The organism is Zhongshania aliphaticivorans, from assembly GCF_001586255.1.
Lineage (GTDB): Bacteria > Pseudomonadota > Gammaproteobacteria > Pseudomonadales > Spongiibacteraceae > Spongiibacter > Spongiibacter aliphaticivorans.
The window spans coordinates 3,704,502-3,761,006 of the sequence record NZ_CP014544.1 but is presented as its reverse complement, the minus strand read 5'-3'; the positions used below and the strand labels follow the sequence as shown (position 1 = coordinate 3,761,006).

Here is a 56,505-nt window from a genome sequence, read left to right as displayed (position 1 = left end):
GCGCGACCGGTTTTGCTCGTGGAGATACCCGTGGCGGTTAGTTTTATAGAATCCTCTAAGCTTCCCACCCCCTGGGGCGTGTTTGATATACATGGCTTTGAGGACACAGAAAACAGTAAGGAACATGTCGTGCTTACGCTTGGTGATGTAGGCGACGGTGAACCTGTGCTGGCGCGGGTGCACTCCGAGTGTTTAACAGGTGATGCCCTATTTAGTATGCGTTGTGACTGCGGCTCGCAGCTGCGTGCAGCGCTTGAGGCTATTGCCACTGAAGGGCGTGGCGCATTGTTTTATTTGCGCCAAGAAGGTCGCGGTATTGGTTTGGTGAATAAAATTCGCGCATACAAATTGCAAGATGCCGGTGCAGATACTGTTGAGGCGAACGAGCAGCTTGGTTTTGGTGCCGATATGCGCGATTACAGTTTATTGGCCGTTATGTGTGAACACCTGAAAATCACTAAAGTTCGCCTGATGACTAACAATCCGCGTAAGGTCAAAGCCCTTACCGATCAGGGTGTTGACGTGGTTGAGCGGCTTCCTCTGCAAACCGGCCAGAACCCCCATAATGCCAAATACCTCGCGACTAAGTCGGGTAAGCTGGGGCATTTGTTTTAAAATTTGCGCTAATGCTGGAAGCGGGTTCAGCGTAGCTGATACCTGTTTTAATACTCCACTCCGCGGGTATTGCTGCCGTCGTCGAGCATAAATCTGACTGGTGTATCTGGGTAGGGTAATGCGAAGACATGGCCTGCTCCGCTGTAAATACGTTTGCCCGCCAACTGCTGGCAGGCTTCGCCAAGTTTATTGCATTGCTTGCCATCAAATAGCATCACATTGCTGTTGCCGGGATTGTTCACGGTAAGTGATTTTTGATCCCGGTGAGCCAGCAGGCGGGCATCGGGTTTGGGGGGGCGTAAAATCAGCAAAAGCTCATAGGCAATAGCAATGCTGACGGCGGTGCCGGCTGGCTTGCTATTGCCGCTTGATTCACTTCTGGGTGTTACCCGCATTCGATAAATACCGTCTTTTACCGTCGCCGTTTTTAAAAAAGAAATTCTTACTTTTCGGCTTTGCCCTTGCGCTAAAGTGAATTGTCGTGGGGTGGCAAGCACGCCTAATTCACGGGGGTTTTCTGGACTGTGGCGCTGCTCGCTGTCTAGGCCGGGGTCAATGATGGCGAAAAGTGAAATATCAACGGTTTCAGTATTTTTCCCGGTATTGCTCACATTGATGTCGGCGCGGCGGGCACCAGCGCTTAGATCAATAATATTGCGGTCTACCGTAATTTGCGCTTGCCCAGAGTTTGCTAGGCCGATGAATAGAAAAATAAAAAGAATATGCTTCACGCCATGTCCTTATGTGAAGTGCCTCCGTCCATCCGCGAGGAGTAAATTGGACGATGCCTTTAATTTAAAATAATAAGTTAAATATCTTGAAGGCTAAAATTGCAAAGCTCAACAAATAATTACACACATGATTGACAATGCCCCCTAGTCAAATAATAATCGTCGCGCTTGTTTAGAAAAGGATTTCGACTTCTAAAGAAGAGGGGGCTGCGTCAGGGTAAAGCGTGGCCAATGAAGGAGGGCATTTACATTACTCAATCAGGTGACAGAGCGTGTGCTCTGGCACTGTACTCACTATGGGGATTGCGGAAATGGTAAATGTCTCAAGCTTGTCTAGTAAATTAGCATTTGTTTTCTTGTGTGGTATTTCTAGCGCTGCGTTCGCAGCGTCCGACGGTAGCAAAGGCGCAGATTCAACGGGTAGCGCTGAAGTCTCTACCAATGTTCCTGGTAAAATTCAGATTACTAATCTTTCCGATATTGACCTTGGTACTTGGAGCACAGGTAACCAGAGTGGTAGCGCAAGTGGTATCTGTGTGTGGTCTACACTGCGCCAATACAGCCTGACAGCAACCGGAAGCCTCGCGGGCAATGCCTTTGGCGTGAGCAATGGTGAGGCAACTGAGACGACAATTCCGTTCTCTGTGGAATGGACTAATGGCTCAGATGCGGCGATTCCTATTGTGGCGGGTCAAAAGGTGAGCAATCTGAGTGCGGTGTCAAAAAGCGCGAATTGTAATGGCGCCAACGACGAGACCTCGACGTTGGCGGTCAGTATTCTTGAGGCTGATTTAGAGGCGGCAATCGCCGATAACTACACCGGCACCGTTACTTTATTTGTGGTTGCGGAGTAAGCGCAAATCACAGGATTGGCGGCGCATGGCAAATTTGCCGCGCGCCGCTGACTTCTACGCAAACTCGGAATTTCTCGTCTAATATCTTGGTAAGAGTTTCGATGTGTGAGGTTGTTTGCGCACCATGCCGATATTTACTTGTAAGCGGTGTTTCGTTTTTTACCTGGCGCTCTATTGCGCGCTGGGCACCGCTGTGGCAGCGGAAAGCAGCGCCCAATCTACAGTAAGTATTGTGGTTCCGCAGTTAGTCCGTATTAGTCAAATGGATGATATGCCATTAGGTTATTGGTCTGGCAAGGATGATTTGGATGGTGAGCAAGACATTTGCGTGTGGTCCAGTAGTCGCGTTTATTCGTTAACGGCGCTATCTACCAATCCTGTGGCAGGCGATTTTACGCTGCTTGGCCCAAATGACGTGCATATTGTTTACTCTGTGCAATGGACTGACGCGGATTCGAATCAGCGTAGTCTGGTGCATGGGCAATTGGTGTCGGGTTTGGCGGCGGCAGCGGCATCATCCAGTTGCAGTGACGCCAATGCGCAAGCGCGCCCCACCAAGCTGGCGGTGCATGTCGACAGCAAGGCATTACAAAAAGGGGTGGTTGGCCGCTACGCAGACACCCTGGTGCTGGTGGTGGCTGCGGAGTAGGGGGTATTTAGTCGGTGTGGCAGGGGTTATGTTGCTAGCGACGCCGACTCTCGCTGCCCGTGAATTGAGTTATGTTGACGTCTATTTTGGGCAAACGCTGGTGGCGTCGTCCCTCGCCGAGTTTGACGAAGACAGTATTCTGTTTAGCTTTCCTGGAGAGTTTGTCCAGGGTTTGCCCTCTGTGTACCAGCCTGAATTGGTGTCTCGTTATTTTGCTGCTCCTATTGCGTATCAGGATGCAGAACACTGTTCGTCGTTGACGGTAAAAAGCTGTTTCAGTGACGATGAGGTGGTTAAATTACGTTTTGACCGCCTTAATTTTCGTGCACAAATCTATTTAAACCCCGCCGCGCTCGTTATTCAAAAAATCGCGACTGAGCCCTATTTACCGCCTGCGGATCACAGCCTGTCTTATCTTGCGGCGGTGGATTTGCTCTATAACCAAAGCCAATTACAGGCCGCTGATGCCCGAGAGAACTGGCATTTTAGTAGTGAGCAGGTGCTGAGTGCGGGCAATCGGCGGTTGCTCTGGAATGGTGGTTTGTTTTCGTCAGGTAGTGGTATCTATACCCGAGAATTAAATTTTATCAATGACTTAGGCGGGGAGCGTTTGCGCGCGGGGCGCTTTGATATTAGCGGCGATTTTCTTATGCAGGGGGCGCTTATCACCGGCTTGAGTGTAAACAGTACTAGCGACCTGCGGCTGGACCTCAAGCAGCTCGGCGGCTCCTCCCTTGAGGTGTATTTGCCCGCCGACTGTCGAGTTGATGTGTTGCGTAATGGCCGCCTACTTAGCTCCCAGCAATACGAAGCAGGCAGTCGCGAGCTTGATGTTGAGCGTTTGCCCGAGGGCGCTTATATGCTTCGGATTCGCGCCTATGCTCATGGAGAGGTGATTTTAGACGAGGAGCGATTCTTTGTTAAATCAAACCAATTACCGGCGCCGGGTGAAAGTTATTACGGTTTTGATTTTGGTGTTGCCTCGGCGCCAGAGGATTTTTCTTTGCGCGAAAACGGAGAGGTCATGCGCTTTAGTTTTGGCCACCGCTGGCGCGACGACCGGTATGTGGCGGTGCAGAGTTACGCTACCCTAAACTGGCAGGCCTTGCAGGGCAGTTATCAATGGTTCTCTGCGGTAGGCGACGGCGCACTGGCCGTGCACGCGGGTGACGACGGTTATGTTGCCTATGCCTTAACGTGGCAGTGGTCCTCGGTGCGCTTCGGAAATATTGGTGTGGAATGGTATCGCTCCCAAGCTGATCGAGAATACAGCGAAGAGTATTTTCGGCGAGATGCGAATTCGGGGCAGCACTTGAATTTACGTTATGGGTTTAGTGGCCAAAACTGGCATGGGCGTAGCCAGATCCTATATAGGGACTCGTCTGCGGGCCGAGGCCTGTCCTTGGGTGCGAGTGTGAGTGCCTATCCATTTCCGCGTTATCGAGATTTAGTCCTTGGTGTGGCGCTGGGGCATGATCGCGATCTCGGTTTTCGTGGTGAATTGTCACTCCGATATTATTTGCGTGGCGACAAACACAGTGCGTGGTTTGCTGCAGAACAAGACCTCGGGCGGGCAAGCGGCAGTAGTCAGCATATTGGTATTGTCGGTAGCCGAGTCGATCGGGATAACAGCCGTTTACGCTATGAGCTTGACGCTGAGCAGGGGCGGGGGCGGGAAAATGTGGGGGCGAGTTTGGATTACTACGGCAGCGTGGTGGATGGCGCAGTAGCGATCTCCCAAGAGCGCGGCGAGGTTAGCGCAAGTCAGGCGAATCTCGCTTTGCGGAGCAATATTTCACTTGGCGAGGGTGGTGCCCAAGTATTTGCTGGCGGCGGTCGCCGTGCCGGTATTGTGGTAGAGCTTAGTGGCCGAGGTGATTATCCCATTGAGGTCGCGATTAATGATCGCCGTATTATCGTGCCAATCGGGACTCGGTATTTTGTTCCCCTGCAGTATTACCGCCGCTACAACATACAGCTGCGCGTGCTGGGCGGCGCGCCGGTAGAATTTAGTGATCCGGCGCGCGAAATTGTTCTGTATCCCGGCAATGTCCCTATTTTGCGCTGGGAGGCTAAAGGGCTCTTGGCGGTGTTTGGCCGGGTAATGATCGCGGATGTACCCAACGGCGCTGAAATTGAGCTGCGCAGTAGTCGAGGGCGAGACCGCACGACTAATGGTGGCTATTTTACGCTTGATGCCAACGAGGGTGAGGAAATAAGCGTGTTGAACGGCAATATTAGCCTTTGCACCATCAGGCTCGGCACCATCATGGCAGAGGATGTGGTGGATTTGGGTGATGTCGATTGTGCGCTAGGGCAGTGACTTCAGTTGTGTTGGCTGGCCACCATAATAATTATTCCGCCGCGCCGCCGCTATTGCCCTGAAACATCGCTATTTGCGCTGTCCGCTGACGAATGCTGGCAAGTATTCCCGGGGTATCTAGGCCGATATCGCTGAGTAGTTGAGCGTGTTTGCCGTGATCGATAAACGCGTCGGGTAGGCCCAGTTGCATCACCGGCATCCAGCGATTTTGCTGATTTAGGTATTCGCTTACCGCGCTGCCGGCGCCACCGGCAATGACATTTTCCTCTAGGGTGACGAGAAGGTCGTGGTCGTCAGCTAAGGCGTCAATTAAGTCAGTGTCGAGGGGTTTTACAAAACGCATATCGGCAACGGTGGCATCGAGCTCATCTGCGGCGTTTAGCGCCGAAGCGAGTAGGGTGCCGAAGCTGAGAATGGCGATTTTTTGGCCTTGGCGCTGAATGCGACCTTTACCAATTTCCATCAGCTGCATGTCTTGTTCAATGCTTACGCCCGGCCCCGTGCCGCGTGGGTAGCGCACCGCTGCTGGTCCGGGGTAATGGTAGGCAGTGTGTAACATTTGCCGAGTTTCGTTTTCGTCGGCAGGTGCCATGACGATCATGTTTGGAATGCAGCGCAAAAAGCTGAGGTCGAAGGCGCCCGCATGAGTAGGGCCGTCTTCACCAACGAGTCCCGCGCGGTCAATGCCAAAGGTCACGTCGAGGTTTTGCAGGGCAATATCGTGAATTAGCTGGTCGTAGGCACGCTGCAAAAACGTGGAGTAAATCGCGACAACGGGCTTTAAGCCGTCACAGGCCATGCCTGCGGCCAAGGTTAGGGCGTGTTGCTCGGCAATGGCAACGTCGTAAAAGCGGTCGGCAAAGCGCTCTGAAAAATCGAGCATTCCTGAGCCTTCGCACATGGCCGGGGTTATGGCGACGAGCTCCGGGCTTTGTTCGGCTTGGTCGCAAAGCCAACGACCAAAAATATCCTGATATTTCGCTAGAGTGGGTTTCACAATCGGTGCTTGGCCGTTGCTGGGTTTTGGCTCGATTTTAGAGATGGCGTGAAAACCGACAGGATCTTCTTCGGCAGGGCCGAAGCCCTTGCCCTTTTGGGTGCGGATATGGAGCATTTGCGGGCCGGGTAGCTCGCGCAAATTGCGCAGAGTAGGCACCAATACATCGAGATCGTGACCATCAATAGGCCCGATATAGTTGAATCCCAGCTCTTCAAACAAGGTGGCTGGCGATACCATGCCCTTCATATATTCTTCGAGTCGGGCGGCGAGATCCGTTGCCGAGCGCGGGAACTTCTTTAGCACCGTTTTGCCGCCAGAGCGTATCTGGTTGTAGGTTTTAGAAGCCCACATTCTAGAAAAATAGGTGTTTAGCCCGCCGGTGCTTTTTGAGATCGACATTTGATTGTCGTTGAGTATCACCAGCATATTGGCGCCGGTGTGGGTGGCGTGAGTGATGGCTTCAAAGGCCATGCCGGCGGTCATCGCGCCGTCGCCAATGACTGCAACGGTGTGGCGGTCGATATTTTGTTGGCGGGCGGCAATGGCCATGCCCAGTGCGGCGCTAATACTGGTGCTGGAGTGGCCCACGCCAAAGGTGTCGTAGGGGCTTTCTTCGCGCTTTGGGAAACCTGCCAAGCCCTTGGCCTTGCGCATACCGTTCATTCGCTCACGGCGACCGGTGAGTATTTTGTGGGGGTAGCACTGGTGGCCAACATCCCAAACTAGGCGATCGTCCGGCGTGTTGTAAATATAGTGCAGGGCAACGGTCAGCTCGACCACTCCGAGTCCAGCGCCAAAATGGCCGCCGGTTTGCCCTACGGTGTAGAGCAGGAATTCCCGCAGCTGGAGGGCCAGTGTTGCTAGCTCAGCTTCGTCGAGACGGCGCAGGTCTGCCGGGCTGTCGATGCGATCGAGCAGTGGCGTGGCAGGTCTTGTAAGGGGAATTTCCTGAAACATTAAGCGCGGGGCCCTGAACCGATGAAAGGTCGAGATTGTAAACGAATTTGCGGCGATTTACCTATTTAAAGCGGCCTGCGTATCAGTGCTGGCGCGCAATGATGTAGTGGGAAAGATCCCGCAGTGGTGCGGCGCGCTCGTCGAATCCCGTCAAGGCTTGTAGCGCTTCGGCATGGAGGTCTTGCGCTAGCTGCTTAGCGCCGTCTATACCTAGCAAGGCTGGAAATGTAGGTTTGTTTAGCGCTTGGTCGGCGCCTTGCGTTTTACCTAAGGTCTCGGTATTACTCTCGATGTCGATAATGTCGTCTTGCACCTGAAAGGACAGGCCGATGGCTTTACCGTAGCGGTCTAGCGCAGTGAGTTGCTGCTGGTCAGCCTCGCACCAGGTGGCGCTCATCGCAATGGCGACGCGGATTAAGGCGCCGGTTTTTAATTGGTGCATGGTTTGTAGCGCGTCGAGATCCAGCTGCTGATTCACGGCAGCGAGGTCAATCGCTTGACCGCCAACCATGCCCCTGGGGCCCGCCGCGGCACTTAATTGCTGAATTAAGGCGAGCTTGGCCTCGGTATTTGTACCGGGCAGGGTGGCAATAACTTCAAAGGCGCGGGCTTGCAGTGCGTCGCCAACCAATATTGCGGTGGCTTCGTCATAGGCAATATGGCAAGTGGGTTTGCCTCGGCGTAAGTCGTCATCGTCCATGGCGGGAAGATCGTCGTGAACAAGGGAGTAGGCGTGGATCATTTCTATTGCGCTGGCAATCTCGTTCAATCCGGCGCGGCTGTCGTGGCCGAGGGCCTGGGCTGTGGCGTATACCAGACTTGCCCGCACTCGTTTGCCGCCGTTCAGTACGCTGTAAATACTGGCCTCACCCAGCCTTTGTAGGCTGCTGCTGGCATCTGCGTCTGCATATTCGCTGCCGATATTAGCAAGTAGGCTGGGCAGTGCTTGCTGGACACGTTGTTGGCAGTGCGCGAGGAAATTGGCGAAATCTGGGGTCATTAATCAATCTTCCGCAACGAGGGTTTTACTAACGATTTCTCCGTCTTTGTTCATTAGCAGCTGTACTTTCTGCTCGGCGTCGGCCAAGGCTTGCTGGCAGTCTCGACTTAATTGCATGCCATCTTCAAAGGCTTTTAATGAATGTTCGAGACTGAGATCCCCTGATTCCATGCTTTGCACGAGCTTTTCCAGCTCAGCAAGGGCGGTTTCAAAATTCACTGTTTTTGCCTTGGCCATGCCATGCTCCCTAAGTATTGCGATGATTGCGTATTGAGCTCGGCTATTCTAGCAGTGTCGGGGAGATGAGGGTAATTGCGAACTTACTATGGTTGCCTAAAGAGGGCTAAGGTATGCTGATGAATCGTTAGGATGGGCGAAGGGTTTAATGCATTTTCAAAAAGTAATCGATTTTTGGTTCAATGAGCTACCCGCCGCGGCGCATTTTCGTAAAGACCCAGATCTTGATCAATATATAGCCAAGCAATTTGGTCGAGTTCATCAGGCAGCTGTTGCTGGCGAATTGTATTCTTGGCGGTATAAGGCCTTGGGCCGCTTGGCGGAAATCATCGTACTCGATCAGTTTTCGCGCAATATCTACCGCGATCAGGCCAAGGCGTTTGCCGCCGACGGCCAGGCCTTGATTTTAGCGCAAGAAGCAATTCGGGCGCGCGCCGACGAAGACTTGAGTCAACAGCAGCGGGTGTTTATGTATATGCCTTATATGCACAGCGAGTCGGAGGCTATTCAAAATGCCTCGCTCCGCTTATACGAGGGGCTGGGTTTGGCTGATAACTATCGTTTTGCGATAAAGCACCAGCAGATCATCAACGAATTTGGCCGCTATCCCCACCGCAATGCTATTTTAGGTCGCGAATCGACGGCCGCCGAAGTCGCCTTTTTGAAAACGGCAGGCTCATCTTTTTAAGCGCGCCGATTCTGGCCCGTGCAAAGCAAATGGAGATATCAATGCGCGCATTATTGCCGCTGTGTTTAGTATTTTGTTTCGTGGTGAGTGCGCCAGCACACGCCGAGTGTGGCTACCCAGATAGTGATCGCGGGCAAGCGCCAGATTGGCTGTGTGGTGAAGGTGATTTTGAGGGGGCCGGATTCTTGGCGGTTGGCGACAAAAGCCGGATGCCGTCGATTTCATTGCAAAACCGCTTGGCGGGCAAAAGCGCAATGACCGCTGTGGTATCTAAAATTTATGCTCACGCCGCCGCCGAACTACAGGCGGAACTACCGGAGAGCGTGCAATTATCCGTGACTAATCGTATCGACTGGGCGCAAGTGGCGCGCTTTAAAGGCATTAGCGTGCTCGATAAAGCGGTGAGCCCCCAGCGCCACCTCTATGTCTTGGCCGGGGTGGAAGCTGAACTTCAGTCGGGCATGGTTTACACCGCAAGACGAGAAATTTTAGCGGCAAACAAAGCGCAGATAATTGCTTCCTTGGGCAAGGACGTCTGGCGCAAACTCAATATGCCAATGGACAAACCCATGGCTGATGCTCAGCCTTAGCCTAGCGCCCTGCATCTCCTACGGCGTTAGCGTCGAGGTACAGTGCGGGCAGCGGCTGGCTTTTATCGCAATTTTAGATAGGCATTGGGGGCAGTCTTTGGTGGTCGGTGCCGCGGGGGCAGTCTCCTCCGCTTTTTGCATATTGTTCATGTTTTTAATCAGCATAAAAACTGAGAATGCGACAATTATAAAGCTGAACACCGCATTGAAAAACACCCCGTAATTGACGGTCACTGCCCCGGCAGCCTGGGCGGCCGCCAAATTGGCATAGGGGCCTGCAACGGCGCCGTCTTTTAAGATGACAAATAAATCAGCAAAGTTGACCCCGCCGAGTAATAGCCCGATGGGCGGCATAATCACGTCAGCAACTAGGCTTTTGACAATGGTGCCAAAGGCGCCGCCGATAATAATACCCACGGCCATATCTACAACATTTCCGCGCATGGCAAATTTTTTAAATTCGGTGAACATAGCTTTGGCTCTCTTGGTGAATTGCAAGTTGGTGTAACGCGGCTGTTCCGCCGCGGTCGAGTTTATTTATAGAAGTAAATTACCGACGATGCCAGCAAATGCGCAGGGCGCTGCCCATTTTGGCGCTTCTCTTGAAGAGTGTCGTTGATTCTGTGGCCTACTTTGGTGCGCGGCAATGGTGTTGTGATTAGTAAATCAGGCCAGCCGATTGCAAAGGCTTGGTAGGCGAGGCGCTAGCGTGAATTTAGGTCTGGGGTAAATCTAGGCTCCATTTTTGCTTGTATGGTGTTAAGCCATCCCTGTTGATTTTGGAAAAGCAAATAATGATGTTGATATCTTGGTTACTTATACGTCGAGCTTTAGCGATAGCTCTCTGTTTTGCCGCGATTGTTGGCCATGCCGCGACGCCACTTTCTGAGCTGTACAGTGCAGTACCAAGGCCGCCAGCGGATGTCACCGAGGCGCTTACGTGGGTCAGCGATGGAGAAATAGTGCAGGCCAAGTTTGTCGCCGTAGCGGCGGCCTTGGCTGCTGAACGCACAAAAATTGCGACACTGAATGGCGGCACAATACCGAGCATCCCAATAAGCGTAGCGACTAGTATTTCAGATAGCGTTGAGGTGCAGGCGGCGGCTCGCAGTTTTGCTGACTACTTGGCGCACGCCCAGGGTGATGCCGCGCCTAAGGCGGTGTTAGGCAAGCGCAAGCGTTGGCTACAGGCGGCTTTTGGTAGGAGTCAGCTGGAGATCAGTAGGAGCATGGCGCCCTGTGACACGCCCTGTACGGATACGGCTGTTATTGAGGCGAATAAGCGGCTTGTTAGTCGCCGAGATTATGAGTTAAAAACTGAAATTAGGGCGTGGAACGCGATGTTCGACGACTGGAAAACGAAGCAATTTGGCGCGTTAATTGCCGCTGATACTTATATTGAGGCAGCGGGCGGCGGTGCGGCGACAACAGCGCAGGGGCGCTCGATAATAGCGAGTTATCAGGCGGCGATGCTCGATGAAATTGAGTTGCTACTGTCGATTACAAAATTATGTGTACTGCGCGCCGAGGCCATCGTTACGGGGCTAGATGGCTCCGAGCCAGATGCAATCAGCGGTGCGACCAAAAAGGCCGCTAAATAAAGTCGCGGCGGTGCGGGCTGATTTCTCTGCCGCTGTTAGCGGGCGTAGCGGATCGTGAGTGCGGTTGTTACTCCCCAGACCCCATTGATGGCTAACACCAGGATTGGGGTATATAGACCCAGCTCTAGGCCGCCTAAACCTTTCTGAGCTTGCGGGAAAATGAGGAGTAGTTGAACGGCCGTCGGGAATAGACTCAGCACTAAGCCTTTGCTAAGTGGGCGGGACGTCAGCATCGGTAGCACAAACAATAAACCCCAAATTCCTCCCCAGACAATGCGTGGATAAAGCCAGCTTGGCGTTAGATTGGGCGCAATGGCAATATCTAGGCGAGTGGTTATGCCTTGGTCGCCAAGCAGCCAAATGGCCAGGCTATTCACAAGAGCGCCTAGGCAGCCTGCGGCAAAAAAGATCAGAAATTTTCTCATGGGGACTCTCTTTAGATTTAGGTATTGCAGCGCACCGCATTGCTTATAGGGTGTGGCGAATATAGTAGCTGATATATTACCCCGCTACGTGGTGAACTTGCGCCTTACGAATTAGTAATCGCCTAGTGGTATCCGCGTGGCGCAATAAGGGGCAAAATGACGTTTATTAGACAATGTTTGTAACAGTGCTGAGTATAGATTGTAGGCTCAGCTGTTGCGGTGGTGAATAAATATAATGGCTGTAGCAATGACAACTGAACAGAGAACAGAGATCGCCTTAATTACTGGTGCGTCGGCAGGTATTGGCAAGGCCTATGCCGAGCACTTGGCGCCGCGTTGTAAGGCAATGGTGCTGGTAGGGCGCGATGAGGCCAAATTGGCTGCGCTGACTGAGGGGCTTAAACAAAATGGTTTAACGATTTATAGCCTCGCCCTAGATTTAAGCAGCAGTATTGGTGTAGCGAGGGTAATGGAAGCAATTCGTCAGAAGGGCCCCATTAGCTTGCTGATTAATAATGCGGGCTTTGGCACTCTTGGTCGTTTTGCCGAAGCCGGTCTGGACGAGCAGCAGGCTATGGTGAATTTGCACTGCAATGCTACCTTGGCATTGTGCCGTGCAGCCTTGCCCTATATGAAGGAAAACGGCGGCGGTCGAATTATTAATGTGTCATCACTGGGTAGTTTTTTTCCGTTAAAAAATTCGGCGGTATACGGCGCTAGCAAGGCATTTCTTAATGCTTACTCAGAGGCATTGCAATTAGAAGTGCGTCGCGATGGAGTAAAAGTGCAGTGCTTATGCCCTAGTTATACGCGTAGTGAATTTCATCTGCGAAAGTCGCTGACCGGTGTAGATAATAGTGCTGTGCCTGAGGATATGTGGTGGACGGCAGAGGCGCTTGTGGCGTTCAGTTTGGGCGAACTCTATAGCGATAATGACGCTGTTATCTGTGTTCCTGGTGATGATGGTCGTCAATTGGCTCATCAGGCACTATGTGCTTCTGCCGAAAAATTTAAATAAGAAGAGTGTTGTCATAATGCTGTGGTCGCCCAAGCTAGAACGCCAAGCCATTCCTGCGTTGCCTGATATAAGGATTGACGCTGACATTGCCAACCTGTCTTGGGCGGAGAATTACAGCGCCTATTATGGCATTGATTTTCGGCGAGAATATAGTGGTCTGAGGCATTTGATCGGTGGCTTTGACAGTGCCGGTGAACGCATTGCTATGCAGGTTTTTTTGCTGCCCAACGCCCACAGCACCGCTTTTGTCTACCATGGTTACTACGATCATGTTGGTTTATTCGACAACGTAATTAATTATTTTTTAAAACATGGTTACTCGGTGGTGGCCTACGATATGCCGGGCCATGGTTTGTCTAGCGGGGAAGCTGCGGCGATTGACGATTTTATGCGTTACCGCCAAGTGCTGAACGATGCTTTTACGGTGGTCGCCAATTTCGGCCTGCCAGCGCGACGTGTCGGTCTCGCGCAGAGTACCGGCTGCGCCGTGCTCATGTCGCATTTGCTTAGTGGCGGCGAAGGTGATTTTGACCGAGTGGTATTAATGGCGCCGTTGTTAAAGCCCTGCGATTGGTGGTGGGGCAAACCCGCTCACGCCGTATTGAAGTATTTTATTCACAGCTTGCCCCGTAAATTTGCCGACAACTCCGATGATCAGGCGTTTTTGGAATTTCTCCGCGAGCGCGACCCCTTACAGGCCAGAACCTTGCCGATTAGTTGGGTGGGCGCCCTGAAAAAATGGCAGCCGTGGTTTCTCAAGCAAGCGCCGGTCAATAGCTCGGTCTTAATATTGCAGGGCGATGCCGATGAAACCGTCGAGTGGCGCTATAATCTGCCGCGCATAAAGCAGAAGTTTCCGAATGCCAAAGTGGTGTTTGTGCCTGGCGCACATCACCATTTAGCAAAAGAGAGCGAAGTGTATCGGGAGCAGCTGTGGCAGGCCTGTGATGATTACTTTTAGGCGCTGAATGCTTGACGGGAGACGGTAAACGCAAAAAATAGCGACGCGTTACGAAAATTCGGAGTCATACCTTCGTAGGAAGGTATCCATGTGAGCGCAGCGAATGCTATTAAGCGTCTCCCATCTCCCATCTCCCGTCTAGCGCCTCCCGCAACTCAACCCACCGACGGCGGCGTGGTATTCGCCACCCATTCCCACCACTGGTGCTCGCCTTCCGGTTTGTCCATGTCTTGGCAGCGATGCACATCCCACGTTACTAGGTAATCTGGGTTGTTAACTGCTTCGCCGTCGCCAGTTTTGTAATTACCCGCGGGGGCAATAAACCAAGGCGCAGTTGAGGAGGGAATGGTGAATTCTTGTTCGTCACTCTGGCGCAGGGTAATGCCGTCATTGGCGGTTACCCGCACCACGGTGCCAGCGAGCATGCGCTGCTGAAGGGTGTCGCCATTGATATCGTAATAGCTTATACCGACCAGTGCGCGTTTATCGAGCAGCGCGGCGAGTTCGGCGTTTAAAATATCAGACATAAATGGCGTTGCCCTTGCAGTTTCTGTCGCTTAACGCGACAGGTGGTTTAGAACAATACGCGGCAGCGAATAGTGCCTTTCACGTCGAGCAATTTCTCTACCGCAAATTCGCTAGAGGCTTCATCTATATCGATAACTACGTAACCAACTTTTTCGCTGGTTTGCAGGTATTGGCTGGCGATATTGATGTTGTTCTCCGAAAAGATCAGGTTAATCGCGCTGAGTATGCCCGGCACATTGTGGTGAATGTGCAGAATACGGTGCTTGCCGGGGTGAGCCGGTAGCGCCACTTCAGGGAAGTTAACTGAGGAGGTGCTGGTGCCGTTGTCTGAGTATTTCACCAGCTTATCGGCGACTTCCATGCCGATATTCAGCTGGGCTTCAACAGTCGATCCGCCAACATGGGGTGTTAAAAACACATTGTCGAACTCGCGCAGCGGCGAGATGAACTCGTCATTATTGCTGCGTGGCTCTTCGGGGAATACGTCAATGGCGGCGCCAGCGAGCTTGTTGTCGCGTAGGGCGTTAACGAGCGCGTCGATGTCGACCACGGTGCCACGGGCCGCGTTAATTAGAATCGCGCCAGTTTTCATTTGGGCAAACTGATCTGCGCCCATCATCATCTGGGTAGATACGGTTTCTGGCACGTGCAGGGTGACGATGTCAGAAGTTGCCAGCAGTTCGCCCATGCTGACTTGGCTGGCATTGCCTAGTGGCAGTTTATTGACCACGTCGGTAAAGCACACTTCCATGCCTAGGCTTTCGGCGATAACAGATAACTGCATGCCAATTGAGCCGTAGCCGATAATACCAAGGCGCTTGCCGCGGATTTCGTAGGAGCCAACCGCGGTTTTCATCCACTCGCCGCGGTGGGCGGCGGCGTTTTTCTCGGCTAGGCCACGCATTAGCAGAATCGCTTCGGCAATAACCAGCTCGGCAACTGAGCGGGTGTTCGAGAAGGGGGCATTGAATACCGCAATACCACGCTCGGTGGCGGCTTGCAGGTCAACTTGGTTGGTGCCTATGCAAAAACAACCTACCGCAATCAGTTTTTTCGCTTCATCTAGCACTTCAGCGGTGAGCTGGGTGCGCGAGCGAATGCCAACAAAATGGGCGTCAGCAATTTTTTGCTTCAACTCTTCGTCGGGCAGGGCCTTTTGGTAGTAGTCGATATTGGTATAGCCGGCCGCGTGTAGGGCATCGACAGCGGACTGGTGAAGTCCTTCCAATAGCAGGAATTTGATTTTGGCTTTGTCGAGGGATGTTTTTGCCATGAATTTGCTAGCCCCACTCTGAGGTAAAGTGAAAGCGCAGTATGTTATCATATTACACTTTCCCAAGTGCGATTCTGAGAGGCATTTTTACCATGTCGGCGAGCCAAATACCGTCCTCTGCTAGCGTAATTAAAGACTTACAAGCCATTGTGGGCGAGGACAAGGTCCGCAGCGATGCTGAAATCCTGCTCAGCCACGGTCGCGACTGGACCAAAGTCCACACTCCAGCCCCCTTGGCGGTGGTTTTCCCTCGCACGGTGGCCGAGGTGCAGGCCATTGTTAAACTGGCTAATACCCTAGAGTTTGCCGTTGTGCCCTCGGGCGGCCGCACCGGTTTGAGTGGTGGCGCTGTTGCCGCTAACGGCGAAGTGGTGGTGTCATTCGATTATATGAGTCATATCAGCGACTTCGATCCCATTGATCGCACCGTGGTTTGCCAAGCTGGCGTGATCACCGAGCAGTTACAGGGCTTCGCGGAAGATCGCGGCCTGTTTTACCCAGTAGACTTCGCCTCGGCGGGTTCTTCGCAGATTGGCGGCAACATCGCCACCAATGCCGGCGGTATTAAGGTTATTCGCTACGGCATGACCCGCGACTGGGTAGCGGGTTTAAAAGTGATTACCGGCAATGGCGATTTGTTGGAATTGAATCGCGGTCTGCTGAAAAACAACGCGGGCTACGACCTTCGGCAACTCTTTATTGGCGCAGAGGGCACCTTGGGGCTGATTGTTGAGGCTACCATGCAGCTGACCCGTCAGCCCAAAAATCTCACTGCCTTTGTCTTGGGTGTGGAAGATTTTAACGGCATTATGAATTTGTTTAATCGCTTTCAGGCTGAGATGGACCTGACCGCCTTTGAGTTCTTCTCCGAGCAAGCCCTGCAAAAAGTGGTGGCCCACAGCAAAGTGCCTCGGCCCTTTGAGTCGGTCTGCCCGTATTACGCGCTGCTGGAATTCGAGTGCCTTAACGATGAGGTTGAGGCGCAGGCTATGGCCCTGTTTGAAGCCTGCGTGGAAGAGGGTTGGGTTAGCGACGGCGTGATGAGCCAAAGCATAGAGCAGCTTAAAAATTTGTGGCGCCTGCGCGAGGATATTTCCGAGACGATCTCTAAGTGGACGCCCTATAAAAACGATATTTCCACCGTGATTTCAAAGGTGCCGGATTTCCTTGAGGCCGTCGAGAAGCTGGTAACTGCGCAGTACCCCGATTTTGAAATTATTTGGTTCGGCCATATCGGCGACGGTAACTTGCACCTGAATATTCTTAAACCAGATGACTTGGATAAAGAAACCTTCTTCGCCCAGTGCGCCACGGTCAGTGTTGGGGTGTTTGAAATTGTTGAGAAATTTGGCGGCAGCGTGTCGGCAGAGCACGGAGTGGGCTTGTTGAAGAAAGATTATTTGACTTACTCGCGCTCAGAGACAGAAATTTCCTTGATGCGCCAAGTGAAGCAGATATTCGACCCGAAAGGGCTGATGAACCCCGGCAAAATATTCGACTAAGGCGGAGCGGCTGTAATGAATTTGTATCGTCACCACTTTATCGACGGCAGTGAATTTGCCGCCGCGCCGGGCAAGCAGGTCTGTGTTGGTCGCAACTACGCCGAGCACGCTAAAGAGCTGGGTAACGAGATCCCTGACACACCGCTGCTATTCATTAAACCCGCCACTGCCATGGTGGCTATGGCTGAACCCTTGGAATTACCCGCTGGCGATGGCAGCTGTCATCACGAGCTGGAATTAGCTTTGCTCATTGCTCAGCCTTTGAGCAAGGCCGCGCCTAGTGAGTGCCGCGCTGCGATTGCGGGAATTGGTTTAGCGCTGGATCTCACTCTGCGGGATTTGCAGAGCGAGTTAAAAAAGAAAGGCCAACCCTGGGAGCGCGCCAAAGCCTTCGATGGCGCTAGCCCGCTGTCGGCGTTCATTCCCTTTGAGCAAGACTTGGATTTTGCTTCGTTAAAGTTGCGCTTAACGCGCAATGGCGGCGTGCAACAACAAGGCAGCTGCGCCGATATGCTGTTCTCAGTCGAAACCCTGCTCAGCGAAATCAGTCACAACTTTAGCTTAATGCCCGGCGATGTCGTGCTAACCGGTACCCCCGCAGGGGTCGGGCCGCTGTGCAGTGGTGATCATTTGCTGTGTGAGTTGGAAGGATTGCTGAAGGTAGAGACGGTTGTTCTTTAGCGGGAGACGCTTGACGGGAGATGGTAAACGCTAAGATAAAAGCAGTACGCTGCCTTTGCGTTTTCCGTCTCCCGTCCAGCATTAAGCGGTAAGGGTTTTCACGCCTTCTGCCGTTCCCAGCAACAACACATCCGCAGGCCGGCAGGCAAACAAACCATTAGTCACCACGCCGGTAATATTATTGATCTGCTCTTCGGTTTTTTGCGGGGTGGCAATCATAAAGTCGTAAACATCTAAAATGATATTACCGTTGTCGGTGATCACGCCTTCGCGGTAGACCGGATTGCCGCCGAGTTTAACCAGTTCCCGCGCCACGTAGCTGCGGGCCATGGGGATGACTTCTACGGGTAGGGGGAAGGCGCCTAGGCGGTCAACCAGCTTGCTGCCGTCGGCGATGCAAATGAACTGCTTGCTAGCCGCGGCGACGATTTTCTCGCGGGTCAGGGCGGCGCCGCCACCTTTGATTAGCTCGAGGCGTTCATTCGTCTCGTCGGCGCCGTCAACGTAGACCGCAATGGTGCCGCAGCTGTTTAACTCCAGTACTTCAATGCCGTGTTTACGCAAGCGCTGGGCCGAGGCTTCGGAGCTGGCAACGGTGCCCTTGAGTTCATTTTTGAAATCAGCAAGCAGGTCAATAAAGAAATTGGCGGTAGAGCCGGTGCCAACACCGATGATTTCGCCATCTAGAATAGCGGGCTTGATGTGGTCGATCGCGGCTTGAGCTACCGCGAGTTTTAGCTCATCTTGTGTCATGGTTGGCCCTTGTTGTGGCGTTGCTGCGAGAGATCCTTAGTCCGTGATTATAAAATTTGCAGCGGTTAATTGCGAGGTGGATTTCAGATGGGTGATTTCGATGGTTACTATAAAGCTGGATTACTTGGGCTGGGTGGATGGCGGCTAATGCTGCGCTTTGGCTTGAGACGCGGTAGACTTGCCCGCTGGAATTTTAGCGTTGCAGCCACGGCTGGCGTGTTAATGGAGACTGCGTAAAGCGATGCCCCAAAGCTATATAAAGAAAATCCTCAAAGCTCGTGTCTACGACGTGGCCATTGAATCGCCCGTGGATGAAATGCCGCTGCTGAGCAAGCGCTTGGCCAATAATGTATTGCTTAAGCGCGAAGACTTACAGCCAGTATTCTCTTTTAAATTGCGCGGCGCCTATAACAAAATGATTAGCCTCAGCGAGGAGGATCGCCGCAAGGGCGTGGTGGCAGCCTCGGCGGGTAATCACGCTCAGGGTTTGGCCTTGGCGGCATTAAAGCTCGGCGTAAAGGCCACTATCGTTATGCCCAAAACCACACCGCAAATAAAAGTGGATGCGGTGCGCTCCCGTGGCGGCAAAGTGGTTTTACATGGAGATACCTTTGATGAGGCGTCAATCTTAGCTAAAAAGCTGGTTGAAGAAAAAGGCATGGTTTACGTCCATCCCTACGATGACCCAGAGGTCATCGCTGGCCAGGGCACGGTGGGCATGGAAATTTTGCGTCAGGTAACTGGCCCCTTAGATGTGGTGTTTGTGCCCGTTGGCGGCGGTGGCTTGGCGGCTGGTGTGGCGGCGTATATCAAATATGTACGCCCCGAAGTCAAAGTGATTGCCGTTGAACCTGAGGACGCCGCCTGTTTAAAGCTGGCCATGGAAAAAGGTCGGCGGGTGACATTGCCCGAGGTCGGTATATTTGCCGACGGTGTTGCGGTGGCGCAAATCGGCAAGGAAACCTTTCGGGTATTGCGCAAAACCATCGATGGTTGCATGACCGCAACTACCGATGAGATTTGCGCGGCAATAAAAGATATTTTTGACGACACACGCTCTATAGCCGAGCCTGCGGGCGCGTTGGCATTGGCGGGTTTGAAGAAATACGTTGAAGAGAATGACTGCAGCGGTCAAACGCTGCTGGCTATCGACAGCGGCGCCAATACCAATTTTGATCGCCTGCGTTATATTGCCGAGCGCACCGAGATTGGCGAGCAGCGCGAGGCCATTCTCAGCGTTACCATTCCTGAGCGGGCGGGCAGTTTTAAGAAGTTCTGCGCGGCATTAGGGCGACGCAACATCACTGAATTTAATTACCGCTATAGCGATGATCGCGATGCTCAAATTTTTGTTGGGGTGTCGGTGGCCGCCGGTGGTGGAGATCGCAATGAGCTCGTGGCGGCGCTACAGCAGTTAGATTATCCGGTGGCAGACTTCACCGACAACGAAATGGCCAAACTTCATATTCGTCATATGGTGGGTGGTCATCGCCCTGCTGCGATTGAAAATGAGTTGCTGTACCGATTTGAATTTCCGGAACGGCCCGGTGCGTTGATGAATTTTCTGACCAAGCTGGGCAATCGCTGGAATATCTCGCTATTCCACTATCGCAACCACGGTGCGGCCTATGGTCGGGTGTTGGTCGGTTTGCAGGCAACAAAAGCGGAGCGCAAGGAAATAGAGGCCTTCCTCGATCAGCTGGCTTATCCCTATAACGAAGAAAGCGACAACCCAGCGTATAAATTGTTTTTGAGCTGAGGCGCGCTGCTAGGCTTTACCCCGGCCGCGCTTAGGAATGATCACCGCGCGGTCGGTAATAATCATGTCTAAGCCGATATCCCAGTTGTCTACTGGCAGTGCCGAGACCTCTTGGCAGTGATGGGCGATGCCAATCAATAATGGCTTTTGCTGCGCGCTGCGCTTTTTAAAGGCAAAACAGCGGTCGTAAAAGCCACCCCCCATACCTAGTCGCCCGCCGTTTTTGTCAAAACCCGCCAAGGGAAGCAATACAATGTCTAATTGCGCCGGCGCGATAGCGCAATAGCGCAGGCCGGCGGGTTCGCCAATCCCATAGCGATTTTGCCGCAGGGTTTGCCGCGGGTAGTAGCGCTGAAAGCTCATACGTTTTTGGCCCGCGCCACCTAAATGAATGCGTGGTAAATAACAGCGCTTTTTCTGCAGGCCCGCGTGGCGCAATAGGTATTCTGGCGAAATTTCGCCATCACTGGCCGTGTAAGCGGCGATATGACTGGCGCGTCGGTAGGCGCTGAGTTTGATGACGCGCCGCATTAATTGCTGGGCAGCCAAGTGCTGCTGGTCGGGCAAAATTTGCCGACGGCGTGCTCTGAGGCTTTGGCGTAGCTGGTTTTTAAGCGCTGAGTTCATGAAGCCATTATAGCGTCAGAAGGTCTAGTCTTGATAAGTGTTTAAGATTGAGAGAATGCGAGGAGTGTCGTAAAAGCCCCAAGATACCGCTGGCCGCGTGGCCCTTGAACCCAGCGGTTCAAGGTGGAGCACTCCGCGAGATCGTTAGGCTTTCCGACAAGCGGACATGCACACAGATCTCGGCTAAAGCGCTCCGGGTATAAAAGCATCGGCTCAGGGGTCTAGACGGCCTAGCAAATATCCCAGGGTGGTGACCAGTATACCGCCAGCGTTGGCCCAATAACAGGCCGGGGGAGTAGGGGATTTAACTAATATCCATTTGGCGGCAGCGGTGAAGGGTCTCTTCCGCTTTGTCGTTAATGCGTTTCACCGCAGCGTTTTCGGCCTCGCTAGGCGCTGCATGCTTTTTATTTTGCAGCATTTCATAGCTGATATTCAGTGCCGCCATTACCGCAATGCGCTCTAGGCCAATAACCTTGCCTGAGGTGCGGATACCGCGCATTTGCTTGTCTAAATACTGCCCGGCCTGCATAAGTGCGCCCTGTTCTTCTAGCGGGCAAGCAACTTGGTATTCTTTGTCGAGAATTTTTATGACGACGGTTGGGGTGCTCACGATTCTTTCTCCAGTGCGCGTAGCCGCTGAATCATAGATTCAATCTTGGCGCGGGCAATATCGGTTTTTTCGATCAGTTGTTCGCGCTCGGTACGCCAGTGCCTGGCGTCGGCTTTAAGAGCGCGATTTTCCTTGTCTAATTGTTCACACAACTGGACAAGCTCATCCACTTTTCGTTCCACAAGTTGCAGCTGTCGCTCATCCATATTTAGATCGCGTCCGTACCCAGAAAAAGATCAGATTATAGTAGAGTGTGGCTCGTATGTGGGTCAATGCAATTAAGCGGTGCCGTAATTGCGTCTACTTAGCGATAAATCTTTATTATTCATCCCATTAGATATTCGATTTTAGTTCTGTGCAGCGCTACCATTGCGGGCTTACCCGTATTAATGGACGTTTATCATGGCCGCCAGTTTAGAACACGACGATCTCGCGAATCTTTTTCTCAGTCTCGGTGCATTGCAGCCACCCGCTGAGCTGCACGGTTATGCCGCGGGCTTTATTTCGGTAGGTGGTCGCTTAGAGCAGGATGGCTGGTTGCAGCACTGTGTAGACCTGCTGGACTGCGAGGCGCCAAACCCAGAGCAAAGCGATGCCCTCTATACCGTGTATTGTACCGCGCTGCTAGGCTTGGAGTCGGGTGAGATGGATTTAGAATTACTGCTGCCTGACGATGAGTTTGACCTAGATCAGCGCATTGCCAGTCTCGGTCAGTGGTGTCAGGGTTATTTAACTGGTTTTGCTATGGCGGGTAAGCAAAAAGTCGATGGCGACAAAAGCTACTCTGATGAGCTGACCGAGGCGATTAGCGATATCGCCGCCATTGCGCAGGTGTCGGCTGATGAAGGCGACGACGAAGAGGGCGAGCAGGATTATTTCGCCGTGAGCGAATATGTGCGCATCGCCGCCATGACCATCTTTGCCGAGTTTAATGCCTTGTCGCCAAACTATGGTGATGAGGATGCCAGCGGCCGACTGCACTGATGTGAGCGGCTAATTGTTAGGCTTGCGCTGTGATAAGCTCGGTGCTGAGTTTTGCACTTAAGCCGATTGTACACTTAGAGCGATTTTAGCGATCTATATTGCGAACAATGAGATAAACATGAGCATAAGCAAGCAGGAATTTGCCCGTCGTCGTAAAAATCTAATGGCCTTGATGGAGCCTGGCAGCATCGCCATTATTCCGGCGGCTAAAATGGTGAGCCGCAATAGCGATACTGAATACCCCTTCCGTCAAGACAGTGACTTTTATTATCTCAGCGGCTTTGACGAGCCAGACGCAGTGCTGGTGCTTCTACCCGGCCGCGCCAACGGCGAAGTGGTGTTGTTTTGCCAGGATCGGGATCCGGCCATGGAGTTGTGGACAGGTTATCGCGCTGGGCCAGACGGTGCCTGCGCAAATTACGGCGCCGATGATGCGTTTCCCATTGCCGATATCGACGATATTTTGCCGGGCTTATTAGAAGGGCGGCAGCGGGTGTATTACGCCATGGGTCGCCATGCTGAGTTTGATCAGCAGGTGATGCAGTGGGTGAATGTGATTCGCTCCAAGGTGCGCACTGGCGCTCAACCGCCCGGTGAGTTTTTGGATTTAGATCACCATCTCCATGATCTGCGCTTGTATAAGTCGGCTGCTGAGCAAAAAGTGATGCGCCGCGCCGGTGAAATTTCCGCTGCGGCCCATTGCCGCGCGATGCGTTTGTGTCGTCCCGGTGTTTTTGAATATCAGCTGGAAGCGGAAATACTCCACGAATTTGGCCGCAATGGCGCCCGTTATCCTGCCTACAGCAGCATTGTTGGCGCCGGTAAAAACGGCTGTATTTTGCATTACGTAGAAAACAGCTGTGAGATTCGCGATGGTGACTTAGTGTTGATCGACGCGGGTTGTGAGCTGGATTACTACGCCGCCGATATTACCCGCACTTTCCCAGCAAATGGCCGCTTCACTCCCGAGCAGCGCGCCCTCTACGAGGTGGTCTTGGACTCGCAAAAAGCGGCGATAGCCACGATTAAGGCCGGTAATCACTGGAATCAGGCCCACGATGCGACGGTGCGGGTAATTACGACGGGCTTGGTCAATTTGGGTTTATTGGCTGGCGAGGTCGATGCCTTAATTGCCAGTGAGGCCTACAAGCCCTTTTATATGCACCGCGCTGGCCACTGGTTGGGTATGGACGTACACGATGTTGGTGACTACAAAGTCGGCGGTGAGTGGCGGGTGCTAGAAGAAGGTATGGCGATGACGGTCGAGCCCGGCATTTATGTTGCGCCGGATAATCTCGATGTCGACGCTAAGTGGCGAGGTATTGGTATTCGTATTGAAGATGACGTGGTCGTCACCAAAACCGGCTGCGATATTTTAACGGCGGCGGTGCCTAAGGAAATTGACGAGATTGAAGCGTTAATGGCGGAGGCCCGTCTTGCCGCGCACTGATTACGATGTAGTGATTGCCGGGGGGGGCATGGTCGGCGCGAGCTTGGCCCTGAGCCTTTATGGGCATAGCAAGGGTGGTTTGCGGGTGCTGGTCGTTGAAGGTTTCCCGCTGCCGCCCTTGGCAGAGTCGGGTGTGCCAGCCTATCGCCCTAGCTTTGACGCGCGTTCTACGGCGCTGTCCTTTGGTAGTCAGCAGATATATCAGGCGCTGGGTATTTGGCCTTTGCTGCAAGAACACTTGAGTACTATCGCCAAAGTCCATGTGTCGGATCGAGGTCATTTTGGCAGTGTGTTAATGACCGCAGAGAGCCAGGGCTGGGAAGCGCTGGGTTATGTAGTGGAGAATATGTGGCTGGGCAATGTATTGCTCAACCATTTGCGCCAGCATAGTAATATTGAATTTTTGTCTCCCGCCAAGGTTAGTGCTATTCATGTCGGGGATGGTTACGCCACCCTGAGTTTGCAAGAAGGCGAAAGTCAGCGTGACATCACAACTCAGCTTGTTGCCGTGGCCGATGGTGCAGAGTCGGGTTTGCGCAATCAATTAGGCATTGCCGCCACCGTTGCGGATTATCATCAGCTCGCGGTCATCGCCAACGTGGCCACTGAGCAGCCTCATAAAGGCTATGCTTACGAGCGTTTTACCGAGCGTGGCCCCTTGGCGCTGCTGCCATTGGTTGATGACGGCAGTGGCCAGTCCCGCTCGGCCTTGGTGTGGACCTTCCCTGAAGCAATGGCAGATGAGGTTATGGCGTGGTCTGATGAGGCGTTTTTGGCTGAATTGCAGCGCAATTTTGGCTACCGGCTGGGACGACTGCAAAAAGTCGGGCAGCGGGCATCGTTTCCCTTACAGCTAATGCAGGCCGAGGAGCAGGTGCGCCGCCAGGTGGTGGTGATGGGCAATGCTGCCCATTCCCTGCACCCAGTCGCTGGGCAGGGGTTTAATCTCGCTTTGCGCGATGCCGACAGCCTCAGCCGACTCCTGGCGAAAGCACATAGCGAGAAGCGCGCCTTGGGCGAATTGAATTTATTGCAGCGTTATGTGGCGAGCCAAGAAGTGGATCAACGGTTGACCACGGCCTTCTCTGACCAGCTTACTGGCATATTTAGCAACCGCCAGCCGGTGCTGAGTGTGGTGCGTAACTTGGGTTTATTGTTATTAGATGTCACACCCGCGGCAAAATCGCGTTTTGTGGCTCGGGCCGCCGGTATTATGCCGGGTTCGTCAGCGGAGTCTTTGTAATGTCGGCAAGCGTCACCGAATTTGATCTGATTATTGTTGGCGCTGGCTTGGCCGGCGGCGCATTGGCGGTAGCCCTGGCCGATCTGCCTTTGAAAGTGGCTTTAATCGAGGGGCAGGCGGTGCGCGAAGGCTGGCCGCCGCTGGAGGAAAGTGTTTTTGATTACGATGGCCGAGTTAGCGCGCTGACTGAAGGCTCTCGGGAATTTCTTGAGCAGCTTGGCGTGTGGTCAGAGATCTGTGATCGGCGGGTCTGCGCTTATACCGATATGGAAGTGTGGGACGGCGAGGGCACCGGCCGTATTCATTTTGCGGCCAGCGAAGTTAAGCGAGCAGCGCTGGGGCATATTGTTGAAAATCGCCTGCTCAATGCCGCGTTAATGAATCGCCTGCGAGATTCGGCGGGGGTGAAATGCTATTTTGCCAATCCCGTTGCCAGCTTAGAAAAGCAGAGCGGCGGCGTGGCCTTGACCTTGGCCGATGGTCGCGTGTTGCGCAGCCCAGTGGTGGTTGCCGCCGACGGCGCTAACTCTCGTATTCGCGATTGGGCGGGTTTTGTGACGCGTGAGTGGGATTACCACCACCACGCGATTGTGGCGACCATCGAAACCGCCGAAGCTCATCAAAATACCGCGTGGCAGCGTTTTCAGCCCGAAGGCCCGCTAGCGTTTTTACCACTGCCTGATACGGCTGGAGAGCAGCGTTACAGCTCCATTGTGTGGTCGGCCTTGCCAGAACAGGCTGAGCAATTAATGGCACTGGATGACGAGGCGTTCTGCCGGGAATTGGGTGCAAAATTTGAGTATCGGCTTGGCAACATTATCGCTTGTAGTCGGCGGCTGAGCTTTCCGCTGCGCCAGCGTCACGCAGCCGACTATGTGAGCGATGGCGTTGTTCTGCTCGGTGACGCTGCGCATACCATTCATCCTCTTGCTGGGCAGGGTATTAATCTCGGTTTTCAAGACGCTATGGTATTGGCTGAAGAGTGTCGTCGCGCCCATGAACGGGGCTTATCCTTGATCGAGTCCGGTGTGTTGAATCGTTACCAGCGCCGTCGCAAAGGCGGCAATTTAGCGATGATGGCGATGATGGAAGGTTTTCAGCATTTGTTTGAAACTCCCGTTATGCCGCTGCGCTTGCTGCGCAATAGCGGTATGAGTTGGCTGAATAAAGCATTACCGCTAAAGCGGCAGATTATCGCGAAAGCGATGGGTATTTCTGGGCCGCTGTGATGTTGCAAATAGAGGTCTGGCGTCGGAGGTCTGATGTCGGACGTGTCGCGCAAGGATTGACTGCTATCACCACACCTTCTTAATTTTGAATAATCTGCGGAATGCATTGAGAATTTGAATGATAATAATTATCATCTACGCCCGAGTTTGATATGAGAGGCGTTGATGATGTTTAGAGTCGCGGCACGGCTAGTGGCAATTTTGGTAGTAGTGGGTTTAGCCGCCTGTGGTCGCAGCACGCCTCCCGCTGACAGTACAACCGGTCCCGAGCTTGTCGTTTATAGCTCGCGCATTGAACAGCTCATCAAGCCCATCTTTGACGACTTTACCAAAGAAACCGGCATTCGCATTCGCTATGTCACCGATGACGCAGGCCCGTTGCTCGCGCGTATGCGCGCCGAAGGCGAAAACTCACCTGCTGATATGCTTATAACGGTCGATGCCGGTAATTTATGGCAGGCGGCTGAGCTTGGGGTGCTAGAGCCTATCGAGTCAGCCATTCTTGCTCGTAATGTGCCGCCGGCATTGCGGGATGAGCAGGGGCGTTGGTTCGGCGTATCGATTCGTGCGCGGACCATTGTCTATGCCACCGATAGAGTTAAGCCTGATGAGTTGTCGACCTATGAAGACCTTGCGAATCCCGAGTGGTCGGGGCGGCTGTGTTTACGTACCGCAAAGAAAGTGTATAACCAATCTCTTGTGGCTAGCCTGATTGTGGCGTTGGGCCAAGAAAAGGCGGAACAGGTTGTTACCGGCTGGGTCGATAACTTAGCCGTTGCACCTTTTGCCAGTGACAATAAAGTGATTGAGGCAATTGAAGCGGGGCAGTGCGACGTTGGTTTAGTGAATACGTATTATTTGGCGAGAATGCTGGCCGACAAGCCCGAACTGCCCGTGGGCTTGTTTTGGGCCAACCAGCAAGGTGAGGCGCCCGCAGGCCGCGGTGTACACGTTAATATTTCTGGTGCAGGTATAACCAAGGCGAGCAAGCATAAAGCCGAGGCGCTGCGTTTGTTAGAGTGGATGTCTGGTCCTACGGCCCAATATGACTTTGCGAGTTTGAATCAAGAGTATCCGGTCAATGACGCGACTGCGCCGTCTGAACTCATTCAGCAATGGGGCAGTTTCAATGCCGATACCATGCCAATGAGTGAGGCGGGCCGCTTGCAGGGCGAAGCCATTAAGATGATGGATCGGGCGGGATACCGCTGAGTGCAGGCCTCTGTGTTAGTGGCGCCGACCTCACGTCGATCCACTGCGGCGCTATGGTTGCTGCGGGCCGTTGGTTTGCTGGCGGTACTGGGTGTGTTAGCGCCAATTTTGGTTGTTGTATTCAGCTGGTCTTCTGAGCAAACAGATATCTGGCAGCATTTAATAGCCACTCAGCTGGGTGGCTTGCTCGCCAATACATTGACCTTGTTAGTGGGGGTCGGAATATTGGTGAGCCTGCTGGGTATCGCCCTCGCCTGGTTTACCGTGATGTGCGATTTCCCTGGGCGGGCTTGGTTTGAGTGGCTGCTGATGCTGCCAATGGCCGTGCCCGCTTATGTTATGGCGTTTGTCACCTTGGGAGTGTTCGATTTTGGTGGGCCCCTACAGAGTTTTTTAAGAGACCATGTTGGTCAAGCCTACGGCAGTATTGATGTGCGCAGTGAACCCACGGTTATTGTGGTGTTCTCGCTGGTGCTCTATCCCTATGTTTATATGCTGGCGCGCAGTGCGTTCTTGTCTCAAAGTAGCGATACCATTGAAGCGGCCAGAGCCTTGGGTTGCAATGCGTGGCAGGCGTTCTTTCGGGTAGCGCTGCCAATGGCGCGGCCAGCGATTATTGCTGGGGTGAGCCTGGCTTTAATGGAAACCCTTGCCGATTTCGGTACCGTCGCTATTTTCAATTACGATACCTTCACCACCGCAATTTATAAGTCGTGGTTTGGCTTTTTTAATTTGCAGGCCGCCGCTCAATTGGCGTCGATTTTATTGTTATTTGTGGCGCTGACTTTGTTCGCAGAGCGTCGTTCGCGGGGCGGGCGGCGCTTTGTACAGGGCGCTCGGCTTCAACACCGCTTTCGGTTTGCTGTGTCACCACTAACCGCATGGATGATGACCCTGATCTGTTCAGTGGTCTTGTTCATGGCGTTTGTTCTCCCAGTGCTGCAGTTAATGCTGTGGGCGCTAGGTGCGGGCGCCGAACAGCTCAACCGTCGTTTTTTTGAATTATTAGCGCATTCGCTGTGGTTGGCGGGTATTGCGGCCCTGGTTACCGTTATTCTGGCGCTGGTGCTGGCCTTTAATCGCCGTCAAAAAGGGCGTTTTAGCGCGGTCTTTGGCGCCGCGCATCTTGGCTATGCGCTGCCGGGCTCGGTGTTGGCGGTGGGTATTATGCTGTCGTTTACCTATATCGATAATCAGTTCTTTATTCCGCTGCAGCGCGTGTTTGGAATGGTGCCGACACCAATATTAGTGGGTTCGTTATTGACGCTTTTGGCCGCTTATTGGATTCGCTTTCTTGCGGTGGCGTCGGGTCCGGTAGAGTCAAGCCTCGAGCGCATTCGCCCAAGCCTGCCTGAGGCTGCGAGAACCTTGGGTGCGCAAGGTGCGACATTGGTGTGGCGAATTTATCTGCCCATGCTGCGGCCGGGTCTATTAACGGCGGCGGTACTGGTTTTTGTCGATGTTATGAAGGAAATGCCGGCCACCTTATTACTGCGGCCCTACGGCTGGGATACCTTGGCGGTGCGGATTTACGAAATGACTGCAGAGGGTCAGTGGCAGCTGGCAGCGTTGCCCGCTTTGGCACTGGTTGCGGCAGGATTAATCCCGGTGATTATCAGTATCCGCCAAAGTCGTCACTGAGCACTTTGTATTTATGCGCTACGGCGTTAAAATGCGCCCATCTTACGCATACGTTTGTAGAGGACGGCCTTAAATGAGCAATACCCCCAGCGAATTGAAATACGCTAGCACCCATGAATGGGCCCGTCTTGAGTCTGACGGCACCGTTACTGTGGGCATCAGTTACCACGCTCAGAACGCCTTGGGCGATGTGGTTTTTATCGAATTGCCAGAAGTGGGCGCAGAGTATTCTGCTGGCGATGAAGCTGCCGTGGTCGAGTCCGTAAAGGCCGCGTCAGATATTTACGCGCCGGTTTCGGGCGAAATTATTGAAGTTAATGAGGCGCTTGATGAGAGCCCTGAGACCGTCAATGAATACCCCTATAGTGACGGTTGGTTTTTCCGCATACAGCCTTCGGATTTAAGCGAGCTAGATAATTTGCTCGACGCCGAGGCTTATGACGAGCAGTGCGACGAGTAGTATCGTCTGCTTCACGGCGTGACTGGGCAGCCAAGGGCGGCGCTGTCACGCTAGCAAATTACTTGGTTGCTTGTTTTGCGACTAGCGCAAACTGATTACCGGCCAGCCAGCTGTTTCCGCGTACTGTCTTAGTTTCTCATCCGGATCGACGGCACAGGGTTTATCGACAACCTTGAGTAGCGGTAAGTCGTTGTGAGAATCGCTGTAAAAATAACTCCCATCGAGACTTTGCTTATTGGCCGCAAGCCATTCTTTTAAGCGCTGAACTTTGCCGTCTTGAAAACAGGGCATGCCAGAGGGCTTGCCGGTGTAGCGACCGTCGATAATTTCGGCTTCGCTGGCGAGGAGGGTATCGATCCCAAGGGCGGCGGCAATGGGGGCTGTCACGAAACTATTGGTCGCGGTAATAATCATAAGAAAGTCCCCGGCCTCGCGATGCTGTTTTATCAGTGCATCGGCTTTTGGTAGGCGCAGCGGCGTAATGTATTTGCTCATAAAGCTCTGGTGTAGTTTGCTGAGCTCGGCGCTGGAAAAACGACTCAGTGGCGCTAGCGCAAAACTGAGATAGGCTTGTATATCTAAGCCCCCCTGTTGGTATTGGCGATAGAACTCGTCGTTTTGCTGTTGAAATTCATGGCTGTCGACAATGCCCTCGCTGACTAAGAATTCACCCCAGGCGTGGTCGCTGTCACCGCCGAGCAGGGTATTGTCGAGGTCAAAAATTGCCAAGGCCATAGTAAGTCTCGTGAAGGAGGTTGAATTGGGTGGCTAGCATAGCGTCAGTAGCGTGCAATTTCATCTTTCCCGCCCGGACTTCATTTGCTGAATTCCCAGCGTGGTGAATTTGTGGAACAATAGAAAACAGACATAAAATCAAAACTATAGGTGAGCTAGTGATCGATTCGGATGGATTTCGCCCAAATGTTGGTATCGTGCTCGCTAATGAGCAGGGCCAAGTTTTGTGGGCGCGCCGTGTTGGTCAGAGTGCTTGGCAATTTCCGCAGGGCGGTATTCATGAGGGTGAAACACCTGAAGCGGCCCTGTATCGTGAGCTTTATGAAGAAGTCGGACTGCGTGAAGACGACGTTGAATTGCTCGCCTGCACCCGTGGCTGGCTGCGTTACCGTCTGCCTCAGCGCTTGATTCGGCGCGAGAACAAGCCCCTGTGTATTGGCCAAAAGCAGAAATGGTTTTTGCTGCAAATGAAAACCGATGATGCCAAAGTCAGTTTCGATTGCGGCGATAAGGCAGAGTTTGATCATTGGCAGTGGGTGAGCTATTGGTACCCCCTTGGCCAGGTTGTGGCGTTTAAGCGTGAGGTGTATCGGCGGGCCATGAAAGAGCTTGCGCCACGCCATGCACGCTTAGTGAAAGATAGCGGCGGGGATCTTTGCGCAGGTGATTTGCGATGATGCTAGAAGCGCTACGTAGTATTGTTCAGGCGGTTAATGCCGCCGGTGACTTGCAGTCTGCTCTGGATATTATTGTTAGCCGTATCGCCGAAGTAATGGATACCGAAGTGTGTACGGTGTATTTGCGTGACCCCGACTCTAAACGCCTGATTTTTATGGCTAACCAAGGTCTGAACCCAGAATTGATTGGCAAGGTAAGTCTGGGGCCAGATGAAGGCTTGGTGGGCTTGGTGGCTCGCCGTGAGGAGCCGGTTAACTTAGACCACGCCGAGAAACACCCTAATTTCTTGTTTTTGCCTGGTATCGGCGAAGAACATTACCACTCTTTTCTTGGTGCACCGATCATTCATCAGCGCTCGGTGATGGGAGTGCTGGTCGTTCAGCAAAAAGACAGTCGTCGTTTTGACGAAGATGAAGAGGCTTTTCTCGTCACTATGTCGGCTCAGCTAGCTGGGGTTATCGCCCACGCGCGGGCGACGGGCTCAATTAATACCGCGCAGAATACCGTTGGTGCTACCGCGTCATTTAAGGGGATTGCCGGGGCGACCGGGGTGGCGATAGGTCAGGCAGTGGTGATCGTGCCCCTGGCTGAATTGCACTCGGTGCCTCGCCGTCAGAGCGACGACCCGCAGGCAGAGCTCAAAGCCTTTGCTGAGGCGCTGGACGCTGTTCGCGTCGATATTCGCGCTTTAAGCGATAAGTTGCTCACGCAATTACCCGCAGACGAACACGCCTTATTTGATGTGTATCTGCGCATTATTGATGATGGGGCGTGGGCTTCTGAGGTAGTTGCTAAAATAGAGGCGGGCGAGTGGGCGCAAGGTGCCTTGAGTCAGGTGATGTCGAGCCATGTTCGCGCCTTTGAAATGATGGAAGACGCTTATTTCAAAGAGCGAGCAACGGATATCAAGGATTTGGGGCGCCGGGTTTTGTCGTATCTGCAAGCCAGCGATGTAGAGCCTACGGAATACCCTGAAAAAACGATTTTAGTTGGCGAGGAACTCACCGCTTCTATGCTAGGTGACGTGCCTCGAGATCGCTTGGTTGGCATGGTGTCGGTGCGGGGCTCGAGTAACTCCCACGTGGCAATTTTGGCCCGCGCAATGGGCATTCCAACCGTCATGGGGGCCAGCGATTTACCCTATACCCAAATTGAAAATGCCAATCTCATTGTCGACGGCTACTCGGGGTATGTGCACTATAATCCCACGGCTGACGTCTACGAGCATTTTCGCTCGGTCTCTGAAGAAGATCACGCGCTGAATCAGGGCTTGGAGGCTTTACGCGACTTGCCTAGCGAGACGCTTGACGGTCATCGTATGCCGTTGTGGGTTAATACCGGCTTAATGGCTGATGTTGCCCGCTCACTGGATCGGGGCGCCGAAGGTGTTGGCTTATACCGAACGGAGATCCCGTTTTTATTGCGCGAGCGTTTCCCAAGTGAAGAAGAGCAGCGCATTATTTATCGTGAGCAGTTGCTTGCCTTTGCGCCACTGCCGGTTACGATGCGGACCTTAGATATCGGTGGTGATAAGGCCTTACCTTATTTCCCCATTGAGGAGGAAAACCCTTTTCTTGGTTGGCGGGGGATCCGGGTAACCTTGGACCATCCGGAAATATTTCTCGTGCAGGTTCGCGCGATGCTCAAGGCCAGTGAGGGCTTGAATAATTTACGCATTATGCTGCCGATGATCAGTAATGTGCAGGAAGTTGATGAAGCGCTGGAGCTGGTGCGCAGAGCGTTTGACGAATTGCTTGAAGACGGCTGGGATATTAGTCTGCCGCCCATTGGCGTGATGGTTGAGGTGCCTGCTGCGGTTTATCAGGCGCGGCAGCTGGCGCGCCGGGTCGACTTTTTGTCGGTAGGTTCAAATGATTTAACCCAGTATTTACTGGCGGTCGACCGCAATAACACCCGTGTCGCCGATCTCTACCACGCTTATCACCCCGCCGTTTTAAACAGTCTCCAGCAGGTTGTTGACGCCGCTCACGCCGAGGGTAAGCCTGTTGGTATATGCGGTGAGCTAGCTGGAGACCCTGCGGCAGTCTTGATTCTTATGGCTATGGGTTACGATATGTTATCGATGAACGATAACAGCCTGCTGCGGGTTAAGGCGGTTATTCGCAGCTGTCGCTTTGAGGATTTGCAGGGTTTGCTCGATGGCGTGATGGTGGTTGATACCGCTGACGAGGTGAAAGCCCTTTTGCGCAAAGCGATGATTGGTGTTGGCATGGAACGTCTATTGCAGCCGACTGGCAGTGCATAGCGTCCATTTCGTGTTCTAGATCTGAAAATGGTTCAGTGCGCTGACTTGCAGGAAGTTCGGGTCCGCCGAGTTGGTATTATAGCGCTGCTCCCAGAAATCCCAGTGACCATTTTGGTGGCGACTTACCACGCTACTTGAGCGGGTGCCGTAGTTGAAATCGGCTACGCTCACGAAGCGACAAGACAGCGCATGATGAAATGCATCTTGGTGCTGTCCGTTCGGGCTTTTATCTTGCAGCATGGCGAGTAGTGCTAAGTGATCGGCTTTAGTGCTAACTGCGACGTCCATATCGATTTTGCCTTTGGCGGTTTTTTCATTTGTGCTGTTTAGCGGAATATTGCCGATGGCGTGGCAGCCCGGCGGCAATAATTGCCAGCCAGTTTCGCTGTTATTGCTGTAGCCTAGGCGGTGGCCGTCAAAGCCAATAAAGTTAAATGGCCGATAGATGCTTTTTTTTACCTCTAGCTGTTCTAAATAATCAGCTGTTGATTTTTCGCTCAGCAAAAAGTCTTTAACGAGGTCTCCTCGGCTATGCTCGCCGCTGTGTTCGACTTCTCGGAGGTTGGTAACGGCGGCAAAGCGGCCATTGCGACTAATGCCGAGCCAGCTGCCGCCGTGTTCTAAGTCACGCCCCGCCAATATTTGCGGATGGTCTGGCCAAATGTCAGCGGCGAGGCTTGGTCGTGAATAGAATTCATCGCGATTTGCCGCAATAATCAATGGCCGGTCGGGCTGTTGCTGCCATGACAATAAAATTAAACACATGGAGTCATACGCTGTTGTTTGCCGGTGGAGGCCGTCATAATAGCAGCTTTGATGCGAGTCTACTGTGTGATGGTATTGCTAATATATCTTGGGGTGGGCGCGATTGCTGGTTTTGCTGCGGGCTTATTTGGTGTGGGTGGCGGTCTTGTCATTGTGCCTGCCCTAGTGGCGTGCTTCGCAGTGCTGGCCGTGTCCCCGGATATTGCGATGCAACTGGCGGTGGGGACGTCTTTGGCGGCGATTGTGGTCACGTCGATTAGCTCGGTGCGTGCCCATCACCAACTGGGCAATATTGATTGGTCGAGTTGGCGAGGCTTGGCGCCGGGGATCGCTGCTGGTGTTGTTTTTGGCGTGGGGACAGCGAGTTACATGGAGGCCGAGAGTTTGAAGTTGGCCTTTGGTATTTTCTGCCTGCTTATTGCCGGCTATATGGGGCTCGCAATTACACCTGCGGCAAGTAGGGCGCTGCCAGGAACGCTTGGGCTGGCATCGACGGGTGTGGGCATCGGTTATTTTTCGGCCTTGTTTGGTGTCGGTGGTGGCTCGTTAACCGTACCGTATTTAAGTTGGTGCAATATGCGGATGCAGAGGGCGGTCGCAACCTCTGCCGCGTGTGGCTTGCCCATTGCGATTGTGGGGGCGTCGAGTAATGTTGTTGCTGGTTACGGTCATGGCAGCTTGCCTGCCTATAGCACCGGGTTCGTGTATTGGCCTGCACTGCTGGGTTTGGTTTTGCTGAGTGCGCCCTGCGCGAAATGGGGTGCGCGTCTCGCGCAGAGCTTATCTGCAACACATCTTCGTCGCGCGTTTGCCGGTTTTTTGTTAGTGGTTGGTAGTCAATTTATTTGGGGAGCACTGTAGGGCATGTTGAGACATCCTGATATCGATCCAGTTGCCTTGCAGTTGGGGCCATTGTCCATTCATTGGTATGGGCTAATGTATTTAGCGGGCTTTGCCGCTGCGTGGTTTTTGGCTAAGCGTCGCAGCCACCAGCCCTGGAGCCCCCTTAATGAGGCCCAGGTTGAAGATTTGATTTTTTACGGCGCGGTAGGGGTGATCCTGGGCGGCCGCTTTGGCTATGTTATTTTTTATAATTTTCCTCAGTTTTTACAAGATCCGTTGTGGTTGCTCAGAGTCTGGGAAGGTGGCATGGCCTTTCACGGTGGTTTGCTTGGCGTGATTGTCGCGGTTGCCTTGTATGCGCGCAAAATTAAAGTGCCGGTGGCGGCTCTGTGGGATTTTATCGCCCCGTTGGCGCCCATTGGCTTGGGCTTGGGCCGCATTGGCAATTTTATCGGCCAAGAGTTATGGGGTCGCCCTACCGATGGCCCTTTGGGCATGCTGTTTCCCCGCGACCCGTCACAATTGCCTCGACACCCATCGCAGCTATATCAGTTCGCGCTAGAGGGCGTGGTATTGTTTACAATTTTGTTCTTCTTTACGCGTAAGCAGCGGCCACCGTTGGCTGCGGGCGCCTTGTTTTTACTATGTTACGGCAGCTTCCGCTTTTTGGTTGAGTTTGTACGTGAGCCTGATAGCCATATTGGTTTTGACGCCATGGGCTGGCTCACGCGGGGTCAGGAATTGTCGCTGCCAATGATTATTATTGGCGGATTTTTGTTGGTATGGGCTTATACCCGCAATGAATCGGCGCGTAGTGGTACAGCAGCGACTGCTCCAGTGAAGCGCAGAACAACGAAGAAAGTAGGAAAATAGTATGCAACAGTATTTGGATTTGCTGCGGGATGTTCGCGACAATGGCACTGATAAGGGAGACCGTACAGGGGTGGGCACACGCTCAGTATTTGGTCGCCAGCTGCGCTTTGATCTGCAGCAGGGCTTTCCCTTGCTAACAACTAAAAAGGTACATTTACGCAGTATTATTTGCGAGCTAATTTGGTTTTTGCAGGGCAGTTGTGACAATAACTGGTTGCAGGAACGTGGTGTTTCGATCTGGAATGAGTGGGCGCTGGAGAATGGTGACTTGGGCCCGATTTACGGCAAGCAGTGGCGCAGTTGGGCCTGCCCAGATGGCAGCACGATTGATCAGATTAGTGAAGTCGTTGAGATGATTCGTCGCAAGCCAGACTCTCGTCGTTTGCTGGTAAATGCATGGAATCCCGCTGACCTTCCCGATGAGTCTTTGAGTCCCCAAGAAAATGTTCGTCGTGGTCGCGCCGCATTGCCGCCATGCCATACCTTGTTCCAGTTTTATGTGGCTGACGGAAAGCTGTCGTGCCAGCTCTACCAACGCAGTGCAGACCTGTTTCTGGGAGTACCTTTTAATATCGCTAGCTATGCACTGTTGACCCATATGATCGCCCAGCAGTGTGATTTAGAAGTAGGTGATTTTGTACACACCTTTGGCGACTGCCATTTATATCAAAATCACCTAACCGACGAAATTGTTGAAGAGCAGCTGCGTCGCACGCCGCGAGCCCTGCCAAAACTGCTGATAAAGCGTCGTCCTGAATCGGTTTTTGACTATGATTTTGACGACTTTGAGTTTGCGGGCTATGAGCCTCATCCGGCCATAAAAGCCCCAATTGCAATCTGATTTTGGAGATTTCATGACGGTTACGGTTTCTTTGATTGTTGCTATGGCAAATAACCGAGTCATTGGTGTGGGCAATCAATTGCCTTGGCATCTACCGGCGGACTTGAAGCATTTTAAGGCGACGACCTTGGGTAAGCCTATTGTGATGGGGCGTAAAACCTGGGAATCAATCGGTCGCCCACTGCCGGGTCGGAAAAATATTGTTATTAGTCGGCAGCCTGAATATGTGGCTGAGGGGGCTTATGTGGTGCCTAGCTTAAGTGCAGGCTTGGCGTTGGCGCGTGAGCATGCCCTAGCGGAGGGTTTGGCTGAGATTGTGGTGATTGGTGGTGAAACCATTTACCGAAGTGCGCTCAATGAGGCGCAAAAAATCTATCTTACCGAGGTAGATATCAGTCTTGATGGCGACGCGTGGTTTCCGGAATTGGTGGATGCCCAGTGGCGCGAGACGGCGAGAGAGTGTTACCCCATAACAAGTGCCGAAGGTTTAGGCTATAGTTTCGTCACATTGGAGCGCGTTTCGGCTGAGTCGTAGATGGTTTGTACAAATAACAATCAGGTGTTTCGCGTCATAACAAAATCGCGCCCGCTTCGGGCGTTACTTATAATATTTATATTGTTACCTTAATTCTCGAATCTGTAACACATTAACCCAGCCGGAAGGCAAACTATTTTATATTACGAAACATTTAGTTTTCTCGTTGATTCTTATGATTGCTCGTGATTAAAATAAGCTCCGCTGTATGAAAGCACGGTCTTACGACTGGCCGTACGGCTGAACAAGATAATAAGCTCTGCTTTCACTAAACGTCCCAAATAGGAAAAGCAATTCCCATGAAAACGCAACGATTGAAAACAATCGCGCTAGCGGTCGGTATGGCTGTTGGTATGCTGGCTGCGTCGCCGGCCTACTCAGCTGATTCAACTGCTGGACAAGATGCGGCAGCACAACTGCCACCCCCTAAACCACTGATTCCTGTTAGTAAAGTTCTTGAAGTAGGTCAGAAGAGAACGAAGGCAGCGCAACAGTCACAGGTCAAAATTGACCGTCTGGCGGCCGAAACAGGTGATTTGCTCCAAGATTATAAAATCGTGATGAAACAGGTAGATGGTTTGCGCATCTACAATGCTCGTCTAGAAAAGCAAATTGCCGGCCAGTTGCGCCGTATTGCTGGCCTGGAAAAATCTGTTGATGAAGCAACGATTATCCAGCGTCAGATTACTCCTTTATTGATTCGTATGATCGACGGTCTTGAGCAGTTCGTTTCTTTAGACGTGCCGTTCCATATCGATGAGCGTAAAGAGCGTGTTGAGTTCCTGCGTAGCAATATGGACCGCTCAGATATCACGATTGCTGAGAAATTCCGTCAAGTTCTTGAAGCATACAAAATCGAGAACGAATACGGTCGTAAAATTGATAGCTACAAAGGCGTAGCGCTTGTTGCTGGTTCTGAGCGTGATGTTAACTTCTTGCGTATTGGTCGCATTGGCTTAATGTACCAAACCACAGACGGTGAACAGTCTGGTGCTTGGGATCAAGACAAGCGCAGCTGGGTTGAATTGGATGCTGGCGACTACCGCGGCGCGATCCAAAAGGGTCTGCGGATTTCCAATAAGCAGGCTTCTATCGATATTATGAAACTCCCGATTCCTGCTCCGGAGGCTGCGAAATAATGAAACGTAATCTATTTAAAGCCGCAGTGCTTGCCTTTGGCGGTATGATTGCTGTTGCAGCGATGCCCGCTATGGCGGAGGACGCCAAGTCTCTAGATGAACTGCTTAAAATGGTTCGTCAGGGTTATGCGACCGACGCTCGTGAAAACAAAGAGCGCGAACAGCGCTTTGTTGCAGCCCGTTACGACCAGCAAAAAACGCTGGATGAAGCGAAACGTACCTTGGCTGCAGAAGAGAAGCGTTCTTCCAATTTGGAAAAAACCTTTGAAGAAAATGAGACCGTGATCACTGAGCGTCAGCGTACGCTTAAGGAACGTCTGGGTACATTGACTGAGCTGTTTGGTCACCTGACGTCTACTGCTGGTGATTTACGTTCAAACTTCCAATCGTCACTCGTTAGTATCCAGTTCCCACAGCGTGAGCAGTTTATCGACGATTTGATTTCTAAGATGTCTGGTGCAGAAGAGCTGCCAAGCATTGAAGAGATTGAGCGAGTATGGTTTGAACTACAGCGCGAAATGACTGAGTCTGGTCGTGTTGTTAAATTCCGCACTACTGTAACCAGTGCTGGCGGCGAGAAGAGCGAGCAGGACGTTGTCCGTGTTGGTACCTTCAACGCAGTCAATACTGAAGGTGAGTACCTGCAATATATCGCAGAAAACGGCACTTTAGCTGTGTTGTCTCGTCAGCCAACTCGCTACATGGGCTGGGCTGAAGAATTGGCGAACGCTACTTCAGGCATGCACCCCTTCGGTGTTGACCCTACTGGTCCTACCGGTGGCTCTTACCTGGCAGCGTTGATTGATAGCCCAACCTTAACTGAGCGTTGGCATCAGGGTGGTGTGGTTGGTTACGTCATCACTGCAGTTGGTGCACTGGCTATGTTGATCGCGATTTGGCGTCTGATTGTACTTACATTAGAAGACATGAAAGTTGCTAGTCAGCTGAAAACCAAAAAAGCCAACACCAATAACAGCCTTGGTCGTGTATTGAAAGTTCATGAAGATAATCCAAGCATGGATCCTGAAACTCTGGAGCTGAAACTGTCGGAAGCGATTCTGAAAGAGACTCCGCGCCTAGAGAACTCATTGAACCTGCTCAAAATTATCGCCGCAGTTGCCCCGCTACTGGGTCTGCTGGGTACCGTAACCGGTATGATTATCACCTTCCAGGCCATCACCATCTTTGGTGCTGGTGATCCGAAAGCAATGGCTGGCGGTATCTCTGGTGCACTGGTAACTACTGTACTCGGTCTGGTGGTAGCGATCCCAACAGTTCTACTGCACACTTTTGTGAGCGGTCGGGCCAAGAAGATTATCCATGTTCTTGACCAGCAAACTACGGGCATCATTGCCGAACACACGGAAGGTCACGCGGGGAATTAAGCGATGTACCTACTGAATGAATGGGCGGAGATAATTCGACGATTCATGGATGCAGGCGGCGACGTACTTTGGGCCATCGCCGGCCTGACATTTTTGATGTGGACTCTCGCTCTGGAAAGACTTTGGTATTACAAATTTGAGTTGTCGAAAGACGTCAACGGTGCCATTGGCAGCTGGGAGAAACGCACAGAGCGTAAATCCTGGAATGCCAAGCGAATTCGCGAAAAATTGATATCTGAAGTATCAATTAAGATTAATGCGAGTTTGCCAATGATCCAGACAATGGTGGCACTGTGCCCACTGTTAGGGTTGTTGGGTACTGTTACCGGTATGATTGAAGTGTTTAATATCATGGCGGTAACGGGTGGCGGCGATGCTAAATCGATGGCCGGCGGTGTTTCAAAAGCAACAATCCCGACAATGGCGGGTATGGTTGCGGCTTTGTCAGGCGTTTTTATCAATACCTATGTTAAAAGTATTGCAGAGCGTGAGAGCGAGCTTTTGGAAGACCATCTGACAACAGATCACTAAGAGAGCTAACATGAGAAGGAATAAAAGAGGCGGACAAGAGGATAATCCCTCTGAAATAGACTTAACGCCGATGCTCGACGTTGTGTTTATCATGTTGATCTTCTTTATTGTAACAGCGTCCTTTATCAAGGAAGCTGGCGTCGAGGTGAACCGCCCAGACGCATCAACATCAAGTAAAAAAGAGAATGTTAATATTCTGATTGCGGTCACAGCAACCAACGAAATATGGATTGATAAGCGCCGGGTAGATAAGCGCGCAGTTCGCTCAGTTGTAGAGCGGATGCACGCCGAAAATCCAAAAGGTGCCGTGGTAATTCAGGCTGATAAAGCCTCGAATACCGAGACGGTTACTGCGGTTATCGACGCTAGCCGGTCGGCTGGTGTATACGATGTTTCATTGGCCACTGAAGACAGCTGATCAATATGAATATTCGACTTTTATATGGTGCCGCATTGGCATTTGTGGTGACAGCAGCGCTGTTCATCATAATGCCATCGCTTATCGAGATGGCTGATAAAACGCTGGATGAAAAACCGCGTACAAAGCTGGCCGATATTCAAATGCCGGACACCAAGATTGAAACAATGAAGGACAGCAAGCCCGATAAGCCGAAGGAGCCAGATGAGCCACCGCCGGATATGGAGCAGCCTGAGATGGAAGACATCAATCCAAATATGGATGTTGTCAATATGACGCCAGCTCAGAGTGTCGATTTAACAAATACCGCCGGGGGGCTTTCCGCCTCAGATGGTGAATATTTGCCAATCGTCAAAGTTGCACCGATATATCCGCGTCGTGCGCAGAGTCGAGGTGTTACGGGTTATTGTACGGTTGAGTACACGGTAACAAAAGCGGGTACTACCCGTGATATCGTGGCAGTCGACTGCGAGCCGTCCGGTTATTTTGAGCGCGCTTCTATAAAAGCCGCAGAGAAGTTTAAGTACAAACCGCGTGTGTCCGACGGCGAGCCTATTGAGGTGCCGGGCATTCAAAACCGGTTCACTTATGAGTTGGAAAAATAATGTCTGATTATCACTCGAGCACTAAAGCGATGCGTCCGGTGTTGGTCAAGCTGGGCTGCTCTCTGGTCTTAGGTGTTGCCACTGTTCTAGCTCTGCCGGTGGTAAGCACCGCCGTGCAGCCGCTGGTTGGTGAGCTAAGCGTGGGTATTGCCCACGCTGCCGACAGATCAGAGAAGCCCAAGCGTAGCACACGTAGAACACCAGCAATCCGCGCTAAAATTTATGAAAAATTAAATGAAGCGCAGATGGCTGCGGACGAAAAAAAATACAGTCAGGCGATTAACCTACTGAATGAACTCCGCGATAAAGAAGGACGGAATTCACTCAATAGCTATGAGCTTGCCAACCTCTATAATATGTACGCGTTTATTTATTTTACGCAAGAAAAGTACAATTTGGCCTTGGATGCATACCGCAACGTGGTTAAGCAGCCGGATATTCCGGAAGCGATGGAGTTAAATACTAAATACACCATTGCTCAGCTTTACTTCGTGAAAGAGGATTACAGAAACGGTGTAAACACTCTTTTGGAATGGTTTAAGGCAAAGCAAGAGATGCAAGAAGATCCGGGCGCTGGTGCTTACGCATTATTGTCGCAGGGTTACTACCAGCTAAAGGACTTAGACAAGGCGCTGAAGTACATTGAGGTCGCTATCAATGACTACACCAGCCGAGGCAAGGTTCCTAAAGAGCAATGGTGGGGCTTGCAGCGCTATTTGTACTATGAAAAGAACGACATTAAACGTGTAACTGCGATTCTTGAAGAAACGCTGAAGCACTACCAGAAGAAAGCCTATTGGCTTCAACTTTCAGCCATGTATAACGAGCTGAAAATGGAGAGTAAGTCGACTGCAGCAATGGAGACGGCATACACCGAAGGTGTTCTGGATAATGACAAAGAGCTAATTAACATGGCGTATCTCTTCCTGTCTCAGGAAGTGCCCTATAAAGCAGCTAAGGTTCTGGATAAAGGGATTAAGAAAGGCGATATCCCTGCTACCTCTAAGAATCTCGAATTGCTGGGTAACGCTTGGCGTCAGGCTCAGGAGCTAAAGCGCGCAATTCCAGAAATGGAAAAAGCGGCTGCCAAGTCTGATAAAGGTGAGCTTTGGTCGCGTTTAGGGAATATATACCTCGATAATGATGAGTTTGATAAAGCTGAAAAGGCAATTGAAAACGCATTCAAAAAGGGTGACCTCAAGCGTCCAGATACCGCCTATTTAGTGCTGGGTATGGCTCGTTTTAACCTGCAGGAATACGAGGGTGCCAAAAAGGCCTTTAAAGAAGCAGCAAAAAGCGAGAAATCCAAGGACTATGCTAAGCAGTGGATGCAGTTCATGGAAAAAGAACTGGAGCGTCAAGAAGCCTTGAAAGACGGCTGATCTAAACTTGATGTTTTGTGAAAAGGCACCTGCGGGTGCCTTTTTTGTTTGTGTATTTTGCACTGTTTAGTGGACGTTAACAGCTGCGCTTTCTATAGTCTTTAGACGTCAATGAAGTTGGTAGCAGTCATGGGTTTGAGCTTTTGCCGTCGGTGCAGATATATAATGATGCTGTACTGTGCTATCGCCCTGCTTTATGTTCCCCCTGCCTTCGCCCGCTCACTCGACGCTGATACTCCCCAGTCTAGTTTTATCACTCGATCGTTATTAAGCGCTGAAGAGACTCGTGATGAATGGTCAGAGTCCTGGGTCGATTTTGCCGAAGGCGTCGACCGCTACTTCAGTAAAGAGGATGCCCCCCCAGATTACAAAAATGAAAGCTACGTGAAACTCCAATTTAAGCAGACCTGGGAGGAACACGGCGAAATTCAGACTGACGTCCGGGTGAAAGCGAAGTTTGATTTACCCAATACTCAGCGCAAAATGAAATTGTTTTTTAGCAGCGACGAGGCGAGTGAAAACTCGCTAGAAGAGCGGGTGCGGAGCAATTCCACCGGCGAACGTTTTAATCGCAAAGAATCTGTGTCAGGGATCGAAATTAGCCCTGATAGTGAGTGGCATAAATGGAAACGATCCGCTCGTGTCGGTGTCAAATTGCGCGCGCCACTGGTTGGTTTTGGTCGCTATCGTTTGCGCCGACCCTTTGATAAATGGGGCGAATGGACGCCTGAGTTTTTGCAGGAAGTTTGGTATTTCAGCGACCGAGGCTGGGGTGAGACCTCGGAGTTTGAGCTGACGAGACCTTTAGGTGAGCGCATGGGCTTGCGCTATTGGACGGTGCTTGAGTATGAAGATCAGTATGATTTTTTCCAAAACGTGCATGTCTACTCCTTAACTCAGGGGCTTTCGGATCGGACTGCCATGGAGTACCGCGCGGGCTTGGTTTTTTCCAATGAGTTTCAAGCTCAATTAACAGCCTATTTCGTTGGCACCAGTTACACCTACAAACTTTATGAAGAGTGGGTTTTTGTAACGGCAAGCCCCGAAGTCTTTTTTCCTAAAGCGGATGGATGGAATGCCGAGGCGAGCTTTACTATTAAGCTGGACGTCTATTTTTCCCATTAGCCATGGCTTGCTTAAACAATAATATCGATCTTAGCGTTACCGGAATATTCAGTGCGGCTCTCGGTTTGTGCTAAGTCGAATTGAATACCGTGCATTAAAAGTGGCGCGGAATATGCTTGTTCAAGCTTGTCTGCGCATAAAGGCATAGGCCGTGTCACACTAATGCAGTAGCTATTGCATAGGGTAGGCGTATATTTTGTCGGGTCTGCCGTTGCCCTGAGATAAGGGCGATATGGTGGACGATTGCTTGGCCACTTAATGATCAATCAGCTTTGATTGAAATGCGGTTTCCGCAGGAGATGTAATGACAATTCGCGTGGCAATTCACCACAAAACCTATTACAAGTTTGATCGTTTAGTTAACTTGTCACCTCACATTATTCGCCTTCGGCCAGCGCCGCATAGCCGCACCCCAATTCATAGCTATAGCATGAAGGTCGTTCCAGAGGCGCATTTTTTAAATTGGCAACAAGATGCCTTTGGGAATTACCTTGGCCGCTTAGTGTTTCCTGAGAAAACCGATAAGTTTTCTATTGAGGTAGAGGTTATCGCCGACATGACGGTGATAAATCCCTTTGACTTTTTTCTTGAAGAATACGCTGAAAACTTCCCCTTTTACTATAAGAAACAGCTTAAAAAAGAGCTTGCTCCCTATTTGGAAAAGGAAAAACAAGGGAAAGTTTTTAATAAGCTAGTAAGGTCGATCTCTAAAGCGCCAAGAAGAATGAACGACTTTTTGGTTGAAGTGAATCAGATACTCGAAAAGAAAATAGAATATTGCATACGCTTTGAGCCAGGTGTGCAAACACCAGAAGAAACGCTGAGCCTCGCCAAGGGATCATGTCGAGATTCAGCATGGTTGTTAGTACAAATTTTCCGTCATCTAGGTTTAGCTGCACGTTTTGCGTCGGGTTATTTAGTGCAGCTGAGCTCTGACGAGAAATCTTTGGATGGCCCCAGTGGTCCAGAAAAGGATTTTACCGATTTGCATGCCTGGTGCGAGGTGTATATTCCGGGCGCAGGGTGGATAGGGCTAGATCCTACTTCTGGCCTGTTTGCCAGCGAAGGCCATATACCGCTGGCATGCACGCCGGACCCGGTCTCTGCGGCCCCGATCGAAGGCTACACCGATGAGTGTGAAGTAGAGTTCGACTACTCCAATGAAGTTGAGCGTGCCCATGAAGATCCCCGGGTCACCAAGCCCTATAGCGACGCCCAGTGGGCCGATATTCTTTTGCTTGGAGATGCGGTTGATCGCGATCTGGTGGCCAAAGATGTTCGCCTAACAATGGGAGGCGAGCCGACGTTTGTGTCGGTAGACGATATGGAATCCGCGCAGTGGAATATTGACGCCCTTGGCGCCGATAAGCTGCGTTTGGCTAAGACCTTATTATTGAAATTGCGCAATCATTTTGCGCCCATGGGCTTATTGCATTACGGCCAAGGCAAGTGGTATCCCGGTGAAGAAGTACCGCGCTGGGCGCTGGGTCTATTTTGGCGTAAAGATGGTGAGGCGCTTTGGACCAAGCCTGAATTATTAGCGCGGGTTGATCAGGATTATGGCCACACCGTTAAAAACGCGGAAAAATTTGCCGTTACATTGGCTGGATTATTGAGCTTGCCCAAGGACTATGTGCAGCCCGCGTACGAAGATGCTCTGCACTATCTTTTACAAGAACAAAAAATTCCTAAAAATATAGATATTCTCGCCGCCAAAATCAGTGACGATTTAGGTCGCCGCCGTTTGGCTAGGCTACTAGAACAGGGTTTTAAAGATCCTAGCGGTTATATAGTGCCTTTGGCTTGCGATCCCGCTAGTGGCGAATGGACGAGTAGTATTTGGAATGTAAAACGTGAGCGCCTTATCCTGACACCGGGTGATTCGCCAATGGGTTTACGCCTGCCGTTAGGAGATTTGCCTGAATCAACAGCACCAGATATACCCGCTGATCGCGACCCCTTTGATCCTCGTGGTAATTTACAGACACGAGAGGATATTCATTTTCCACTGGAATCGAACCCGCCAACCCCGCAGAAATTACACGCTGCGAGTAGGGCAGTTGCTGACGCAGTCGACGACAGTGTGCCACTGGTTCGCACTGCGATGTGTATTGAAGCGCGGGGCGGTAAAGTCCATGTCTTTATGCCGCCCTTACACAGTTTAGAACACTATATTGAACTGGTAGCGGCTATTGAAGAAACTGCCGATGAGCTGGCTGTGCCCGTCATCATTGAGGGCTATGAACCACCTCGTGATCCACGTATCCAAAAGCTACTGGTTACGCCAGACCCAGGCGTCATTGAAGTGAACGTACACCCAACGTCGAATTGGCAGGAGCTGGTTGCAAACACGACTGAGCTTTACGCAGCAGCGCGAGAGTGTCGCTTGGGCGCTGAAAAATTTATGCTCGATGGTCGTCATACCGGTACCGGCGGCGGCAACCATATCACCCTTGGCGGCGCCACGCCGGCCGATAGCCCGATCCTGCGCCGCCCGGACTTACTGCGCAGTTTGGTCACCTTTTGGCAGCACCATCCAAGCTTGTCGTATATATTTTCTGGTGCGTTTGTAGGCCCAACCAGTCAGGCGCCCCGCGTCGATGAAGGGCGGGACGAAATGCTCTACGAGATGGAGATAGCCTTTCAGCAAATGCCCGAAGGATTGGCGGATCAGCCTTGGCTGGTTGACCGGCTAATGCGGAACTTGCTGATTGATATCACCGGCAACACCCATCGCGCTGAATTCTGTATTGATAAACTGTATGCGCCAAATAGCGCTACCGGCCGTTTGGGATTGTTAGAGTTTCGCGGATTTGAAATGCCGCCGCACAGCCGCATGGCGCTGGTTCAGGCACTATTGATTCGCACCTTGGTCGGTCGATTTTGGGCTGAACCTTATAAAAAGCCGCTGGTGCGCTGGGGTACGGCTTTGCACGACAAGTTTATGATGCCGCATTATTTGTGGCAGGACATGAACGAAGTCGTCACCGACCTGCAGGAGCATGGCTATCCCTTCAAGGCGGAGTGGCTATTACCCTTTGAGGAGTTTCGCTTTCCGCATTATGGCCGAGTAAAGCTCGACGAGATTGAAATTGAACTGCGCTGGGCGGTTGAACCGTGGAATGTGCTGGGTGAGGAAGTGGGTAGTTTCGGCACCGCTCGCTATGTGGATTCATCGGTGGAGCGTTTGCAGGTGAAGGTCACTGGGCTAACCGATGGCCGCTATATACTTGCCTGTAACGGACGGCGCGTGCCGCTGCGCAATACCGCCACGCACGGTGAATATGTGGCCGGTGTGCGCTACCGCGCGTGGGCGCCGCCATCCGCCTTGCACCCTACCATCGGAGTGCACACGCCGCTTATATTCGATCTAATCGATACCTGGACTGGGCGCTCTATGGGTGGCTGTAGCTACCATGTATCTCACCCCGGCGGGCGCAGCTACGAGACCTTCCCCGTGAATGCAATGGAAGCGGAGGCTCGGCGTGGCAATCGCTTTGGCACGCTAGAGCATACCCCCGGTCCCTATACGCCACGACCGGATTTGGACGCAGTGCGGGAGTTCTTTACTGAGCCGCCGCGCCCCTTGGCGCCGCCGCCGGAGGAAGCGCCGGGGGAGTATCCCCATACATTGGATTTGCGTCGTAAGCCAAACTGGATCGGTTAACAACAGTAAGGTTTGTCCACAACATTAAGGCCATGTCGCGAGTGAGAAATTGCACTAGCGCATGGCCTTTTTTGCAACTGGCAGCTGGTTTCTTACGTGGTAGATTGGTATAGGTCGTTGCCAAACTCAAGATTGAGAATAATAAAATGACGAACAAATTTGATTACGTCAAAACCCGTCGCGACGAAGTCGACGCTATCCCGGTTAAATGGCAGGCTACTGTCCAGCGTGTGATGAAATATTTCACCCGCTTTAATGTTTGGGTATACAAGAAAAGCAGTGGCCGCTTAATGAAGAATTTCCCCGGCGGCTTTCCAATTTGTATCGTTGGGATGACGGGTAGGCGATCCGGCGAGCGTCGGGAAATAGCCTTGATCCACCTGCCTTGGAATGACAAAAAGCTGTTGGTTGCCTCGCAAGGCGGAATGGAGAAACACCCGCTGTGGTATTTTAATATCGCTGCCGACCCCAATATCGATATTATGGTTGGTGGCACCACCCAGCGTTATCTTGCGCGTCAGGCCAGCGCAGAAGAAAAGCGTGAGCTGTGGCCCCACCTGTTGAGTCTATACCCAGATTTTGACCAGTACCAAGCTCGGACTGATCGCGATATTCCCGTTTTTATATGCTCGTTGGCAACAGATAACACAGAGGATTAACGATATTGGACTCACCTTTGGCCCGTGATCAGCAGCGCCGTTTGGCAATGCATGGCTTTATCATCTTATTTCTAGGTTTGCTGGCGGGTATCGGTTTTTCCTACGCCGCTGCCACCGTGGACACTAGCGATCCAAGCTACGGCGCGTGGCGATTCGCCCATATGGAGGGCATCATTAATGGCCTGCTGGTCTTGGCCGTGGCCGGTATTTGGTTGCGTATCAATTTACGTGGCGCGCTTATTGGCGTGGCGCGAATCGTCTTAGTATTAGGTTGTTATGCGAATATTATTGGACCAGTAATCAATGCCTTGTTTATTGGCAAGCGTCTTGTTGCACCAGAAACCGCCTTGGAGGCACTCGTGGTTTATGGTTTCTATATTCCTGGCACACTGCCGCTGCTGGCGTTGCCGGTATTTGTAATGAATCTTTATCGCCAGCGTGCCGACTTAGTGTGAACTGTTCCCCGTCAAGGTACTTGGAATGTAGGTAGTATCAGCATTTTAAATAACCTCCATCCTCCTCGGGGTTGTTGCGGGCAAATGGATTGCAAGCATGAATAATAAAGCGCGACCGTTCTTCGTACTCATTACAGTGCTCACACTTGCGGCAGTTTTACCGAGCTGCAAAAGCAATGGTCGGTCTACGCCGGGATCCGTGAGTGATAATGGCAATGCCTGTGCGGCGCCAGCGCAAACCCCCGATACTGTGCCGCGTTTGCAGCGCGATGGCCGTTGGCTGGTCGATCACCACCATCGCGTGGTAATCAGTCACGGCGTCAACCTAGTATGGAAATTGGCGCCGTATTTTCCGCCCAATAACCTTGAGGGTTTCACCGCTGCTGATGCTGATTGGCTGGTGGAGCATGGCTTTAATAGCGCGCGTATTGGTACCTTGTGGACTGGTGTCTCGCCCGATGCGCCGGGGCAAATCGATCAAAGCTATCTCATTGCGTGGGATCGTATTGTGCAGTTACTCGCTGAGCGGGGCATTTGGATACTCTTCGATTTTCATCAGGATATGCTCGGCGAGCTATATCAGGGCGAAGGTGTTCCAGAGTGGGGCATTCCCAGCGGTGTAACGACCACGGTGTTGGGCTCGCCCGCACTGGGCTTCCCCTTTAATTATTTTACGCCTCAGGTTTCAGAAGCTTTCGACAATTTATGGGCCGAGCAAGGCCAGATTTGGCAGGGATTTAGCGCTGCTTGGCAGGCTGTGGCTAGCAAGTGGGCCGAGCAAAAATATTCTATGGGTTACGACCTGCTGAACGAACCCTGGGCCGGCTTAGAGTGGGCGACCTGTATTGTGCCGGAGCTGGGTTGTCCAGCATCCGACCGCGAAATTCAGCCATTTTTTGAGCAGGCGATCTCTGCTATTCGCGATGTCGACCGCAAAAATATGGTATGGATTGAACCGCAGTTGTTGGCGGGTGGCACTGGCACACCGACCGGATTTACGCCAATTGCGGGGGAGTCTCAGCTCGGTTATTCCGTTCACAATTACTGCCCGCTGACCGCATTTTTGCAGGCTGCGGATCTTGGTCTACCGATTCCAGATGTGCTGCCCGATACCTGTGAAAACTTTGAGGCCAAGGTCTTTGAGCAAGCGCGAATCACAAGTGCAAGAATTGGCGCTGTGGAACTGGTGACCGAATTTGGTGCGAGCGATGATCCAGTGCTCTTAAATAGGGTGGCGAATTTGGCCGACAATCATTTAACCGGATGGCAATATTGGGCTTACAAAAATTGGAATGATCCCACTACCCAATCACAGGAAAGCGGCGCCCAAGGTCTGTTTGCCGACGACCGCGATTTAACAACTGCCAAGCTCGATAAGCTAAAGGAGTTGGAGCGCAGTTACCCCCAAGCCACGGCGGGTATTCCCTTGGAATTGTCTTTTGATACGATAAGCGGTGATTTTCATTATCGTTACCAAATTCGCCCCGCCAATGCTAACACCGAAATTTACCTGCCTAAACTCCATTACCCCGCTGGCTATAAAGTAACGCTCAGTGGCGCGACAGTAATGTCAGCGGCAAACGACAGCGTGTTAATTCTTCAGAACAACAGTTGCGAGGGTGAAGTCGAGGTCGTGGTTAGCAAATTACTGTGATTCATCTATCACCTCAGGCCTTAGGGCTCCGACTTAGATTCAAAATTGCGTGCAGTGAATACCCTCAGGGCTTTCGATCGTCGCTACACACTCATTGCAGTGAGTGCAGCGGCTGACAAAATTGACATCAGCTTGGGCGCGATTCGGTAAATCCGGGTCGCTGAGTAAGCTTCGTCCTAGCTGAATAAAATCAAAGCCAGCGGCCATTAATTGATCGAAGCTGGCACGGCTGCTGGCGCCCCCAACGTAAATCATTTTGCAGTTAACTGCTTCTCGAATGCGCTTGGCCTGCTCTAAAAAATACAGCTCTTTATAGGGGTAATCCTTAAACATCGCCTTGCCCGCTAAGCGCAATATTAAACGCATAACCAAGCTTGGCTCGGTTTTTAGCATGGCAGGTAAAATATTGCCGCCCCGAAACATGATCATCGGGTTCATTGAACTGGTGCCGCCGCTGGTGATAATGCCGTCGATGCCAGCCTTGTCTAAAAGCTTGCTAATTTCCACCGCGTCGTCGTAGTGAAGGCCGCCGCGAACGCCTTCGGTCATGCTGATTTTACCCAGTAGAGGGAAGTCGTCGCCGACGGCCTCCCGCACGGCGGCGAGTACACGCAGTGGTAAGCGCATACGATTTTCAAGGCTGCCGCCGTACTCGTCTTTGCGTTTATTGGTTTTCGGGCTCATAAATTGGCAGAGTCCATAGCCGTGACCGAAATGAATCTCCAGGGCATCAAAGCCCACCGATTTCATGAAAGTCGCTGCGCGGGAGTAACTTGCGACCATGGCATTAATATCACGCACGCTCATTGCATCACAAAACAACATGCCCTGGGCGATACCGAGACCATTGAGACCGAAGCTTGGCCCTAGTGGGCGGCGACGGCTGAGGTGGCGGTTTTTAGAAAAGCCGCCGCAGTAGCCCATTTGCCCAGATACCATGGTGCCGCGCTGGTGTAAGTCGGCAATTAACACGCTGAGCGGGGGGCGAATGCCCTCGTGCATATACATCATATTTTCATTTAAGCGGCCGTCATTTTCCACCGCGCAATACCCCAGAGTGGTCATCGCTATGCCGCCGTCGGCAAGCTCGCCATGAAAGCGATTGAGGGCATCGCTGGGAACGCCGTTTGATGTCATATTCTCGAAGGTGCCCGCCTTAATAAACCGGTTTTTTAACGTTAGGCTGTTTAGCTTAGCGGCTGAGAAGCAGGCGGCTGAAGAGTCGTGGGCAATGGTGTCAGGCATAATAATTATTGTCGTCGTCGAGAATGATATGTAGCTAGGCTACATATCATTCTCTTGGCCAGCAAGTTAAACTTGTGCCATGACTTGAATGCCCATGTAGGCTGTTAAATAGGAAGTTTGTATGCCATGCCCGTATTAAAAGCTACGGCCCGAAAAACCCAATCGCAACGGCGCGAAGAAACCCGCAGTCTGGTCTTGGCGAGCGCGATTACCGTGTTTGCCAACAAAGGTTTCACGGCAACGTCGCTGGAAGATATTGCCACTGACACCGGCCTGACTATTCGCCCGATCTATCATTATTTTGGCAATAAAATTCAATTGTTTGCAGCCGTTGTTGAAGCCCAAGAAAGTCTATTATTAAATCGCCTGCTTGAATTAGACCCCAGTTCGCTGAGTATTTTATATGAAGCGTGGGACTGTTTTATCGATTGCTGCCAGCAGCCGGGCTTTGTGCAAATTGTGCTCGTAGATGGTCCTCATATTTTGGGGCGGGAGCGCCTGGCTAATACCGCAGTGGTTAAACAGGTTCGGGCAATGCTTGTTCAAGGGCAGGGCGGGCTGAAGATAAAGTCCTCGCTTACTAAGCTTGATCAAGAGTTCGCAATGCGGATGTTAGTGGGGAGCTTAACCGAGGCAGCCTTAATGGTCGGAATGAATCCCGACTACGACAGCCGCACTATGATTAAACGCGTGTTCTCACTGTTTTCTAATCATTAATTTAATGCAGATTTTCGCCACAAATAAAAGATTGCCGGTATCACTAGCAGGGTTAATATCACGGCGCTAATCATGCCGCCGACCATGGGTGCAGCCAGCCGGTTCATTATTTCCGAACCGGTGCCGCTGCTCGATAAAATCGGCAGTAGACCCGCGATAGTAGCGCCTGCGGTCATTATGATAGGCCTAACGCGCAGGCCTGCACCGCGAATAATCAGGGACTTTAAGTCCTCATCACTGATGTCTGTGTTGTCCGCGCCTCGCCATGCTTGGTTTAAATACACCAGCATCAGTACACCAATCTCGATCGCAACCCCAGCAAGAGCAATAAAGCCGACACCGCTGGCGACCGAAAAGTTATAGCCCAGCAGGTACATTAGCCACACACTGCCAACCAAGGCCAATGGCAGACTCGCTAGGATAATTGCTACCTCGGTCATCCGCCGAAAATTGAGGTAGAGCAGCACTACAATAATGGCCAAGGTCAGTGGTGCAACATAGCTGAGCTTGGCTTTGGCGCGCGCCATATATTCGTATTGGCCAGCCCACGTTAATGCGTAGCCAGCGGGGAGTGTAAGTTGATCTTTAAGCCGTTGCTGGGCACTGGCGACATAGCTGCCGACATCCACATTGTTTACGTCGATATAGGTCCAGCCATTGATACGCGCATTTTCACTTTTAATACCTGGTGGGCCGCTTTCTATTGCAATAGTCGCAACGTCGCCAAGGGCGATGTATTGGCCATCCGGGGTGATGATGGGCAGCAGGGCTATTTGCTCGGGAGAGTCTCGGTACTCTTGGGGGTAGCGTAAATTAATTGGGTAGCGTTCTCGACCCTCGACTGTTTGCCCTATATTCATGCCGCCAATGGCGGTGCTGATGATCTGTTGGATATCGGCAATATTTAATCCGTAACGTGCGGCCTGTTCGCGCTGGATATCGATGCTCAGATAGCGGCCTCCGGCGACTCTTTCGGAATACACGGAGGTGGTGCCTAGTAGGTCTTGCAGTAAGGTTTCAAGGCGCTGACCAATATCCTGAATAGTTTGTAAATCTGGGCCAGAAACTTTAATACCGACTGGGGTTTTAATGCCGGTGGCCAACATATCAATACGGGTTTTTATTGGCATAACCCAATTGTTCGTTACGCCGGGTAGCTGAACTACCCGATCAAGCTCGGCGCGTAAGTCGTCTTTGCTTAAGCCCGGCCGCCACTCACTCTGAGGATGAAACTGAATATAGGTTTCTATCATGGTGAGCGGGGCGGGATCGGTTGCGGTGTCGGCGCGGCCAATTTTGCCGAACACGGTTTTCACTTCGGGTACCGTGCGAATGAGCTTGTCAGTTTGCTGTAGCAACTCCCGCGCTTTACCGATAGAAATGGCGGGGTAGGTCGTGGGCATATACATTAAGTCGCCCTCGTCGAGGGAGGGCATAAATTCGCTGCCAATCTGGCTAATGGGCCACAGGCTAATCGTGCAGGCAAGAACTGCGAAGCCTAGGGTTTTTTTGGGGTGTTGTAATACTTGGCGGAGCACGGGCAGGTAGCCAGCGATTAAGGCGCGGTTAATAGGGTTTTTATTTTCGGCTAAAATCTTACCGCGAATAAAATAGCCCATTAATACTGGCACCAAGGTAATCGCCAAAATTGCCGAGGCCGCCATGGCATAGGTTTTGGTATAGGCCAGTGGCGAGAACATACGGCCCTCTTGGGCCTCTAAAGTAAACACCGGTACAAAACTTACGGTAATGATTAGCAGGCTAAAGAAAAGCGCTGGGCCAACCTCGGCGGCGGATTGGCCTACAATCTGCCAGCGATTTTCTGGGGTCAGTGGCGTGTCTTGAATATGTTTGTGCATGTTTTCAATCATGACAATGGCACCGTCAATCATCGCGCCAATGGCAATGGCAATCCCCCCCAAGGACATGATGTTGGCGTTAATTCCCTGCACTTTCATCACGATAAAGGCAGCTAAAATAGCCACAGGCAAGCTGATGATGGCCACTAAAGCTGAACGCACATGCATTAAAAATACTATGCAGATTACGGCGACCATGATTAATTCTTCAAGCAGCTTGTGGGTCAAGTTTTTCACCGAACGCTCGATGAGCGCAGATCGGTCATGCACGGTGACGATTTCTACACCGGCTGGCAGGCCACTTTTTAATGTCTCAAGCTTGGCCTTTACCCCAGCGATGGTTTTCTGGGCATTTTCGCCGAAGCGCATGACTATTACGCCACCGACGGTTTCACCCTCGCCATTGAGTTCGGCAATGCCCCTGCGCATTTGCGGGCCAAGGTGTATGTTGGCAACATGCTTGAGTAGCAGCGGCGAGCCGTTTACAGATTGGCCTAGTGGAATATTGCCGAGGTCGTCGACACTGCGGATATAACCGCTGGCGCGAATAATATACTCGGCTTCACTCATTTCGATCACCGAGGCGCCGACTTCCTGATTGCCGCGCTGAATCGCCATTTGAATATGGGCGAGGGGGATGTTGTAGGCGCGTAATTTGTGCGGGTCTACTTCTACCTGATACTGCTTAACCATGCCGCCAATCGTGGCGACCTCAGAGACCCCTGCAACAGTTTGTAATTCGTATTTTAAAAACCAATCCTGCAGGCTGCGCAGCTGACTGATGTCGTGCTGGCCCGTCGGGTCAGTCAGGGCGTAAAGATAAATCCAGCCAACACCGGTGGCGTCGGGGCCGAGTTGTGGCCTCGCGGTGGCGGGCAAATTGGGGCTGACTTGGCTCAGGTATTCCAGTACCCGACTACGTGCCCAGTAGGGGGCGGTGTCTTCATCAAAAATAATATAGACATAGGAGTCGCCAAAAAACGAAAAGCCCCGCACCGTCACTGCGCCGGGTACTGCCAACATAGCGCTGGACAGCGGGTAAGTAACTTGATCTTCAACCACTTGCGGGGCTTGCCCAGGGTAGCTTGTTTTAATAATGACCTGAACGTCAGACAGGTCGGGAATAGCGTCGACAGGGGTAGTTTTAACGGCGTACAGACCTGCGCCAATTAAAATTGCGGTGGCAAGTAGGATGAAAAAACGATTCGCCACCGACCAGTAAATAATGCGGCTAATCATGGCGTAACCTTTGCCGATGGCGCGTTGCTGTGATTCATGCGTATAAAATCAGAATCTTTGCTGGATTCCGAATCTAATAAAAATTGCGCGGAAACAACTACCTCGTCGTTGGCCTCAATACCGTGAATGATTTCGGCCTCGCGGTCATTGAATTTTCCCGTTTTGACGGCAACGGCCTTAAAGCGGCCATTGCCTAAAGCGAGTACTACGCGGTTTTGCTCGCTACTGCGAATGACAGCTTCTTTGGGAATGATCACGCTTTTGGTGTTTGCTTGCTGAGTTAAATTAACGCGGGCAAACATATTAGGTTTAAGTATGCGTGTATCGTTGTCGATCTTCAGGCGGAGTCGTTGGCTACGATTAACCTCGCTCAGTGTTGGGTAAATATACTCTACGGCGGCGGACCAAGTGCGATTGGGAATACCATCAATACTTAGGCTTGCTTGATCGCCAATGGCAATGCTGCTGCTCTGACCGCCAATAATGTCGGCTATAGCCCACACTGAATCCAAGGTGGCGATGGTGGCGATGGCCTTGCCGGGCGCGACGTAATCGCCTTCACGAATATTGAGTTCACTGAGCACACCGGAGCGCGGCGCCAAGAGGGTAATACTGTGCAAGGCGGTACGAGTGCGCTTAATTTCATTAATTATTGAAGGGGCAATTTCTAAGTTAAGCAAGCGTTGCTCGGCGCTCATGCTCAGTTCCTGATTGTTGCGCTCTAGTGCCATCAGAAACTGTTCTTGGGCGGTAACCAGAGCTGGAGAGTAAAGTGTATAAAGTGGCTCTCCTGCGGTGACGGTATCACCCTCTGCGTGGGCGTAGAGTTTTTGTACCCAGCCCTCGACCCGTGGCTGGACACGTTGAAGTTGATCTTCATTAAACTGAATAGTTGCTGGTGCAGTGATGGTTTGGGTGAATTCCCCGTAGCGGGCTTGTGCGGTTCGCACCCCTAAGTTATTAATAACATCAGCAGCAATTGTGACAGTGCCGGGGCTGTTTTTGTTGGCGCTGCTGTCGGCGTAGACCGGTAGTAAGTCCATGCCCATTGGCGACTTCCCGGGGGCAGCACGGCGAAAGTCGGGGTCCATGGGCGCGACCCAATACAGCGGTTCGGGTGGTGAGTCACCTGCCGTGCTGCTTATTGCTGATGTGGTTTGCGGCGCAATAATATACACGCCCAGTAAGGCGCCGAGTAAAACGCCACCGCAAACTGAAATAATAAAAATATTTTTACTGCTACTCATGGTGTTCTCCGGCGAGTAGGTAAGCGATGTTAACGCTG

Annotated in this window: 55 protein-coding genes and 1 other RNA gene (1 of these 56 cut by a window edge); 37 read left to right on the top strand and 19 right to left on the bottom strand. The window is 51.9% G+C overall.

Features of this window, described 5'->3' with window-relative positions; genetic code table 11:
* Positions 1-30 precede the first annotated feature (30 nt).
* Entirely contained in the window at positions 31-615 is a 585-nt protein-coding gene (gene ribA, locus AZF00_RS16725) for a GTP cyclohydrolase II (protein ID WP_008252369.1), read from the top strand.
* Between the two features lie 47 nt (positions 616-662).
* On the opposite strand, the gene AZF00_RS16720 is transcribed toward ribA, so the two are convergent.
* Positions 663-1,346: a fimbrial biogenesis chaperone gene (locus tag AZF00_RS16720; protein WP_062384325.1), complete on the bottom strand. Its 684-nt coding sequence runs from the start codon at positions 1,344-1,346 to the stop codon at positions 663-665.
* A gap of 311 nt (positions 1,347-1,657) precedes the next feature.
* Here AZF00_RS16720 and AZF00_RS16715 point away from each other — a divergent pair, with 311 nt between their 5' ends.
* The 3 genes from AZF00_RS16715 (at position 1,658) to AZF00_RS16705 (ending at position 5,172) form a co-directional block, all read left to right on the top strand.
* On the top strand, positions 1,658-2,200 hold the full coding sequence (locus AZF00_RS16715; RefSeq protein ID WP_008252364.1) for a hypothetical protein: 543 nt from the start codon (positions 1,658-1,660) through the stop codon (positions 2,198-2,200).
* 193 nt (positions 2,201-2,393) lie between these two features.
* Complete coding sequence (locus tag AZF00_RS19500; RefSeq protein ID WP_197465678.1) at positions 2,394-2,849, top strand: hypothetical protein; 456 nt, start codon at positions 2,394-2,396, stop codon at positions 2,847-2,849.
* Between the two features lie 28 nt (positions 2,850-2,877).
* Positions 2,878-5,172 (top strand): TcfC E-set like domain-containing protein, encoded by a 2,295-nt coding sequence (locus tag AZF00_RS16705; protein ID WP_008252361.1) that lies wholly within the window; start codon positions 2,878-2,880, stop codon positions 5,170-5,172.
* 31 nt (positions 5,173-5,203) lie between these two features.
* Here AZF00_RS16705 and dxs read toward each other — a convergent pair whose 3' ends face one another.
* The 3 genes from dxs to AZF00_RS16690 all read right to left on the bottom strand — a co-directional run bounded on the left by dxs (position 5,204) and on the right by AZF00_RS16690 (position 8,366).
* Positions 5,204-7,129, bottom strand: coding sequence for a 1-deoxy-D-xylulose-5-phosphate synthase (dxs, locus tag AZF00_RS16700; protein WP_008252360.1), 1,926 nt, complete (start codon positions 7,127-7,129; stop codon positions 5,204-5,206).
* 82 nt (positions 7,130-7,211) lie between these two features.
* Complete coding sequence (locus AZF00_RS16695; protein ID WP_008252359.1) at positions 7,212-8,129, bottom strand: polyprenyl synthetase family protein; 918 nt, start codon at positions 8,127-8,129, stop codon at positions 7,212-7,214.
* 3 nt (positions 8,130-8,132) lie between these two features.
* Positions 8,133-8,366 (bottom strand): exodeoxyribonuclease VII small subunit, encoded by a 234-nt coding sequence (locus AZF00_RS16690; protein ID WP_008252358.1) that lies wholly within the window; start codon positions 8,364-8,366, stop codon positions 8,133-8,135.
* Positions 8,367-8,514: 148 nt separating this feature from the next.
* Between AZF00_RS16690 and AZF00_RS16685 the strand changes: the two genes are divergently transcribed.
* Both AZF00_RS16685 and AZF00_RS16680 read left to right on the top strand, forming a co-directional pair.
* On the top strand, positions 8,515-9,054 hold the full coding sequence (locus tag AZF00_RS16685) for a DUF924 family protein (protein WP_008252357.1): 540 nt from the start codon (positions 8,515-8,517) through the stop codon (positions 9,052-9,054).
* A 41-nt stretch (positions 9,055-9,095) separates the two neighbouring features.
* Positions 9,096-9,644 (top strand): hypothetical protein, encoded by a 549-nt coding sequence (locus AZF00_RS16680; RefSeq protein ID WP_062384322.1) that lies wholly within the window; start codon positions 9,096-9,098, stop codon positions 9,642-9,644.
* An 18-nt stretch (positions 9,645-9,662) separates the two neighbouring features.
* On the opposite strand, the gene mscL is transcribed toward AZF00_RS16680, so the two are convergent.
* Complete coding sequence (gene mscL, locus AZF00_RS16675) at positions 9,663-10,115, bottom strand: large-conductance mechanosensitive channel protein MscL (RefSeq protein ID WP_062384319.1); 453 nt, start codon at positions 10,113-10,115, stop codon at positions 9,663-9,665.
* A gap of 323 nt (positions 10,116-10,438) precedes the next feature.
* On the opposite strand from mscL, the gene AZF00_RS16670 reads away from it, so the two are divergent.
* A complete protein-coding gene (locus AZF00_RS16670) occupies positions 10,439-11,245 on the top strand; it encodes a hypothetical protein (protein ID WP_156474872.1) in 807 nt (268 codons plus the stop codon).
* 35 nt (positions 11,246-11,280) lie between these two features.
* Here the strand turns inward: AZF00_RS16670 and AZF00_RS16665 are convergent, their stop codons facing one another.
* Positions 11,281-11,670 carry a hypothetical protein gene (locus AZF00_RS16665; protein ID WP_062384313.1) on the bottom strand — a complete coding sequence of 130 codons (390 nt, stop codon included), beginning with the start codon at positions 11,668-11,670 and terminating at the stop codon, positions 11,281-11,283.
* A gap of 247 nt (positions 11,671-11,917) precedes the next feature.
* Here AZF00_RS16665 and AZF00_RS16660 point away from each other — a divergent pair, with 247 nt between their 5' ends.
* Both AZF00_RS16660 and AZF00_RS16655 read left to right on the top strand, forming a co-directional pair.
* Positions 11,918-12,688: an SDR family NAD(P)-dependent oxidoreductase gene (locus AZF00_RS16660; protein ID WP_062384310.1), complete on the top strand. Its 771-nt coding sequence runs from the start codon at positions 11,918-11,920 to the stop codon at positions 12,686-12,688.
* 16 nt (positions 12,689-12,704) lie between these two features.
* Positions 12,705-13,649: an alpha/beta hydrolase gene (locus AZF00_RS16655; RefSeq protein ID WP_062384307.1), complete on the top strand. Its 945-nt coding sequence runs from the start codon at positions 12,705-12,707 to the stop codon at positions 13,647-13,649.
* A 155-nt stretch (positions 13,650-13,804) separates the two neighbouring features.
* Here AZF00_RS16655 and AZF00_RS16650 read toward each other — a convergent pair whose 3' ends face one another.
* Positions 13,805-14,176 carry a hypothetical protein gene (locus tag AZF00_RS16650; protein ID WP_062384304.1) on the bottom strand — a complete coding sequence of 124 codons (372 nt, stop codon included), beginning with the start codon at positions 14,174-14,176 and terminating at the stop codon, positions 13,805-13,807.
* A gap of 47 nt (positions 14,177-14,223) precedes the next feature.
* The gene (gene serA / locus AZF00_RS16645) at positions 14,224-15,450 is read right to left on the bottom strand and encodes a phosphoglycerate dehydrogenase (RefSeq protein WP_008252348.1); all 1,227 of its coding nucleotides are present in this window, start codon (positions 15,448-15,450) and stop codon (positions 14,224-14,226) included.
* 92 nt (positions 15,451-15,542) lie between these two features.
* Between serA and AZF00_RS16640 the strand changes: the two genes are divergently transcribed.
* Together AZF00_RS16640 and AZF00_RS16635 are read left to right on the top strand one after the other, a co-directional pair.
* Complete coding sequence (locus AZF00_RS16640) at positions 15,543-16,952, top strand: D-2-hydroxyglutarate dehydrogenase (RefSeq protein WP_062384890.1); 1,410 nt, start codon at positions 15,543-15,545, stop codon at positions 16,950-16,952.
* Positions 16,953-16,967: 15 nt separating this feature from the next.
* Complete coding sequence (locus tag AZF00_RS16635) at positions 16,968-17,633, top strand: fumarylacetoacetate hydrolase family protein (RefSeq protein ID WP_062384300.1); 666 nt, start codon at positions 16,968-16,970, stop codon at positions 17,631-17,633.
* An 81-nt stretch (positions 17,634-17,714) separates the two neighbouring features.
* On the opposite strand, the gene rpiA is transcribed toward AZF00_RS16635, so the two are convergent.
* Complete coding sequence (rpiA, locus tag AZF00_RS16630; RefSeq protein ID WP_062384297.1) at positions 17,715-18,386, bottom strand: ribose-5-phosphate isomerase RpiA; 672 nt, start codon at positions 18,384-18,386, stop codon at positions 17,715-17,717.
* Between the two features lie 241 nt (positions 18,387-18,627).
* Here rpiA and ilvA point away from each other — a divergent pair, with 241 nt between their 5' ends.
* Entirely contained in the window at positions 18,628-20,145 is a 1,518-nt protein-coding gene (gene ilvA, locus AZF00_RS16625; RefSeq protein WP_062384294.1) for a threonine ammonia-lyase, biosynthetic, read from the top strand.
* 9 nt (positions 20,146-20,154) lie between these two features.
* Here ilvA and AZF00_RS16620 read toward each other — a convergent pair whose 3' ends face one another.
* The 4 genes from AZF00_RS16620 to AZF00_RS16605 form a co-directional block, all read right to left on the bottom strand.
* On the bottom strand, positions 20,155-20,772 hold the full coding sequence (locus AZF00_RS16620; RefSeq protein WP_062384292.1) for a 5-formyltetrahydrofolate cyclo-ligase: 618 nt from the start codon (positions 20,770-20,772) through the stop codon (positions 20,155-20,157).
* Between the two features lie 71 nt (positions 20,773-20,843).
* A non-coding RNA gene (ssrS, locus tag AZF00_RS16615) (6S RNA) lies at positions 20,844-21,024 on the bottom strand.
* Between the two features lie 52 nt (positions 21,025-21,076).
* Positions 21,077-21,385, bottom strand: coding sequence for a cell division protein ZapA (locus AZF00_RS16610; protein ID WP_008252341.1), 309 nt, complete (start codon positions 21,383-21,385; stop codon positions 21,077-21,079).
* Complete coding sequence (locus tag AZF00_RS16605) at positions 21,382-21,555, bottom strand: TIGR02449 family protein (RefSeq protein WP_231856169.1); 174 nt, start codon at positions 21,553-21,555, stop codon at positions 21,382-21,384. The genes AZF00_RS16610 and AZF00_RS16605 overlap by 4 nt, the downstream gene beginning before the upstream one ends.
* Before the next feature lie 232 nt (positions 21,556-21,787).
* On the opposite strand from AZF00_RS16605, the gene AZF00_RS16600 reads away from it, so the two are divergent.
* The 7 genes from AZF00_RS16600 to gcvH all read left to right on the top strand — a co-directional run bounded on the left by AZF00_RS16600 (position 21,788) and on the right by gcvH (position 29,604).
* On the top strand, positions 21,788-22,369 hold the full coding sequence (locus tag AZF00_RS16600; RefSeq protein ID WP_008252339.1) for a UPF0149 family protein: 582 nt from the start codon (positions 21,788-21,790) through the stop codon (positions 22,367-22,369).
* A 118-nt stretch (positions 22,370-22,487) separates the two neighbouring features.
* Positions 22,488-23,819, top strand: a complete 1,332-nt coding sequence (gene pepP, locus AZF00_RS16595; protein WP_062384288.1) for a Xaa-Pro aminopeptidase — start codon at positions 22,488-22,490, stop codon at positions 23,817-23,819.
* A complete protein-coding gene (ubiH, locus tag AZF00_RS16590) occupies positions 23,806-25,062 on the top strand; it encodes a 2-octaprenyl-6-methoxyphenyl hydroxylase (protein WP_062384285.1) in 1,257 nt (418 codons plus the stop codon). The genes pepP and ubiH overlap by 14 nt, the downstream gene beginning before the upstream one ends.
* Positions 25,062-26,291: a UbiH/UbiF/VisC/COQ6 family ubiquinone biosynthesis hydroxylase gene (locus tag AZF00_RS16585; RefSeq protein ID WP_008252336.1), complete on the top strand. Its 1,230-nt coding sequence runs from the start codon at positions 25,062-25,064 to the stop codon at positions 26,289-26,291. The genes ubiH and AZF00_RS16585 overlap by 1 nt, the downstream gene beginning before the upstream one ends.
* Positions 26,292-26,456: 165 nt before the next feature.
* Positions 26,457-27,503, top strand: a complete 1,047-nt coding sequence (locus tag AZF00_RS16580) for an extracellular solute-binding protein (RefSeq protein WP_197465677.1) — start codon at positions 26,457-26,459, stop codon at positions 27,501-27,503.
* Positions 27,504-29,144 (top strand): ABC transporter permease, encoded by a 1,641-nt coding sequence (locus AZF00_RS16575; protein WP_008252333.1) that lies wholly within the window; start codon positions 27,504-27,506, stop codon positions 29,142-29,144.
* 73 nt (positions 29,145-29,217) lie between these two features.
* Positions 29,218-29,604, top strand: a complete 387-nt coding sequence (gene gcvH / locus AZF00_RS16570; protein WP_008252322.1) for a glycine cleavage system protein GcvH — start codon at positions 29,218-29,220, stop codon at positions 29,602-29,604.
* 81 nt (positions 29,605-29,685) lie between these two features.
* Here the strand turns inward: gcvH and AZF00_RS16565 are convergent, their stop codons facing one another.
* Positions 29,686-30,339 (bottom strand): histidinol-phosphatase, encoded by a 654-nt coding sequence (locus AZF00_RS16565; protein WP_008252320.1) that lies wholly within the window; start codon positions 30,337-30,339, stop codon positions 29,686-29,688.
* A gap of 158 nt (positions 30,340-30,497) precedes the next feature.
* Here AZF00_RS16565 and rppH point away from each other — a divergent pair, with 158 nt between their 5' ends.
* Both rppH and ptsP read left to right on the top strand, forming a co-directional pair.
* Positions 30,498-31,016 carry an RNA pyrophosphohydrolase gene (gene rppH, locus AZF00_RS16560; protein ID WP_008252319.1) on the top strand — a complete coding sequence of 173 codons (519 nt, stop codon included), beginning with the start codon at positions 30,498-30,500 and terminating at the stop codon, positions 31,014-31,016.
* The gene (gene ptsP, locus AZF00_RS16555) at positions 31,016-33,283 is read left to right on the top strand and encodes a phosphoenolpyruvate--protein phosphotransferase (protein ID WP_062384888.1); all 2,268 of its coding nucleotides are present in this window, start codon (positions 31,016-31,018) and stop codon (positions 33,281-33,283) included. The genes rppH and ptsP overlap by 1 nt, the downstream gene beginning before the upstream one ends.
* Before the next feature lie 15 nt (positions 33,284-33,298).
* On the opposite strand, the gene AZF00_RS16550 is transcribed toward ptsP, so the two are convergent.
* Entirely contained in the window at positions 33,299-34,048 is a 750-nt protein-coding gene (locus AZF00_RS16550) for an NRDE family protein (RefSeq protein ID WP_008252317.1), read from the bottom strand.
* Positions 34,049-34,117: 69 nt separating this feature from the next.
* Here AZF00_RS16550 and AZF00_RS16545 point away from each other — a divergent pair, with 69 nt between their 5' ends.
* The 15 genes from AZF00_RS16545 (at position 34,118) to AZF00_RS16475 (ending at position 50,160) form a co-directional block, all read left to right on the top strand.
* A complete protein-coding gene (locus AZF00_RS16545) occupies positions 34,118-34,909 on the top strand; it encodes a sulfite exporter TauE/SafE family protein (protein ID WP_040804297.1) in 792 nt (263 codons plus the stop codon).
* A gap of 3 nt (positions 34,910-34,912) precedes the next feature.
* Positions 34,913-35,764, top strand: coding sequence for a prolipoprotein diacylglyceryl transferase (gene lgt, locus AZF00_RS16540; RefSeq protein WP_062384282.1), 852 nt, complete (start codon positions 34,913-34,915; stop codon positions 35,762-35,764).
* Between the two features lies 1 nt (position 35,765).
* Entirely contained in the window at positions 35,766-36,605 is an 840-nt protein-coding gene (locus AZF00_RS16535; protein WP_008252314.1) for a thymidylate synthase, read from the top strand.
* 13 nt (positions 36,606-36,618) lie between these two features.
* Entirely contained in the window at positions 36,619-37,140 is a 522-nt protein-coding gene (locus AZF00_RS16530) for a dihydrofolate reductase (RefSeq protein WP_062384279.1), read from the top strand.
* 299 nt (positions 37,141-37,439) lie between these two features.
* Positions 37,440-38,279, top strand: coding sequence for a DUF3450 domain-containing protein (locus AZF00_RS16525; protein WP_062384276.1), 840 nt, complete (start codon positions 37,440-37,442; stop codon positions 38,277-38,279).
* Positions 38,279-39,664: a MotA/TolQ/ExbB proton channel family protein gene (locus AZF00_RS16520; RefSeq protein ID WP_062384272.1), complete on the top strand. Its 1,386-nt coding sequence runs from the start codon at positions 38,279-38,281 to the stop codon at positions 39,662-39,664. Before AZF00_RS16525 ends, AZF00_RS16520 begins: the two co-directional genes overlap by 1 nt.
* Positions 39,665-39,667: 3 nt before the next feature.
* The gene (locus AZF00_RS16515; protein WP_008252310.1) at positions 39,668-40,195 is read left to right on the top strand and encodes a MotA/TolQ/ExbB proton channel family protein; all 528 of its coding nucleotides are present in this window, start codon (positions 39,668-39,670) and stop codon (positions 40,193-40,195) included.
* Between the two features lie 10 nt (positions 40,196-40,205).
* Positions 40,206-40,613, top strand: a complete 408-nt coding sequence (locus tag AZF00_RS16510) for an ExbD/TolR family protein (RefSeq protein ID WP_008252309.1) — start codon at positions 40,206-40,208, stop codon at positions 40,611-40,613.
* Positions 40,614-40,618: 5 nt separating this feature from the next.
* Entirely contained in the window at positions 40,619-41,218 is a 600-nt protein-coding gene (locus tag AZF00_RS16505; protein ID WP_008252308.1) for an energy transducer TonB, read from the top strand.
* The gene (locus AZF00_RS16500; RefSeq protein ID WP_008252307.1) at positions 41,218-42,600 is read left to right on the top strand and encodes a tetratricopeptide repeat protein; all 1,383 of its coding nucleotides are present in this window, start codon (positions 41,218-41,220) and stop codon (positions 42,598-42,600) included. Before AZF00_RS16505 ends, AZF00_RS16500 begins: the two co-directional genes overlap by 1 nt.
* 165 nt (positions 42,601-42,765) lie before the next feature.
* Positions 42,766-43,725 (top strand): hypothetical protein, encoded by a 960-nt coding sequence (locus AZF00_RS16495; protein WP_062384269.1) that lies wholly within the window; start codon positions 42,766-42,768, stop codon positions 43,723-43,725.
* Between the two features lie 304 nt (positions 43,726-44,029).
* Positions 44,030-47,392, top strand: a complete 3,363-nt coding sequence (locus AZF00_RS16490) for a transglutaminase family protein (RefSeq protein ID WP_062384266.1) — start codon at positions 44,030-44,032, stop codon at positions 47,390-47,392.
* A gap of 146 nt (positions 47,393-47,538) precedes the next feature.
* Complete coding sequence (locus AZF00_RS16485) at positions 47,539-48,051, top strand: nitroreductase family deazaflavin-dependent oxidoreductase (RefSeq protein ID WP_062384262.1); 513 nt, start codon at positions 47,539-47,541, stop codon at positions 48,049-48,051.
* Positions 48,052-48,056: 5 nt separating this feature from the next.
* Positions 48,057-48,506, top strand: a complete 450-nt coding sequence (locus tag AZF00_RS16480) for a styrene oxide isomerase (protein WP_156474871.1) — start codon at positions 48,057-48,059, stop codon at positions 48,504-48,506.
* 97 nt (positions 48,507-48,603) lie between these two features.
* Positions 48,604-50,160 carry a cellulase family glycosylhydrolase gene (locus AZF00_RS16475; RefSeq protein ID WP_062384255.1) on the top strand — a complete coding sequence of 519 codons (1,557 nt, stop codon included), beginning with the start codon at positions 48,604-48,606 and terminating at the stop codon, positions 50,158-50,160.
* Between the two features lie 39 nt (positions 50,161-50,199).
* Here the strand turns inward: AZF00_RS16475 and AZF00_RS16470 are convergent, their stop codons facing one another.
* Positions 50,200-51,405 (bottom strand): NADH:flavin oxidoreductase, encoded by a 1,206-nt coding sequence (locus tag AZF00_RS16470; RefSeq protein ID WP_062384253.1) that lies wholly within the window; start codon positions 51,403-51,405, stop codon positions 50,200-50,202.
* A 126-nt stretch (positions 51,406-51,531) separates the two neighbouring features.
* Between AZF00_RS16470 and AZF00_RS19850 the strand changes: the two genes are divergently transcribed.
* Entirely contained in the window at positions 51,532-52,122 is a 591-nt protein-coding gene (locus tag AZF00_RS19850; protein ID WP_062384250.1) for a TetR/AcrR family transcriptional regulator, read from the top strand.
* Here the strand turns inward: AZF00_RS19850 and AZF00_RS16460 are convergent.
* The 3 genes in view from AZF00_RS16460 to AZF00_RS16450 are tightly spaced (each overlapping or abutting the next) and all read right to left on the bottom strand, a layout consistent with a single transcriptional unit that may run on beyond the window.
* Positions 52,119-55,220 carry an efflux RND transporter permease subunit gene (locus AZF00_RS16460; protein ID WP_062384247.1) on the bottom strand — a complete coding sequence of 1,034 codons (3,102 nt, stop codon included), beginning with the start codon at positions 55,218-55,220 and terminating at the stop codon, positions 52,119-52,121. The two genes, AZF00_RS19850 and AZF00_RS16460, sit on opposite strands and share 4 nt — an antisense overlap.
* Positions 55,217-56,467, bottom strand: a complete 1,251-nt coding sequence (locus AZF00_RS16455) for an efflux RND transporter periplasmic adaptor subunit (protein WP_062384244.1) — start codon at positions 56,465-56,467, stop codon at positions 55,217-55,219. The genes AZF00_RS16460 and AZF00_RS16455 overlap by 4 nt, the downstream gene beginning before the upstream one ends.
* Positions 56,460-56,505, bottom strand: partial view of a TolC family protein gene (locus tag AZF00_RS16450; RefSeq protein ID WP_062384239.1) — the final stretch only. The gene runs 1,229 nt beyond the window's last position; 46 of the gene's 1,275 nt are visible here — the last part of the coding sequence; the start codon falls outside the window, past its right edge; the stop codon is at positions 56,460-56,462. Before AZF00_RS16450 ends, AZF00_RS16455 begins: the two co-directional genes overlap by 8 nt.

Excerpts from the sequence above, each read along its gene's own strand:
- AZF00_RS16715 (WP_008252364.1), top strand. The coding sequence starts at position 1,658 with ATGGTAAATGTCTCAAGCTTGTCTAGTAAATTAGCATTTGTTTTCTTG.
- AZF00_RS16705 (WP_008252361.1), top strand. The coding sequence starts at position 2,878 with ATGTTGCTAGCGACGCCGACTCTCGCTGCCCGTGAATTGAGTTATGTT.
- dxs (WP_008252360.1), bottom strand. The coding sequence starts at position 7,129 with ATGTTTCAGGAAATTCCCCTTACAAGACCTGCCACGCCACTGCTCGAT.
- AZF00_RS16695 (WP_008252359.1), bottom strand. The coding sequence starts at position 8,129 with ATGACCCCAGATTTCGCCAATTTCCTCGCGCACTGCCAACAACGTGTC.
- AZF00_RS16690 (WP_008252358.1), bottom strand. The coding sequence starts at position 8,366 with ATGGCCAAGGCAAAAACAGTGAATTTTGAAACCGCCCTTGCTGAGCTG.
- AZF00_RS16685 (WP_008252357.1), top strand. The coding sequence starts at position 8,515 with ATGCATTTTCAAAAAGTAATCGATTTTTGGTTCAATGAGCTACCCGCC.
- AZF00_RS16680 (WP_062384322.1), top strand. The coding sequence starts at position 9,096 with ATGCGCGCATTATTGCCGCTGTGTTTAGTATTTTGTTTCGTGGTGAGT.
- mscL (WP_062384319.1), bottom strand. The coding sequence starts at position 10,115 with ATGTTCACCGAATTTAAAAAATTTGCCATGCGCGGAAATGTTGTAGAT.
- AZF00_RS16670 (WP_156474872.1), top strand. The coding sequence starts at position 10,439 with ATGATGTTGATATCTTGGTTACTTATACGTCGAGCTTTAGCGATAGCT.
- AZF00_RS16665 (WP_062384313.1), bottom strand. The coding sequence starts at position 11,670 with ATGAGAAAATTTCTGATCTTTTTTGCCGCAGGCTGCCTAGGCGCTCTT.
- AZF00_RS16660 (WP_062384310.1), top strand. The coding sequence starts at position 11,918 with ATGACAACTGAACAGAGAACAGAGATCGCCTTAATTACTGGTGCGTCG.
- AZF00_RS16655 (WP_062384307.1), top strand. The coding sequence starts at position 12,705 with ATGCTGTGGTCGCCCAAGCTAGAACGCCAAGCCATTCCTGCGTTGCCT.
- AZF00_RS16650 (WP_062384304.1), bottom strand. The coding sequence starts at position 14,176 with ATGTCTGATATTTTAAACGCCGAACTCGCCGCGCTGCTCGATAAACGC.
- serA (WP_008252348.1), bottom strand. The coding sequence starts at position 15,450 with ATGGCAAAAACATCCCTCGACAAAGCCAAAATCAAATTCCTGCTATTG.
- AZF00_RS16640 (WP_062384890.1), top strand. The coding sequence starts at position 15,543 with ATGTCGGCGAGCCAAATACCGTCCTCTGCTAGCGTAATTAAAGACTTA.
- AZF00_RS16635 (WP_062384300.1), top strand. The coding sequence starts at position 16,968 with ATGAATTTGTATCGTCACCACTTTATCGACGGCAGTGAATTTGCCGCC.
- rpiA (WP_062384297.1), bottom strand. The coding sequence starts at position 18,386 with ATGACACAAGATGAGCTAAAACTCGCGGTAGCTCAAGCCGCGATCGAC.
- ilvA (WP_062384294.1), top strand. The coding sequence starts at position 18,628 with ATGCCCCAAAGCTATATAAAGAAAATCCTCAAAGCTCGTGTCTACGAC.
- AZF00_RS16620 (WP_062384292.1), bottom strand. The coding sequence starts at position 20,772 with ATGAACTCAGCGCTTAAAAACCAGCTACGCCAAAGCCTCAGAGCACGC.
- AZF00_RS16600 (WP_008252339.1), top strand. The coding sequence starts at position 21,788 with ATGGCCGCCAGTTTAGAACACGACGATCTCGCGAATCTTTTTCTCAGT.
- pepP (WP_062384288.1), top strand. The coding sequence starts at position 22,488 with ATGAGCATAAGCAAGCAGGAATTTGCCCGTCGTCGTAAAAATCTAATG.
- AZF00_RS16585 (WP_008252336.1), top strand. The coding sequence starts at position 25,062 with ATGTCGGCAAGCGTCACCGAATTTGATCTGATTATTGTTGGCGCTGGC.
- AZF00_RS16580 (WP_197465677.1), top strand. The coding sequence starts at position 26,457 with ATGATGTTTAGAGTCGCGGCACGGCTAGTGGCAATTTTGGTAGTAGTG.
- gcvH (WP_008252322.1), top strand. The coding sequence starts at position 29,218 with ATGAGCAATACCCCCAGCGAATTGAAATACGCTAGCACCCATGAATGG.
- AZF00_RS16565 (WP_008252320.1), bottom strand. The coding sequence starts at position 30,339 with ATGGCCTTGGCAATTTTTGACCTCGACAATACCCTGCTCGGCGGTGAC.
- ptsP (WP_062384888.1), top strand. The coding sequence starts at position 31,016 with ATGCTAGAAGCGCTACGTAGTATTGTTCAGGCGGTTAATGCCGCCGGT.
- AZF00_RS16550 (WP_008252317.1), bottom strand. The coding sequence starts at position 34,048 with ATGTGTTTAATTTTATTGTCATGGCAGCAACAGCCCGACCGGCCATTG.
- AZF00_RS16545 (WP_040804297.1), top strand. The coding sequence starts at position 34,118 with ATGGTATTGCTAATATATCTTGGGGTGGGCGCGATTGCTGGTTTTGCT.
- lgt (WP_062384282.1), top strand. The coding sequence starts at position 34,913 with ATGTTGAGACATCCTGATATCGATCCAGTTGCCTTGCAGTTGGGGCCA.
- AZF00_RS16535 (WP_008252314.1), top strand. The coding sequence starts at position 35,766 with ATGCAACAGTATTTGGATTTGCTGCGGGATGTTCGCGACAATGGCACT.
- AZF00_RS16530 (WP_062384279.1), top strand. The coding sequence starts at position 36,619 with ATGACGGTTACGGTTTCTTTGATTGTTGCTATGGCAAATAACCGAGTC.
- AZF00_RS16525 (WP_062384276.1), top strand. The coding sequence starts at position 37,440 with ATGAAAACGCAACGATTGAAAACAATCGCGCTAGCGGTCGGTATGGCT.
- AZF00_RS16520 (WP_062384272.1), top strand. The coding sequence starts at position 38,279 with ATGAAACGTAATCTATTTAAAGCCGCAGTGCTTGCCTTTGGCGGTATG.
- AZF00_RS16515 (WP_008252310.1), top strand. The coding sequence starts at position 39,668 with ATGTACCTACTGAATGAATGGGCGGAGATAATTCGACGATTCATGGAT.
- AZF00_RS16510 (WP_008252309.1), top strand. The coding sequence starts at position 40,206 with ATGAGAAGGAATAAAAGAGGCGGACAAGAGGATAATCCCTCTGAAATA.
- AZF00_RS16505 (WP_008252308.1), top strand. The coding sequence starts at position 40,619 with ATGAATATTCGACTTTTATATGGTGCCGCATTGGCATTTGTGGTGACA.
- AZF00_RS16500 (WP_008252307.1), top strand. The coding sequence starts at position 41,218 with ATGTCTGATTATCACTCGAGCACTAAAGCGATGCGTCCGGTGTTGGTC.
- AZF00_RS16495 (WP_062384269.1), top strand. The coding sequence starts at position 42,766 with ATGATGCTGTACTGTGCTATCGCCCTGCTTTATGTTCCCCCTGCCTTC.
- AZF00_RS16490 (WP_062384266.1), top strand. The coding sequence starts at position 44,030 with ATGACAATTCGCGTGGCAATTCACCACAAAACCTATTACAAGTTTGAT.
- AZF00_RS16485 (WP_062384262.1), top strand. The coding sequence starts at position 47,539 with ATGACGAACAAATTTGATTACGTCAAAACCCGTCGCGACGAAGTCGAC.
- AZF00_RS16475 (WP_062384255.1), top strand. The coding sequence starts at position 48,604 with ATGAATAATAAAGCGCGACCGTTCTTCGTACTCATTACAGTGCTCACA.
- AZF00_RS16470 (WP_062384253.1), bottom strand. The coding sequence starts at position 51,405 with ATGCCTGACACCATTGCCCACGACTCTTCAGCCGCCTGCTTCTCAGCC.
- AZF00_RS19850 (WP_062384250.1), top strand. The coding sequence starts at position 51,532 with ATGCCCGTATTAAAAGCTACGGCCCGAAAAACCCAATCGCAACGGCGC.
- AZF00_RS16460 (WP_062384247.1), bottom strand. The coding sequence starts at position 55,220 with ATGATTAGCCGCATTATTTACTGGTCGGTGGCGAATCGTTTTTTCATC.
- AZF00_RS16455 (WP_062384244.1), bottom strand. The coding sequence starts at position 56,467 with ATGAGTAGCAGTAAAAATATTTTTATTATTTCAGTTTGCGGTGGCGTT.